The sequence below is a fragment of the Kitasatospora sp. NPDC001547 genome (genome assembly GCF_042894165.1).
GTDB lineage: Bacteria > Actinomycetota > Actinomycetes > Streptomycetales > Streptomycetaceae > Kitasatospora.
The window spans coordinates 1-56588 of the sequence record NZ_JBIAVL010000002.1 but is presented as its reverse complement, the minus strand read 5'-3'; the positions used below and the strand labels follow the sequence as shown (position 1 = coordinate 56588).

At 73.4% G+C, this 56588-nt stretch carries 51 protein-coding genes and 2 rRNA genes (1 of these 53 running past the window's edge); 12 read left to right on the top strand and 41 right to left on the bottom strand.

Annotation, left to right across the window (positions count from 1 at the left end; all coding sequences use genetic code 11):
- Together ACFY0X_RS03025 and ACFY0X_RS03020 are read right to left on the bottom strand one after the other, a co-directional pair.
- A protein-coding gene (locus tag ACFY0X_RS03025) for a ribose-5-phosphate isomerase (RefSeq protein ID WP_387748176.1) crosses the window boundary here: on the bottom strand, positions 1–467 show its 5' portion. 19 nt of this gene lie to the left of the window's left edge; the window shows 467 of its 486 coding nt (coding positions 1–467); its start codon is at positions 465–467; the stop codon falls past the left edge of the window.
- Between the two features lie 101 nt (positions 468–568).
- Positions 569–1168, bottom strand: coding sequence for a biotin transporter BioY (locus tag ACFY0X_RS03020; RefSeq protein ID WP_387748174.1), 600 nt, complete (start codon positions 1166–1168; stop codon positions 569–571).
- A gap of 266 nt (positions 1169–1434) precedes the next feature.
- Between ACFY0X_RS03020 and ACFY0X_RS03015 the strand changes: the two genes are divergently transcribed.
- On the top strand, positions 1435–2862 hold the full coding sequence (locus ACFY0X_RS03015) for an amino acid permease (protein ID WP_387748172.1): 1428 nt from the start codon (positions 1435–1437) through the stop codon (positions 2860–2862).
- A gap of 68 nt (positions 2863–2930) precedes the next feature.
- Here the strand turns inward: ACFY0X_RS03015 and ACFY0X_RS03010 are convergent, their stop codons facing one another.
- Complete coding sequence (locus ACFY0X_RS03010) at positions 2931–3563, bottom strand: disulfide bond formation protein DsbA (protein ID WP_387748170.1); 633 nt, start codon at positions 3561–3563, stop codon at positions 2931–2933.
- A gap of 225 nt (positions 3564–3788) precedes the next feature.
- Between ACFY0X_RS03010 and pepN the strand changes: the two genes are divergently transcribed.
- Positions 3789–6353 (top strand): aminopeptidase N, encoded by a 2565-nt coding sequence (gene pepN, locus ACFY0X_RS03005; protein ID WP_387748168.1) that lies wholly within the window; start codon positions 3789–3791, stop codon positions 6351–6353.
- Between the two features lie 136 nt (positions 6354–6489).
- Here pepN and ACFY0X_RS03000 read toward each other — a convergent pair whose 3' ends face one another.
- The 14 genes from ACFY0X_RS03000 to ACFY0X_RS02935 all read right to left on the bottom strand — a co-directional run bounded on the left by ACFY0X_RS03000 (position 6490) and on the right by ACFY0X_RS02935 (position 19709).
- Positions 6490–6789 (bottom strand): putative quinol monooxygenase, encoded by a 300-nt coding sequence (locus tag ACFY0X_RS03000; RefSeq protein ID WP_387748166.1) that lies wholly within the window; start codon positions 6787–6789, stop codon positions 6490–6492.
- On the bottom strand, positions 6789–7754 hold the full coding sequence (locus ACFY0X_RS02995) for an NAD-dependent epimerase/dehydratase family protein (protein WP_387748164.1): 966 nt from the start codon (positions 7752–7754) through the stop codon (positions 6789–6791). The genes ACFY0X_RS03000 and ACFY0X_RS02995 overlap by 1 nt, the downstream gene beginning before the upstream one ends.
- Before the next feature lie 67 nt (positions 7755–7821).
- Positions 7822–9075 carry an MFS transporter gene (locus tag ACFY0X_RS02990; protein WP_387748162.1) on the bottom strand — a complete coding sequence of 418 codons (1254 nt, stop codon included), beginning with the start codon at positions 9073–9075 and terminating at the stop codon, positions 7822–7824.
- Entirely contained in the window at positions 9072–10415 is a 1344-nt protein-coding gene (locus ACFY0X_RS02985) for a hydrolase (RefSeq protein ID WP_387748160.1), read from the bottom strand. Before ACFY0X_RS02985 ends, ACFY0X_RS02990 begins: the two co-directional genes overlap by 4 nt.
- On the bottom strand, positions 10412–11665 hold the full coding sequence (locus ACFY0X_RS02980) for an ATP-grasp domain-containing protein (protein ID WP_387748158.1): 1254 nt from the start codon (positions 11663–11665) through the stop codon (positions 10412–10414). The genes ACFY0X_RS02985 and ACFY0X_RS02980 overlap by 4 nt, the downstream gene beginning before the upstream one ends.
- A gap of 89 nt (positions 11666–11754) precedes the next feature.
- Positions 11755–12705, bottom strand: a complete 951-nt coding sequence (locus ACFY0X_RS02975) for a transketolase family protein (protein WP_387748156.1) — start codon at positions 12703–12705, stop codon at positions 11755–11757.
- Positions 12702–13520, bottom strand: a complete 819-nt coding sequence (locus ACFY0X_RS02970; RefSeq protein ID WP_387748154.1) for a transketolase — start codon at positions 13518–13520, stop codon at positions 12702–12704. The genes ACFY0X_RS02975 and ACFY0X_RS02970 overlap by 4 nt, the downstream gene beginning before the upstream one ends.
- Entirely contained in the window at positions 13517–15370 is a 1854-nt protein-coding gene (locus ACFY0X_RS02965; RefSeq protein ID WP_387748152.1) for a M20/M25/M40 family metallo-hydrolase, read from the bottom strand. Before ACFY0X_RS02965 ends, ACFY0X_RS02970 begins: the two co-directional genes overlap by 4 nt.
- Positions 15367–16419, bottom strand: coding sequence for an N-acetyl-gamma-glutamyl-phosphate reductase (argC, locus tag ACFY0X_RS02960; RefSeq protein WP_387748150.1), 1053 nt, complete (start codon positions 16417–16419; stop codon positions 15367–15369). Before argC ends, ACFY0X_RS02965 begins: the two co-directional genes overlap by 4 nt.
- The gene (locus tag ACFY0X_RS02955; RefSeq protein ID WP_387748148.1) at positions 16412–17731 is read right to left on the bottom strand and encodes a DegT/DnrJ/EryC1/StrS family aminotransferase; all 1320 of its coding nucleotides are present in this window, start codon (positions 17729–17731) and stop codon (positions 16412–16414) included. Before ACFY0X_RS02955 ends, argC begins: the two co-directional genes overlap by 8 nt.
- The gene (locus ACFY0X_RS02950) at positions 17731–18360 is read right to left on the bottom strand and encodes a degT/DnrJ/EryC1/StrS aminotransferase (RefSeq protein WP_387748146.1); all 630 of its coding nucleotides are present in this window, start codon (positions 18358–18360) and stop codon (positions 17731–17733) included. Before ACFY0X_RS02950 ends, ACFY0X_RS02955 begins: the two co-directional genes overlap by 1 nt.
- A 14-nt stretch (positions 18361–18374) precedes the next feature.
- Positions 18375–19244 carry a RimK family alpha-L-glutamate ligase gene (locus tag ACFY0X_RS02945; RefSeq protein ID WP_387748144.1) on the bottom strand — a complete coding sequence of 290 codons (870 nt, stop codon included), beginning with the start codon at positions 19242–19244 and terminating at the stop codon, positions 18375–18377.
- Positions 19241–19429 (bottom strand): lysine biosynthesis protein LysW, encoded by a 189-nt coding sequence (locus ACFY0X_RS02940; RefSeq protein WP_049648974.1) that lies wholly within the window; start codon positions 19427–19429, stop codon positions 19241–19243. Before ACFY0X_RS02940 ends, ACFY0X_RS02945 begins: the two co-directional genes overlap by 4 nt.
- Before the next feature lie 115 nt (positions 19430–19544).
- Positions 19545–19709 carry a hypothetical protein gene (locus ACFY0X_RS02935; protein WP_387748142.1) on the bottom strand — a complete coding sequence of 55 codons (165 nt, stop codon included), beginning with the start codon at positions 19707–19709 and terminating at the stop codon, positions 19545–19547.
- 136 nt (positions 19710–19845) lie between these two features.
- Here ACFY0X_RS02935 and ACFY0X_RS02930 point away from each other — a divergent pair, with 136 nt between their 5' ends.
- Entirely contained in the window at positions 19846–20883 is a 1038-nt protein-coding gene (locus ACFY0X_RS02930; RefSeq protein WP_387748140.1) for a LuxR C-terminal-related transcriptional regulator, read from the top strand.
- Between the two features lie 57 nt (positions 20884–20940).
- On the opposite strand, the gene ACFY0X_RS02925 is transcribed toward ACFY0X_RS02930, so the two are convergent.
- The 4 genes from ACFY0X_RS02925 to ACFY0X_RS02910 all read right to left on the bottom strand — a co-directional run bounded on the left by ACFY0X_RS02925 (position 20941) and on the right by ACFY0X_RS02910 (position 26461).
- Positions 20941–22248, bottom strand: a complete 1308-nt coding sequence (locus ACFY0X_RS02925) for a glycoside hydrolase family 18 protein (protein ID WP_387748138.1) — start codon at positions 22246–22248, stop codon at positions 20941–20943.
- Between the two features lie 164 nt (positions 22249–22412).
- Positions 22413–25058, bottom strand: coding sequence for an aconitate hydratase AcnA (acnA, locus tag ACFY0X_RS02920; RefSeq protein WP_387748136.1), 2646 nt, complete (start codon positions 25056–25058; stop codon positions 22413–22415).
- 183 nt (positions 25059–25241) lie between these two features.
- Positions 25242–25397 carry a hypothetical protein gene (locus ACFY0X_RS02915; protein ID WP_387748134.1) on the bottom strand — a complete coding sequence of 52 codons (156 nt, stop codon included), beginning with the start codon at positions 25395–25397 and terminating at the stop codon, positions 25242–25244.
- The gene (locus ACFY0X_RS02910) at positions 25394–26461 is read right to left on the bottom strand and encodes a hypothetical protein (RefSeq protein WP_387748132.1); all 1068 of its coding nucleotides are present in this window, start codon (positions 26459–26461) and stop codon (positions 25394–25396) included. The genes ACFY0X_RS02915 and ACFY0X_RS02910 overlap by 4 nt, the downstream gene beginning before the upstream one ends.
- A 30-nt stretch (positions 26462–26491) precedes the next feature.
- Between ACFY0X_RS02910 and ACFY0X_RS02905 the strand changes: the two genes are divergently transcribed.
- From ACFY0X_RS02905 to ACFY0X_RS02895, 3 genes are all read left to right on the top strand, one after another.
- Positions 26492–26851: a hypothetical protein gene (locus ACFY0X_RS02905; RefSeq protein ID WP_387748130.1), complete on the top strand. Its 360-nt coding sequence runs from the start codon at positions 26492–26494 to the stop codon at positions 26849–26851.
- 162 nt (positions 26852–27013) lie between these two features.
- Positions 27014–27424 (top strand): type II toxin-antitoxin system VapC family toxin, encoded by a 411-nt coding sequence (locus tag ACFY0X_RS02900; protein WP_387748128.1) that lies wholly within the window; start codon positions 27014–27016, stop codon positions 27422–27424.
- An 83-nt stretch (positions 27425–27507) separates the two neighbouring features.
- Positions 27508–28041 (top strand): superoxide dismutase family protein, encoded by a 534-nt coding sequence (locus ACFY0X_RS02895; RefSeq protein WP_387748126.1) that lies wholly within the window; start codon positions 27508–27510, stop codon positions 28039–28041.
- Positions 28042–28114: 73 nt separating this feature from the next.
- Here the strand turns inward: ACFY0X_RS02895 and argF are convergent, their stop codons facing one another.
- From argF to ACFY0X_RS02880, 3 genes are all read right to left on the bottom strand, one after another.
- Positions 28115–29116 (bottom strand): ornithine carbamoyltransferase, encoded by a 1002-nt coding sequence (argF, locus tag ACFY0X_RS02890; RefSeq protein ID WP_387748124.1) that lies wholly within the window; start codon positions 29114–29116, stop codon positions 28115–28117.
- A gap of 180 nt (positions 29117–29296) precedes the next feature.
- Positions 29297–31987 (bottom strand): polynucleotide kinase-phosphatase, encoded by a 2691-nt coding sequence (locus ACFY0X_RS02885; protein ID WP_387748122.1) that lies wholly within the window; start codon positions 31985–31987, stop codon positions 29297–29299.
- Positions 31984–33594 carry a 3' terminal RNA ribose 2'-O-methyltransferase Hen1 gene (locus tag ACFY0X_RS02880; RefSeq protein WP_387748120.1) on the bottom strand — a complete coding sequence of 537 codons (1611 nt, stop codon included), beginning with the start codon at positions 33592–33594 and terminating at the stop codon, positions 31984–31986. The genes ACFY0X_RS02885 and ACFY0X_RS02880 overlap by 4 nt, the downstream gene beginning before the upstream one ends.
- A 141-nt stretch (positions 33595–33735) precedes the next feature.
- Here ACFY0X_RS02880 and dapD point away from each other — a divergent pair, with 141 nt between their 5' ends.
- Entirely contained in the window at positions 33736–34740 is a 1005-nt protein-coding gene (gene dapD / locus ACFY0X_RS02875) for a 2,3,4,5-tetrahydropyridine-2,6-dicarboxylate N-succinyltransferase (RefSeq protein ID WP_387748118.1), read from the top strand.
- 150 nt (positions 34741–34890) lie between these two features.
- Here the strand turns inward: dapD and helR are convergent, their stop codons facing one another.
- Positions 34891–37047 (bottom strand): RNA polymerase recycling motor ATPase HelR, encoded by a 2157-nt coding sequence (gene helR / locus ACFY0X_RS02870; protein ID WP_387748116.1) that lies wholly within the window; start codon positions 37045–37047, stop codon positions 34891–34893.
- A gap of 594 nt (positions 37048–37641) precedes the next feature.
- On the opposite strand from helR, the gene ACFY0X_RS02865 reads away from it, so the two are divergent.
- Complete coding sequence (locus tag ACFY0X_RS02865; protein WP_387748114.1) at positions 37642–37878, top strand: hypothetical protein; 237 nt, start codon at positions 37642–37644, stop codon at positions 37876–37878.
- Here ACFY0X_RS02865 and ACFY0X_RS02860 read toward each other — a convergent pair.
- The 6 genes from ACFY0X_RS02860 to ACFY0X_RS02835 form a co-directional block, all read right to left on the bottom strand.
- Entirely contained in the window at positions 37824–38576 is a 753-nt protein-coding gene (locus tag ACFY0X_RS02860) for a DUF6099 family protein (protein WP_387748112.1), read from the bottom strand. The two genes, ACFY0X_RS02865 and ACFY0X_RS02860, sit on opposite strands and share 55 nt — an antisense overlap.
- A gap of 166 nt (positions 38577–38742) precedes the next feature.
- Positions 38743–39183 carry a nucleotide pyrophosphohydrolase gene (locus ACFY0X_RS02855; RefSeq protein WP_387749243.1) on the bottom strand — a complete coding sequence of 147 codons (441 nt, stop codon included), beginning with the start codon at positions 39181–39183 and terminating at the stop codon, positions 38743–38745.
- Positions 39184–39191: 8 nt separating this feature from the next.
- Positions 39192–40637 carry an AAA family ATPase gene (locus ACFY0X_RS02850; protein WP_387748110.1) on the bottom strand — a complete coding sequence of 482 codons (1446 nt, stop codon included), beginning with the start codon at positions 40635–40637 and terminating at the stop codon, positions 39192–39194.
- A gap of 145 nt (positions 40638–40782) precedes the next feature.
- Positions 40783–41658 carry a putative RNA methyltransferase gene (locus ACFY0X_RS02845; RefSeq protein WP_387748108.1) on the bottom strand — a complete coding sequence of 292 codons (876 nt, stop codon included), beginning with the start codon at positions 41656–41658 and terminating at the stop codon, positions 40783–40785.
- Between the two features lie 91 nt (positions 41659–41749).
- Complete coding sequence (locus ACFY0X_RS02840; RefSeq protein ID WP_387748106.1) at positions 41750–42637, bottom strand: RimK family alpha-L-glutamate ligase; 888 nt, start codon at positions 42635–42637, stop codon at positions 41750–41752.
- Positions 42634–43542: a RimK family alpha-L-glutamate ligase gene (locus tag ACFY0X_RS02835; RefSeq protein WP_387748104.1), complete on the bottom strand. Its 909-nt coding sequence runs from the start codon at positions 43540–43542 to the stop codon at positions 42634–42636. The genes ACFY0X_RS02840 and ACFY0X_RS02835 overlap by 4 nt, the downstream gene beginning before the upstream one ends.
- A 300-nt stretch (positions 43543–43842) precedes the next feature.
- Between ACFY0X_RS02835 and ACFY0X_RS02830 the strand changes: the two genes are divergently transcribed.
- Entirely contained in the window at positions 43843–44700 is an 858-nt protein-coding gene (locus ACFY0X_RS02830; RefSeq protein WP_387748103.1) for a GNAT family N-acetyltransferase, read from the top strand.
- Between the two features lie 45 nt (positions 44701–44745).
- Here ACFY0X_RS02830 and ACFY0X_RS02825 read toward each other — a convergent pair whose 3' ends face one another.
- Positions 44746–45174: a fic family toxin-antitoxin system, toxin component gene (locus ACFY0X_RS02825; RefSeq protein WP_387748101.1), complete on the bottom strand. Its 429-nt coding sequence runs from the start codon at positions 45172–45174 to the stop codon at positions 44746–44748.
- The gene (locus tag ACFY0X_RS02820) at positions 45171–45407 is read right to left on the bottom strand and encodes a toxin-antitoxin system HicB family antitoxin (RefSeq protein WP_049659744.1); all 237 of its coding nucleotides are present in this window, start codon (positions 45405–45407) and stop codon (positions 45171–45173) included. The genes ACFY0X_RS02825 and ACFY0X_RS02820 overlap by 4 nt, the downstream gene beginning before the upstream one ends.
- A gap of 237 nt (positions 45408–45644) precedes the next feature.
- On the opposite strand from ACFY0X_RS02820, the gene ACFY0X_RS02815 reads away from it, so the two are divergent.
- A complete protein-coding gene (locus ACFY0X_RS02815; RefSeq protein WP_387748099.1) occupies positions 45645–45839 on the top strand; it encodes a hypothetical protein in 195 nt (64 codons plus the stop codon).
- 140 nt (positions 45840–45979) lie between these two features.
- Here ACFY0X_RS02815 and ACFY0X_RS02810 read toward each other — a convergent pair whose 3' ends face one another.
- Together ACFY0X_RS02810 and ACFY0X_RS02805 are read right to left on the bottom strand one after the other, a co-directional pair.
- Entirely contained in the window at positions 45980–47275 is a 1296-nt protein-coding gene (locus ACFY0X_RS02810) for a class I SAM-dependent RNA methyltransferase (protein WP_387749240.1), read from the bottom strand.
- A 428-nt stretch (positions 47276–47703) separates the two neighbouring features.
- Positions 47704–49782, bottom strand: a complete 2079-nt coding sequence (locus ACFY0X_RS02805; RefSeq protein ID WP_387748097.1) for an APC family permease — start codon at positions 49780–49782, stop codon at positions 47704–47706.
- Between the two features lie 248 nt (positions 49783–50030).
- Here ACFY0X_RS02805 and ACFY0X_RS02800 point away from each other — a divergent pair, with 248 nt between their 5' ends.
- Both ACFY0X_RS02800 and ACFY0X_RS02795 read left to right on the top strand, forming a co-directional pair.
- A complete protein-coding gene (locus ACFY0X_RS02800; protein ID WP_387748095.1) occupies positions 50031–50699 on the top strand; it encodes a potassium channel family protein in 669 nt (222 codons plus the stop codon).
- Complete coding sequence (locus ACFY0X_RS02795) at positions 50699–51370, top strand: potassium channel family protein (RefSeq protein ID WP_387748093.1); 672 nt, start codon at positions 50699–50701, stop codon at positions 51368–51370. The genes ACFY0X_RS02800 and ACFY0X_RS02795 overlap by 1 nt, the downstream gene beginning before the upstream one ends.
- An 80-nt stretch (positions 51371–51450) precedes the next feature.
- Here the strand turns inward: ACFY0X_RS02795 and ACFY0X_RS02790 are convergent, their stop codons facing one another.
- From ACFY0X_RS02790 to ACFY0X_RS02765, 6 genes are all read right to left on the bottom strand, one after another.
- Complete coding sequence (locus ACFY0X_RS02790) at positions 51451–52179, bottom strand: DUF3159 domain-containing protein (RefSeq protein WP_387748091.1); 729 nt, start codon at positions 52177–52179, stop codon at positions 51451–51453.
- Positions 52176–52583 carry an OB-fold nucleic acid binding domain-containing protein gene (locus ACFY0X_RS02785; protein ID WP_387748089.1) on the bottom strand — a complete coding sequence of 136 codons (408 nt, stop codon included), beginning with the start codon at positions 52581–52583 and terminating at the stop codon, positions 52176–52178. Before ACFY0X_RS02785 ends, ACFY0X_RS02790 begins: the two co-directional genes overlap by 4 nt.
- A 65-nt stretch (positions 52584–52648) precedes the next feature.
- Complete coding sequence (locus ACFY0X_RS02780) at positions 52649–53329, bottom strand: response regulator (protein ID WP_049657530.1); 681 nt, start codon at positions 53327–53329, stop codon at positions 52649–52651.
- A 111-nt stretch (positions 53330–53440) separates the two neighbouring features.
- Positions 53441–56032, bottom strand: coding sequence for an ATP-binding protein (locus ACFY0X_RS02775; protein WP_387748087.1), 2592 nt, complete (start codon positions 56030–56032; stop codon positions 53441–53443).
- Between the two features lie 266 nt (positions 56033–56298).
- Positions 56299–56415, bottom strand: a 5S ribosomal RNA gene (gene rrf, locus ACFY0X_RS02770).
- Between the two features lie 80 nt (positions 56416–56495).
- Positions 56496–56588, bottom strand: a 23S ribosomal RNA gene (locus ACFY0X_RS02765); the annotation flags it as partial.

Genomic DNA, 56588 nt, shown 5'->3' with positions numbered 1-56588 from the left:
GCCGGGATCGGCGGGAGCTCGCCGGTGGTCTCGTACTCGCTCAGCATCTCGATCCGGCGGGTGTGCCGGGGCTCGCCGCTGTACGGGGTGGCGAGGAAGACCTCGACGAACCGGGTGGCCTCCTCCAGCGAGTGCATGCGGCCGCCGATGGAGATCACGTTGGCGTTGTTGTGCTGACGGCCGAGCTCGGCGGTCTGCGCGCTCCAGGCCAGCGCGGCCCGGACGCCCTTGACCTTGTTGGCGGCGATCGCCTCGCCGTTGCCCGAGCCGCCGATCACGATGCCCAGGGCGTCCTCGTCGGCGGCGGTGCGCTCGGCGGCGCGCAGGCAGAACGGCGGGTAGTCGTCCTCGGCGTCGTAGATGTGCGGCCCGCAGTCGACCGGCTCGTGGCCGGCCTCCTTGAGCCACTCCACGAGGTGGTTCTTCAGTTCGTATCCGGCATGGTCGGAGCCCAGGTACACGCGCATGCCATGAGTGTGGCATGCGCGTGCGCCCGGGCCCGACAACGGGGGCGCCGCCGGGGCGGGCCGGCCGGGAAGGGCCGGCCGGCGGGTCGGCGTCGGGCGGGTCAGCGCCGGCCGAGCAGCTTCCAGACCAGCGGCAGGGCGCCGGCGGCGAAGGCGGCCTTGAGGGCGTCGCCGACCAGGTACGGGTAGAGGCCTAGCTCGGCGGCGCGGGCGAGCGACACGTGCAGCGACACGGCCAGGTACGGGACGCCGACCGCGTAGACGGCGAGGCTGCCGAGGACCATGGCGACGGCGGTGTCGACCGGCCTGCGGTCGGCGCCGCGGCGGGCCAGCGCGCCGGTCACGGCGGCGGCGAGGACGAAGCCCAGCACGTAGCCGAAGGAGGGCGCCGCCCAGCCCGAGGTGCCCTCGGCGAACCAGGGCGTGCCCGCCATGCCGGCCAGCAGGTACAGCGCGAGCGAGGCGGCGCCGCGGCGGGCGCCGAGCGCGGTGCCGACCAGCAGGGCGGCGAAGGTCTGGCCGGTGACCGGCACCGGCGAGCCGGGGACGTTCACCGACAGCTGCGCGGCCACGCCGGTCAGCGCGGCGCCGCCGGCCACCAGGGCCAGGTCGCGGACCTGGGTGCCGAGGCGGGTGGAGGCGGCGGGCAGCAGGTCGGCGAGGACGGCGCGGCGCGGTATCGAGGTGGTGGCAGTGGCCATCGGGGCTCCTCCGTGAGAGTCCAGGTGAGTGAACACCTGTGAACCTACGCGGTGATCCACTGGCCGAACGGCACGGTTTCGGACAAACCCCTACCCTCGGGCATTGTCGGAACCGAACCGGAACGACTCCTGGTCACAGCATGATCACGGTAGGTTTCGGCGTGGTCCGCATCGTGGGCCCGATTCGAACATTCTTGGCATGGACAGCGGTGCCGCCGGATATTGGACAGCTCATGTCGCATACCGCACAGTCTGGAACCACCCCTATGGCCCCCACTTCCGCCCCACCGGCGACCGGGACTCCCGACGGCACCCAGCCGGCCGCGGGCCCGGCGCCGGGTGGCCAGCAGCTCTCCCACGGGCTGAAGCAGCGCCACCTGTCCATGATCGCCCTCGGCGGCGTGATCGGCGCCGGCCTCTTCGTCGGCTCCGGCGCCGGAATCGCGGCCGCCGGCCCGGCGATCATCCTGGCGTTCGCGCTCTCCGGCCTCCTGGTCATGCTGATCATGCGGATGCTCGGTGAGATGTCCGCCGCCCGTCCCGCCTCCGGATCGTTCTCGGTGCACGCCGAGAAGGAGATCGGCCCCTGGGCCGGGATCACGGCCGGCTGGATGTACTGGGTGATGCTCTGCTGCGGCGTCGCCGCCGAGGCCACCGCCGCCGGGAAGATCGTCAACGGCTGGATACCCGGCGTCTCCGCCTGGGTCTGGGTCGGCCTGTTCATGGTCTTCTTCTGCGCCAGCAACCTCACCGCGGTGAAGAACTTCGGCGAGTTCGAGTTCTGGTTCGCCGCGATCAAGGTCGCCGCGATCATCACCTTCCTGGTCCTCGGCGGGCTCGGCATCGCCGGCGTGCTCGGCCCCGGCGCCCCCGGCACCGCGAACCTCACCGGCCAGGGCGGCTTCCTGCCCAACGGCGTCGACGGGCTGATCATCGGCCTGCTCGCCTCGGTCTTCGCGTACGGCGGTCTGGAGACCGTGACCATCGCCGCCGCCGAGTCCGACGACCCCCAGAAGAACGTCGCCAACGCCGTGCGCACCGCGGTGTGGCGGATCGCGATCTTCTACATCGGCTCGATGGCCCTGGTGGTCACCCTGGTCTCCTGGAAGGACCCGGCGGTCGTCTCCGACGGCCCGTACGTCACCGTGCTGAGCCACCTCGGGGTGCCCGCCGCCGGAACGATCATGCAGGTGGTGGTGCTGGTCGCGCTGCTGTCCGCGATGAACGCCAACATCTACGGCGCCTCCCGGATGGCGTACTCGCTGGTCGGCCGCGGCCAGGGCCCCAAGGCGCTGGCCAAGGTCAGCGGCGGGGTGCCGCGCAGAGCCGTGCTGATGTCCTGTCTGTTCGGCTTCGGCGCCGTGCTGGCCGCCAAGTTCTGGCCGGAGACCGTCTTCACCTGGCTGATGAACACCACCGGCGTGGCGATCCTGGTGGTCTGGCTGTTCATCTGCGTCGTCCAGCTGCGGATGCGCCGCCGGCTGGAGCGCGAGGCGCCCGAGCTGCTCACCGTGAAGATGTGGGGCTTCCCGTACCTGACCTGGATCGCGATGGCCGCGGTGGCCGGCATCCTCGCCCTGATGACCACCACCGAGGGCAACCGCGAGCAGCTGTACGCGGCCGGCGTGCTGGTCGCGGTGCTCACCGTCGCCGGGCTGCTCAAGCAGCGCCGGGACGCCGCCGCGCTGCGCTGACCTTCCGGTCGCAGGCACGGCGAGGGCCCGGTACCGGTGCGGTACCGGGCCCTGCCGCGTCTGCGGGGCTACTCGAAGGAGGGGCCGGCCGTGCGGGTGCGCTTGATCTCGTAGAAGCCCGGGGTGGAGGCGACCAGCAGGGTGCCGTCCCACAGCCGGGCCGCGGCCTCGCCCTTCGGGGCCGGGGTGACCACCGGGCCGAAGAAGGCCACCCGCTCGCCGTCCGCGCCCTCGACCGCGATCACCGGGGTGCCGACGTCCTCGCCGACCAGGGTGATGCCCTCCTTGTGCGAGGCGCGCAGGGCCTCGTCGTACGCGTCCGTGCCGGCCGCGTCGGCCAGCTCGGCGGGCAGGCCCGCGGCCAGCAGGGCGGCCGTGACGGTCTCCCGGTTCTGCGGCAGGCCCTGGTTGTGGAAGCGCACGCCCAGCTCGGTGTAGAGCCGGCCCAGCACCTCCGGCCCGAACTGCTCGGCGGCGGCGACGCAGACCCGCACCGCGCCCCAGGCCTTCTCCAGGAAGTCCCGGTAGTCCTGCGGGAGGTCCCGGTGCTCGTTGAGCACCGACAGGCTCATCACGTGCCAGCGCACGTCGACCGGGCGCAGCTGCTGGACCTCGATCAGCCAGCGGGACGTCATCCACGCCCACGGGCAGGCGGGGTCGAACCAGAAGTCGGCGGTCTTGCGCTCAGCGGCTGTCGTCACTGCGGGTGTCCTTCGCGAGGCGGTCCGTGGCGGGGAGGGGTTCCGTCCCCGGGACGCCAACACCCGCCCGGCGCCGCTGATTCCGGAGCGGACGCGGCGGTCTGTGCAATGGTACCGACCGTACGGGCCGTGAAAGGATGACCCCGCGCGCGGAGCACACCCCCGCGCCGAGACCGCACCACCCACAGGCGCACCACCGTGCGAGCCGGACAAAGGAGTACCGCCGTGCCTGGCAAGAACCTCAGCCGCGACGAGGCGCAGCAGCGGGCCAGCATCCTGGCCGTGGACGGCTACCAGGTCCGGCTGGACGTGACCTCGGCCCCGGACCAGGCGGCCGGCACCTTCCGCTCCACCACCACCGTCACGTTCCGCTGCTCCCGGCCCGGTGCGGACACCTTCCTGGACCTGCTCGCCCCCGCCGTCCGCTCGGTCACCCTCAACGGCCGCGCCCTCGACCCGGCCACCGCCTACGACGGCGCCCGGGTGCACGTCGACGGCCTGGCCGCCGAGAACGTGCTGACCGTCGAGGCGGACTGCGCCTACAGCCGCACCGGCGAGGGCCTGCACCGCTTCGTCGACCCGGTGGACGGCGAGACCTACCTCTACACCCACTACGAGCCGGCCGACGCCCGCCGGGTGTTCGCGAACTTCGAGCAGCCCGACCTGAAGGCCCCGTTCACCTTCACCGTGACCGCCCCGGCCGCCTGGGACGTGTGGTCCAACGCCCCGCACGAGACCGTCGCCGCCGACGGCGGGGCCCGCACCTGGGAGTTCGCGCCGACCAGGCCGATCTCCACCTACCTCACCGCCGTCGTCGCCGGCCCGTACCACGTCGCCCGCGACCACTACCGCCGCGAGCTGGCCGACGGCACCGCGCTGGAGATCCCGCTCTCCGCGATGTGCCGCAGGTCGCTGGCCCCGTACTTCGACGCGGACGAGATCCTCGGCGTCACCAAGCTCGGACTCGACTTCTTCCACGAGGAGTTCGACTACCCGTACCCCTTCGGCAAGTACGACCAGGCCTTCGTCCCCGAGTACAACATCGGCGCGATGGAGAACCCCGGCTGCGTCACCTTCCGCGAGGAGTACGTCTTCCGCTCGAAGGTCACCGACGCCGCCTACGAGGCCCGGGCCAACGTCATCCTGCACGAGATGGCGCACATGTGGTTCGGCGACCTGGTCACCATGCGCTGGTGGGACGACCTGTGGCTGAAGGAGTCCTTCGCCGACTTCATGGGCTCCTACGGCCTGATCGGCGCCCGCACCCGCTACTCCTCGGCCTGGGTCACCTTCGCCAACCAGCGCAAGGCCTGGGCCTACCGGCAGGACCAGTTCCCCACCACCCACCCGATCACCGCGGACATCCGGGACCTCGAGGACGCCAAGCTCAACTTCGACGGCATCACCTACGCCAAGGGCGCCTCCGTCCTCAAGCAGCTGGTGGCGTACGTCGGTTCGGAGGCCTTCTTCGAGGGCGCCCGCCGCTACTTCAAGCGCCACGCCTTCGGCAACACCGAGCTGGGCGACCTGCTGGAGGTGCTGGAGGAGACCAGCGGCCGCGACCTCAAGTCCTGGGCCGCCGCCTGGCTCCAGACCTCCGGGGTCAACGCGCTCACCCCGCAGGTCACCACCGACGCCGAGGGCCGGATCACCGAGCTGGCCGTGCTCCAGGACGGCGACGTGCTGCGCCCGCACCGGATCGCGGTCGGCCTGTACGACCGGGACGCCGACGGCGCCCTGGTGCGCACCGGGCGGATCGAACTGGACGTCACCGGCGCCCGGACGGTCGTCGCCGAGGCGGCCGGCCTGCCCCGCCCGGCGCTGGTGCTGTTCAACGACGACGACCTGACCTACTGCAAGATCCGCTTCGACGAGGAGTCGCTGGAGAACCTGCGCGCCGGCCTCGGCGACATCCGCGACGAGCTGGCCCGGGCGCTGACCTGGTCCGCGGTCTGGAACCTCACCCGGGACGGCCTGATGCCGGCCCGCGACTACGTCGCCCTGGTGCTGCGGTTCGCCGGCCAGGAGGGCAACATCGGCGTGCTCCAGTCGCTGCACGCCCAGGCCAAGACCGCCGTCGACCTGTATGCCGACCCGGCCTGGCGCGCCGAGGGCGGCCGGCTGCTCGCCGACGGCGCCCTGCGCGAACTGCGCGGCGCCGTCCCCGGCAGCGACCACCAGCTGGCCTGGGCCCGCTTCCTCGCCCAGACCGCGGGCGGCGCCGAGCACCTCGGCCTGGTCCGCGGCCTGCTGGCCGGCAGCGCCCGGATCGACGGCCTGGAGGTCGACCAGGACCTGCGCTGGTCGCTGTGGCTGGCGCTGGCCGCGGCCGGCCAGGCCACCGACGAGGAGCTGGCCGCCGAGCTGGCCGCGGACAACACCGCGAGCGGCAAGCGGCACCACACCCAGTGCCTGGCCGCCCGGCCCACCGCGGAGGCCAAGGCCGCCGCCTGGTCGGCCGTGATCGACTCGGACGAGCTGCCGAGCGCCCTGGTCGAGGCCAACACCGCCGGCTTCTCGATCCCGGCCCAGCGCGATCTGGCCGCCCTCTACGCGGCGCCGTACTTCAAGCTGCTGGAGCGGGTCTGGGCCGAGCGGAGCATCGAGATCGCGATGCGGATCGTCGGCGGCTTCTTCCCGATCGCCCAGACCGACGGGCAGACCCTGGCCGAGGCCGACGCCTGGCTCGCGGGGCACCCGCAGGCCGCGCCGGCGCTGCGCCGCCTGGTGCTGGAGCGCCGGGACGACCTGGCCCGCGCGCTGCGGGCGCAGGCCTGCGACCGGTCCTGACGAGCCGCAGGAGGCCGTTGCGCCGCGCCGCAACGGCCTCGTGCCGTACGGGCGTTGCGCCGACAGGCCGCGGGCCCCGACCGCTCCCGGAACCCGGGGAGAGGTCGGGGCCCGCGCCGTCCGCGGCGCGGGGCGCTCAGCCGGCGAACGCGGACACCGGGACGCTGGGGTGCACCTCGCGCTCGACCCGCGGCAGGATGTCCGGGATGTAGACCTTCTGGATCGCGTCGCCACCGTCGTGCGCCTCCCAGGCCTCCCGGGTCGCCCAGCGCTCGACCAGGACGAAGCGGCCCGGGTCGTCCTGCGAGTGGTACGCCTCCCAGCTGACGCAGCCGTCCTCGGCGAGGCACAGCGGCCGCATCCGGGCCAGGGCGTCGGCGACCGCCGGGACGCCGTCCGGCTCGGTGACCCTGACGATGACGATGAGGTCGAACATCACTGCTCCTTGGCGGTGGTGGGATCGGTCTCGGCGGCCGCGGCCCGGCCGAGCTCGGGCAGCCACTCGGCGATGGGGGTGAACCGGTAGCCGAGCGAGGCGGCCCGGTCGGCCGACATCGCGAAGTCGGCCGGGCAGGAGAACGGGGACAGGTCGGGATCGCCCGCCGGGTCCTCCTTCTCGATCACCTGGGCCTTCAGCCCGGTCGCCCCCTCCACCGAGGCAACGACATCGTAGACGTCGGCGGTGTCCGGGGAGGCCACGTTGACCGCGCCGGTCACCTCGTTCACGGCCGCCCAGGCGAGGAAGCCGGCCGCGTCCTCGGCCCGCACCAGCGAGGTGCGGCCCGGCCGGGCGTGGGCCACCACGGGCCGCCCGTCCCGGACCCGGTCGACGTGGAAGCGGTAGCGGCCGGTGAAGTCGCCCTCCTCGGCCAGCACGTGGGCCACCCGGGCCAGCACCACCGGCACCCGGGCCCGGTCGGTCACCGCGGCCTCGGCCTGGCGCTTGCCCTCGCCGTAGTTGGCCTCCAGGTAGTCGTCGTCCTGCCAGGGCAGGGTCAGGTCGTACGGGTACCCGGCCGGGTCGAGCTCCTCCTCGCGGGCGAGCGGCCCGAACTCCGGTGCCGCGACCGGCCCGCGGAAGGTGTCCTTGTTGTAGACCTCTATGGTGCTGGTCAGCACCAGCTTGCCGGCCCGGTCCCCGAAGGCCTCGCAGGCCTCCACCGCGGCGTTGGGGGTGTAGCACATCTGGTGCACCACGGCGTCGAACCGCTCCCCGGCCACCGCCTCGGCCAGCTCGCCGGGGCGGTTGACGTCCGCGCGCAGCCGTCGGACCGAGTCCCCGAACGGGTCCGGGGTCCGGCCGCGGGTGATCAGGGTGACCCGGTGGCCCGCCGCCAGCAGCCGGCGCACCAGCAGCTTGCCGAAGTAGCGGGTCCCCCCGATGACGCAAATGTCAGCCATCTGCTCTTTCCTGTCTCTTTCTCTCTCGTTCCGTCCGCGGCCGCGACGCGCGACCGCTCGGGTTCTGTCAGGCGGACGCGGCGCCCACGGCGTCGGACGAGTCGTCCTGCGCCTTCCGGGACGCCCCGGCCGCGCCGCCCTCCTTCCGGCCCACCAGGCAGGCCACCGCGCAGCCGACGGCGACCACCGCGTCCACGTACCAGTTGGCGCCCGGCACCCCGGCGGAGCGCGACAGGTCGAACAGCACACCCGCGAGCACCGAGCCTGCCATGTTCCCGGCGCTGCGGAAGAAGTGCATCGCCCCCATCGCCTTGGCGAGTTGACGCTCGGGGACCTTGCGAGCGATCCACATGTCGAAGGACGGCACGAAGAGGATCTCGCCCAGGACCACCGTCAGCGCCCCGACCACCACCCAGGCGGCGCCGCGCCCGGCCCCGAGGGCGGTGAACGCCACCGTCATGCCGGTGAGGCCGATCGCCATCACCACGGCCGGGTCGAGCCGGCCGATCAGGAACTTGAACACCGGGTACTGGAGCACCAGGATGCTCAGCCCGGTGATCCAGAACGGCGCGGAGGGCGCCCACTGCGGCACGTACCGCTCCATGTGCAGCGGGATGCCGACGATGAAGCCGATCGACAGGAACCAGAACACCGACGACAGCAGGAAGTAGCGGGTGGCGCCGCGGATGTCGATGCCCTTGAACACCGCCGTGGAGAACAGCGGCCCGCGGGCGGCCCCGGCGGCGGGCTCCGCCGGCGCCGGCGCCTGGAAGCCGTCCCGGGGGATGAAGGACGACGCCGCCAGGCAGAACGCGAGGAAGATCGCGAACACCACCGAGAACAGGGTGCTCAGCTCGACGTCGGCCAGCACCGCGCCCAGCATGGCCCCGCCGAACACGCCCACCTGGCCGGCCATCTGGAAGGTCGAGAAGGCCTTGGGGCGCTCGTCGTCCGGATAGGAGGCCAGGACGTTCTTCAGGCCGGGGAAGGAGGTGCCCGAGCCGAAGCCGATGAAGAAGGCGAGCACGGCGTAGACGAACACCCCGCTGCCGAAGCCCATCAGGCCCAGCGCCACCGCCTCCAGGGCGGTGCCGAGGAAGACCGCACCGCGGATGCCGATGCGCAGCGCGACGCCCTCGTAGAAGAAGGTGGCGAGCAGCCGCCCGACGTACGTCATGGCCATCACGACGCCGGCCCAGAAGCCGCTGTCCACCCCGCCGAGCGAGGCCACCAGCACGGGGAACCAGATGTAGCTGCCGGTGTTCGCGAGGAGGATGCCGGCGTTGACGCCGATCAGCGCCCGCCTGCGGTCGACGGTCACAGTGCGGCCCTCTCCTTCGTCTCGTCCGTCGTCGTCCCGGCCGCGGCGCGGAGCGCGGCGACGGTCCGGGCGACCGCCGGGCGGTCGACCGGCGTGCCCCGCACGACGGTGGCGGTGGGCAGCGCCGAGAGCGGCCGGCCGGGGGCGTGCAGGTTGTAGGTGGCCGGCGCCCCGACACTGATCGGGTGGGCGGCGCCGGACTCGCCGCGCAGCTCGTCGAAGTAGCGCCGGCCGCCGACGGTGGCCTGGTGGCGCAGCGCCGTGGCGAGCGAGGGGTCGTCCCCGCGCAGCAGGTCGAGCTCGCCGAGCAGCGAGTAGCCGTGGTACGCACCGGTGTTGCCCGAGTCGGTGCCGACCAGCAGGTTGCCCTCGCGCAGCGCGGCCAGGGCGTTGCGGCGCATGTCGCCCAGGGCGCCGGTGCGGGTCTCCTGGAGGCCGTAGGTGATCCCGTACGGCTGCTCCAGGCCGCGGACGGCGTCCAGGTTGCGGATGTCCTGGGTCTCGGCGAAGCCCTCGCGGCCGTACTCGGCGAGGAAGTCGTCGGCGGTCATGACCATCGGGCGCAGGCCGGACAGGGTGGAGACGAACCGGGCGCCCGCGAGGTCCTTCCACTCGGCGTCGCCGAGGGTGCGGTCCCGGACCGTGTGGGCGAAGAGCCGGAAGCCGCAGTCGTAGGCCCAGCGGGTCTCCTCCAGGGTGTTGCAGTCGATCACCGCGGTGATGCCGCGCTCGGCGGCGATCCGCGCGGTGAACCGCAGCACCCGCTCGGAGAGGCGGGAGAAGCGCACCCGGGAGCCGGGCTGCTCGGTGCCGTCGGTGAACATGACCTTGAGGAAGGTCGCGCCGCGCTCGGCGTTGTTGCGCAGCGCCTGGTCGAGGTCGGCCTCGACCGCGAGCATGTACACCGGGGTCGGGAACTCCACGCCGTGGCCGGAGAGGCCGGCCGCGTTGGTCATCGCCGTCACCGCGTAGCCGCAGTGGACCAGTTCGGGGTACGGCAGGGCCGATTCGGCCCGGCCGGCCTCCCAGGCGTCGGCCACCATCGGGAAGCCGAACATGTCCACCACGTGGGTGACGCCGTGGTAGAGGTACTGGAGGGCGATGATCCGCGGGTCCTCGGCGGTGTCGTCGAAGTTGGCGGGCAGCGCGATGTGGGCGTGGGTCTCGGTGTAGCCGGGCCACAGCTCCGGCTCGTCGCCGCGGCGGGTGCCCGAGGGCTCGATCCGGGTGAAGACCCCGTCCTCCACCGTCACGTCGAACAGCGCCTCGGCGTCCAGGGCGGGGACGGCCACGCCCGACAGCACGGCGGGCCGCCGCTGCTCGGGGGTGGCCGCGCTCACCGGGCCACCTCGACCGACAGGCGCAGGTCGATGCGGTCCAGGCCGTCCTGGCAGCGCTTGGCGGCCTCGTCCCGGTCCCCGCCGGTGAAGATGACGTGGCCGATCCAGTCGAAGTTGCTGCGGGAGAGCCGGTTGATGGCCGTGCCGGGCTTCTTGTACCCGAGGGCGCTGTGGAAGCCGGGCAGGTCGGTGAGGGCGTCGAACCCGATGGACTCGACCGTCCCGGCGACCGGGGAGCCGAACCAGTGGCCGCTGGCGGTGGTCTCGCGCGGGAAGGCCAGCTCAGGACGCTCGCCCAGGGCCAGGCGGATCACCTCCAGGTACGGGTCCACGCCGGAGCTGATCTCCATCAGGGTCGGCACGATCCCGCCGGCCAGGCGGCCGTTGACCTCGCACAGCACCGGGCCGTCCGGGCCGAGCAGCCACTCGGTGTGGATGAAGCCGAAGTCCACGCCGAGGCCGTTCAGCACGGCGGTGGTGGCGGCGAACAGCTCGTCCTGGAGCGGGTGGCCGCTGAAGTAGGTGAGGCCCATCTCGATGAAGTACGGGAACCCGCTGAGCGACCGGTCGGTCAGGCCGAGGTTGACCACCTCTCCCCCGGCGAGCACGCAGGACTCGACGGAGATCAGCTCGCCGGGGACGAACTCCTCGATGACGATCTCCGGGATGCGCACGACGCCGCGGCCGTAGTCGGCGACCTGGGCGAGCTCGGCGAGGTAGTCGCGCAGGTCCGACTCGTCCTTGAGGTGCAGCACGTGGAGGCTGGCGGTGCCGTCGGAGGGCTTGGCCACGCAGGGGAAGCCGACCTCGCGGACGGCGGCCTCCACCTCGGCCGGGTCGGTGGCCACCGCGAAGCGCGGCTGGCGGACGCCGGTGCCGTCCAGGACGGTGCGGGTGAGGTGCTTGTGGCGGGCGTTGCGGGCACCGTCGACGCTCATGCCCGGCAGGCCGAGCGCCTCGGCGACGGCGGCGGTGTGCACCGTGTGGTACTCGCTGTAGGTGGTGACGCCGTGGATCGGCTTGTCGGCGTGCAGCTGCTGGGCGAGGTCGATCAGCTCGTCGATGGAGAAGGCCTGCTCGCTCTTGACGACCTGGCAGTTCGGGTGGGCGTAGGCCGCCTCGGTCAGCGGCGAGACGCTGAGGTAGAAGTCGGGGTCGACCGAGACCAGGGTGACGTCGTGCCCCAGCTCCAGGGCGTTGGCGATACCGGCGATCCCGTTCGGGTTGCACTCGATCATGAGGATGTGCATGGCTGTGCTCCTTGTCAGGCTGTGGCTAAGGGGGGTGACGGGTCGTCCGGGGTGTTCGGACGGACGGCGCAGGGGTTCCGGGCGCCCGCTCAGCGGACGCAGGCTCCGACGGAGGCCGGCAGCCGGCCGGCGCCGCCGGCCCGGGCCACCGCCGAGAGCACGGCGGGCAGCGAGAGTCCGACCGCGGCCATGACCTCCTCGTGGTCGCCGCCGGTGGAGGGCCAGGTCAGGTCCGCGCTCGCCGCGGTGACCTCGCAGCCGGGCATCAGCAGCGCGAGGGCCTCGGCCGCCCCGCCCTGGGCGCGGTGCTCCTCGACCACGACGAACCGCCGGTGGTGGCGCGACAGTTCGGCCGCGGCGCGGGCCAGGTTCGGGTGGTCCAGGTAGACCAGGTGGGCGTGGGCCGGGCCGGGCCGGGCCTCCCGCGCGGCCAGCGCCAGGCGGGTGCCCTCCTCCCCCACCGACACCAGGCAGACCTCGCCCGGATCGGCCCGGAACTCCCAGTTGACCAGCGGCGGCTGCGCGCCCTCCCAGTCCAGCGAGCGGTACTGGGCGTTGCGCCCGGTGCGGATGTAGTGCGGCCGGCCGGAGCGCACGGCCTCGCGGACCACCGCCCGCATCTCCGCCTCCCCGTAGGGGGCGGCGATGACCACGCCCGGGATGCTGCGCAGGACGGCGAGGTCCTCCAGGCAGTGGTGGGTGGTGCCGAACCAGGCGCCGGAGACGCCCGCGTAGGGCGCCACCACGGTGACCCCGGCGTTCAGGTAGCCCAGCGTCAGCTTGAGGCTCTCCGCCGCGCGCAGCGCCGCGAAGGGCGCGAAGGTGCTGACGAAGGGCTTGTACCCGCCCGCGGCGAGGCCGGCCGCCATGTCGACCATGGCGCCCTCGGCGATGCCGAGGTTGAAGAAGCGGTCGGGGTGGGCGGCCTGGAACGGGTGGCCCTTGCCGCCGAGGTCCGCCTCCAGGCAGACGATGGTGTCGTCCTCGGCGGCGAGCCCGGTCAGCTCGTCGCGGTAGGCGTCACGGCCCGAGAGGGTCATCGGATCGCTCGCTTCCACTTGGCGGCGCGCGTGGCGTCGATGGTCACGTAGTGGGAGCCGGCCTTGCCCTCCACGGCGGGCACGCCCTTCCCCTTGACGGTGGCCGCGATGACGGCCAGCGGCCTGCGGGCCCCGGCGCGGTCGCCGGCCAGCAGTGCGGTGAGCGCCGCCAGGTCGTGCCCGTCGGTCTCCACGACCTCGAACCCGAAGGCGGCGAACCGCTCGGCGAGCCGGGGCAGCGGAGAGATGTCGGCCACCAGGCCGTCGTTCTGGCCGCCGTTGCGGTCGACCACCAGCACGAAGTTGCCCAGCTCCTGGGCCACGGCGACCTGGCAGGTCTCCCAGACCAGGCCCTCCTGGAGCTCGCCGTCGCCCGCGACGGCGATGCCGAGACCGCTCCGGCCGCCGAGCTTGCGCGCCAGCGCCCAGCCGGCGGCGTACGGGACGCCGTGGCCGAGGCTCCCGGTGGGGAAGCGCACGCCCGGGACCTTGGGGCCCGGGTGGCCGGTGAACGGCTCGCCCGCCAGGCCGTAGCGTGGGGTCGGGTCGTCCGGGAGGACGCCGCTGACGTGCAGGGCCGCGTAGAGGCCTGCGGCGGCGTGCCCCTTGCTGAGCACGACCTCGGTGCCGTCCCCGGCCGAGGCCCGGTGCAGCGCGGCGATCAGGATGTCCAGGACGGACAGGCTGCCGCCGAGGTGGCAGCCGCGCGGCCCGGCGGCCATGTCGACCACGAGCCGGCGGGCCCGTACGGCCCGGTCGGTGAGGACGGCCAGCAGGCTGTCCTCGGCCCGCGGCGGGGCGAGCACCGCGCTCATCGACGGCTCCCCTCGGGCAGGGCGAACCACCGGTTGACGGCGTCCGCGAGCAGCGAGCGGGCGGTGCGGTACTCCATGGCGCCGATCCGCTCCTCGTCGGTGTGGTCCAGCGAGGAGTCGCCGGGGCCGTACGCCACCATGGGCACGTCGTGCCAGGTGGTGGCCAGCGTGTTCATGTCCGACGTGCCCTTCTTCACGACGAAGCGGGGCCGGATGTCGGCGTCCGCGAAGGCCCGGGTGAAGACCTTGACCAGCGGGCTGGAGCGGCCGCCCACGTAGCCGGGGGTGGCCCGCAGCACCTCGACGGCCACGCCGGGGCGGACCTGGTCGAGCGCGGCCGCGCGCAACGCGGCGAGGTCGGCGGTGGGCGGCACCCGGAAGTTGAGGATCCCGGTGGCGTGGTTGTGCTCGCGTCCGGTCCCGCTGCTGATCTCGATGACCGCGCTCAGCGCGTCGGTCGCCTCGGCCAGCACCGCCGTCCGGATGCCGCCGAGCGCCTCGATCAGGAGGTCGGGGGCGGAGACCGCGTCCTGTCCGGCCGAGTGGCCGCTGGGCACCGACGCCGTCACCTTGAGCTTGAAGAGCCCGAAGTAGCCGAGCGTCAGCTTCTGCGCGCCGCTGGGCTCGCCGATCACGACCGCTTCGGCCGGGTAGTGGTCCCGGACGTGGAAGGCGCCCTTGGAGGAGGAGATCTCCTCCTCGACCGCGCCGACCACGCACAGCTGGCCGTCCTCCGGGATGTCCGCGTGGGCGAGCACCTCCAGGAAGCTGGCCAGGCTGCCCTTGGCGTCGACGCTGCCGCGGCCCCACAGTTCGCCCTCGCGCCACTCGGCCGGCCAGCGGTGCGGCACGGTGTCGAGGTGGCCGAGGAGCAGCAGCCGGCGGGGGCCGATGCCGCGGCTGGCGACGAGGTTGCCCACCTCGTCGACGGCGGCGTCCATGCCGCGCTCCCGGCACCACTCGGCCAGCAGGGTGGCGAGTTCGGCCTCGTCGCCGGAGACCGAGGGCACCGAGACGACCCGGGTCAGCAGGCTCAGGTCGGCGGAGGGCTCGCGCACCCGCCAGAACCTGGTCCAGTTCGCCGGCTCGGCCATGGTGTGCGGCCCGGTGATGGCCACGTCGGCGCTGCCCTCCAGGGCGATCTCGGCCGCGCGGACCTTCTGCCGCATGCGTCCCGCGGCGTACCGCGCTCCGTCGCCCGGGTAGGCGTCGGCCAGCGTGGAGCGCGGGTCGTCCTTGTCCGTCAGCAGTCCGGCGGTGCCGGTGACCAGCCGCAGGTGGTCGGCGTCGAGCGCGTTGGCGAGGACCGCCGCGAGCACGTCGGCGTCGACGTTGAGCGGGGCGCCGCCGTCCGGGTCGGCGACCGGCGCGGACAGACAGACCAGGTCGTAGCTGTCGAGCAGGGCGTTCAGCCGCTCGGTGTCCACCCGGGCGGGCACGCCGGCCCGGTGGTCGCGGACCACGATCGGCCGGCCCTCGGCGGACAGCGCCTTCAGCGGGCGGTTGGCCCGCCCGGTCACCAGTGCGCCGCGCGCCGCGACGGCGGTGAAGACGCCGAGCCCGAGGGCCCGGGCGTCCCGCTCGACGGCGGGCAGGGTGACCCGCTCGTAGGCGTCGACCAGGTGGGCCATCTCCTCGGGCGGGCAGTAGCGCACCTCGTCGCCGTTGGCGAGCCGCAGCTGCGGCATCGGGCGGCCGATCGCGCGGTAGTGGGTCTCGATGCCGGTGGCACCGCCGGCGACCAGCAGCACCCGGGCGCCCCGGGCCACCAGGTCGGCCAGCTCCTTGTGGATCGTCCCGTGGTCGAGGGTCGCGCTGCCGACCTTGACCACGTACAGCGGGCGGCTCATGGCGACACCGCCGTGGTGGGCAGTCCGGCCGTCTCGTCCAGGCCGAAGATCAGGTTCATCGCCTGGATCGCCTGCCCGGCCGCGCCCTTGACCAGGTTGTCCAGGGCCGCCACCGCGACGCACTGGTTGCCGCGGACCGCGACCGCCACCTCGGCGACGTTCGAGCCGACGACCGCCTTGAGCATCGGGAAGTCCTGCGCCGCCTTGGGGGCCGGCCGGACCCGGACGAAGGGCTTGCCGAGGTACGCCTTGGCGTAGGCCCGCTTGACGTCCAACGCCGTGACGCCGTCCCGCAGTTCGGTGTACGCGGTGACCATGATGCCGCGCGACACGTCGAGGCTGTGGGTGGAGAACCGCAGGTCCACGGCGGCGCCGGTGAGGTCGGCGATCGCCTGCTGGACCTCCGGGGCGTGCCGGTGCCCGTGCAGCTTGTGCACCCGGATGTTGCCGCTGCGCTCGGCGTGCGGCTCGCCGCCGCCGCGACCGCTCCCGGTGGAGCCGGTCTTGGCGTCGACCACGACCCGGTCGGTCGCGAGCGAGGCGGCGAACATCGGGTAGAGCGCGTAGATGGTGGTGACGGCCATGCAGCCGGGCAGGCTGATGAACCGCTCCTGCGGGATCCCGGGGCTCAGCTCGGGGACGTAGTAGGCGAACTCCTCGCTCGGCGGGTTCGCGGCGGTCTTCGGGTAGTGGGTGCGGACGTCGTCGCCGTCGCGCAGCCGGAAGTCGCCGCCCAGGTTGAGCACCCGCTTGGCGTTGTCGGCGATCAGCGGCAGCTGCTCCGGCAGGGTGCCGGTCGGCAGGCAGCCGAAGGCGACGTCGACGGGGCCGGCCTCGGCGAGCTGCGCCAGCGGCCGGAGGGTGAGCGAGCCGGCCCTCGGGTGGTTGCGCAGCCAGGGGTGGACGCTGCCGACCGTGGCGCCGGCGTTGCGCTCCGCGGAGAGGAACGCGAGTTCCACGCCGGGGTGTTCGAGCAGCAGCCGGATCACCTCGCCGCCGGTGTAGCCGCTCGCGCCGATGACGGCGACGCGGATCTTCTCGTCAGCCAAGGCGGGCCGCCTTCTCCCACGGGCGGCGGTAGTCGCCGCTCTCGACGAGCTTGCGGATGGCGTCCGGGCGCCGGGCGACCTTCCGGAAGGCGTCCGCGTAGCGCAGGATCCGCTCGTACTCGACCGGGGAGCGCAGCTCGCGGCAGAGCACCAGGGTGCTGTCGAGCATGCCCAGGGTGACCGGGAAGTCCTCGGGCCGGTGGTCGCGCACGGCGTCCGGGTTGAGCGAGAACGGGTAGCCGTTGCCGAAGCCGTCGCGGTGCTGGAACGGCAGGTGGCACGGGATCGGGGTGTTCTGCCACTCGCGGGCCGGCACGCCCTCGGCGACCAGCAGCTCGTGCACCGCCTCCTTGACGGCGTGCACCGGCAGGTCCTCCAGGCCGACGGCCTCCGGGTGCAGGGTGGTCCGGTACATGTTGTACGCGTGCACGTGCCCCTCCGGGACGTGCGGCGGCGTGAACAGACCGGTCCCCGCCAGGGCCTCGCCGAGCAGGGCGGCGTTGCGGGCCCGGATCTCGTCGTAGTACGGCAGTCGGGCCAGCTGGCTGGTGCCGAAGGCGGCGGCCACCCAGGACATGCCGTAGTCGATGGCGTGGCGCTCCAGGTAGTCGACCGCCCGACGGTACGCCTCCTCGGTGGCGTAGAAGGCGATGCCGCCCTCGCCGCCGAGCGGGAAGTTCTTGTCGGCCATCAGGCTCTGGCCGGCGGCGTCGCCGAAGGAGCCGGCCACCCGGTCGCCGATCTTGGCGGAGTGGGCGTGCGAGGCGTCCTCGACGAGCGCGATGCCGTGCTGGTCGGCCAGGGCGCGCAGGGCGGACACGTCGGCGGGCAGGCCGTGGACGTGCACCGGCATGAGCGCCCTGGTCCGCGGGGTGATCGCGGCGGCCGCGGCCTGCGGGTCCATGCAGTACGTGCGGGGGTCGATGTCAACGAACACCGGGATCGCGTGCGCGGCGACCACGGCCTGCGCGGTGGCGATGAAGGTGAACGCCGGGACGATCACCTCGTCGCCGGGCTGCACGCCGGCGCCGACCAGGGCCATGTGCAGGCTGGAGGTGCCGCTGGCGGTGGGCAGGGCGTACTCGGCGCCGACGTAGGCGCGGTACGCCTCGGCGAAGTCGGCCACGACCTTGTCGGGCGACTGCCGCTGGGCGAGCATCAGGTTGAAGACGTCTTCCTTGGTGATGATCGGGAAGAGCGTGCGGCGCTGAGCCTTGGGGATCATCGCGCCGCCGCCGAGGGCGGCGAGCTCGTCGGCGAGGTCGGCGGCGGTGGGCAGGGGCAGTGGGGAATTCGGGAAGTCGGTGATCATCAGCGTGCTCCGGAGGTTGCGGCGGCGGGGCGCGCCGCGTGGGTGAGGGCCATCCGTACGCAACCGGCCACCAGGGGGCTCAGCCGGTAGTTGAACTGGACCCCTGGCACCAGCTCGGCGTCGGCCTCCTGCTGGGTCCACATCGTGCGCAGGTCGTAGGCGCCGAAGATCTTCAGCCGCTCGGCCCGGGCCCAGAGCCGCTCGTCGTCGGTGAGCACGGCGGCGGCCGGGCCGAAGCCGAGCCCGCTCAGGTCCACCACCAGCGCGGGGGCGGTGGCCCCGGCGGTCAGCTCGTCCAGCCGGCCGGCGTTCTCGGGGGTCAGGGAGACGAAGTCGAAGGCGGCCGGGGCCTGCCCCTCGACGGTGACGCCGAGCCAGCCCAGGAAGGCCACGGTGGCCTCGTCCGGCTCGGACAGGGACACGGTGTCGCCGTGGCCGATGCCCTGACCGGCCAGGGCCGCGTGCAGGGCACCGGTCCGGCTGTTCAGCAGGACGGCCTTGGCACGGCCGGTCCGCTTGGTCAGCAGCCGCTCCAGCGCGGGCAGTTCACGGTCGCTCTTCTCGATGCTCATGACCACGCCCGAGGTGAGCACGCGGGCGAGCACCGTCGCGGTGTCGAACAGTTCCATGGATCCTCTCCGGGTCACACGGCCGCGGCCGCCAGCTGCCCCGCGACATAGGTGGCGAGGTGGCCGGCGACGTTCACTCCGTGCAGGGCGGAGGAGCGGGCGAATTCGGGGTTGGCGTTCACTTCCAGGACGAGCAGTTCACCGGTGGTGCGGTCCTCCACCAGGTCGACCCCGTAGAAGCCGGGGCCGAGGACGTCGACGACCTGGCCGCAGAGCTTCTCCATCTCCGGGGTGACGTCGACGCGCCGGACCTCGGCGCCCAGGTGGGTGTTGGTGCGCCAGTCGTCCGAGACCCGCTGGATCGCCACGACCGGGGTGCCCCCGACGACGACCACGCGCAGGTCGTGGCCGGGCTTGTCGATGTACTTCTGCACGATGACGGGGAAGAGCTTCCCCGCGGCGTCCACGGACTCGCGCCCGGCGGCCCAGGCCTCCAGGCACGCGTCGTCCGCGAGCTTGGTGACGCCGCGCCCCCAGGAGCCGCTGACCGGCTTGACCACCGCGGGCATGCCCAGTTCGGCCACGATCGCACGGACCTGGTCGTAGCTGAAGGCGTGCCGGGTGAGCGGGTGGGGGATTCCGTGCCGGGCGAAGAGCAGCGCCTGCAGGCCCTTGTCGTTGCAGGTCTCGATGGTCGACGCGCGGTTGAGCGTGGTGATCCCGGCGTGTTCCAGGCGGCACGAGACGCTGATCGCGTCCCGGTGGGACAGGTTGCGGATCAGGGCCAGGCCCGGCGGGTCGGTGTGACCCGCCACGACCTCGGACAGATCCTCCATCAGGAGTGGAGTCGCCGTCAGACCCTCCCCACGCAACGCCCCGAGGAGGAGCTTCTCCTCGGGGCGGAGCATGGTGGCCGACAGCAGGACTCGGCCGGGGGAGGTCACTCGCCCCAGTCCTCTTCCACCTCGGGGGCCAGGTCGAGGCGGACGCCGGCCTCGGACTTCTCGACGACCTCGTGCTCCTGGCCGCAGGCCGCGCACTCGGTCACCTCACCCCGCTCCCAGGCCTCGTCGACCTCGAAGTCGGTGTCGCACACCAGGCATTTCGGTACGGCAATCGCAGCGGTCATTTCTCTCTCCTTCTGAATGTCGGCACGCCGAAATAGGCGAAACGTGATTCGCAGCACTCCCGCGGGTCCGCGGATCGGCGATACTGTCCAGGGGCGGCGGATTCCCGCCGGTCGATCAGGCCCAGCCGGGGTCGCCCGGCAGGAGCGCGGCGTCGCTGACGGCAGCGGTGGGGGCGCTGCCGGAGACGCTCGGCGCGGCGGAAACGACGATCACCGCGAGGGCGGCCATAACGACGGACGCGAGGATTCGACCCGGGAACCGCATGATCTTCATTTCCATCCACCCCTAGATAGATCTCTCCGTTAGCGCCGGGGGTTTCCCCGGCACACAGAGAGAATGCCTGGGAATGGGTCCTTGCCAGAAGAGATCCGATGGCTCAGGATCGTGCACTGCAAGATTCCGAAGGGGGTGGCACATGTGCGACATATCAGACGCCGGCGGCCCGGAGGCTAACCCCGGGCCATGTGACGAGGGGATCACGTTCTACCGCAAGGCGGTGCTGTTGGGGAGGGCTCCGACCGCGGCACCGCCGGCGTGCCTGACCGAGCTGGGGCTGCTGACGGCGGCGCTGGGCGATCCGTCGGTCCTGGTACCGGTCCCGCCCGAGGTCGCCACCACGGCCCTGCTGCACCCGATGGAGCAGCAGATCCTCGAACAGCAGCAGCAGGTGGCCGCGATCCGGACCGCCATGTCCCAGGTCGAGAGCGTCTACCGGACGCTGCGCAGGGAGGGCGGGGACACCGTCCAGCGGCTCGGCGGCGCGGCGGTGATCGCCGCCGCGGTGGCGGAGACGACCCAGGCGACCGAGCGGGAGCTGCTCACCGCGCACCCGGGCGGCAGCCGGCCGACCGACGTCCTCGCCAGATCGCTGGTCCTGGCGCTGGACGCGCAGAAACGGGGGGTCCGCCAGCGCACGCTCTACCAGCACTCCGTCCGGGCGCACTACCCGACGCTGGACTACATCAAGGCCGTCACCGACGCCGGCATCGAGGTGCGGACCGTCGATGAGGTGTTCGACCGGCTCATCATCTGCGACCGCTCGGTGGCCTTCATCCCGGACAAGGAGCTGGAGCACCACAACCACGCGCTCAAGATCACCGATTCCGGCGTGGTGCACTTCCTGGCGTCGGTCTTCGAGCACGCCTGGGAGCGGGCCGCACCGGTCGTCTACGAGAGCGACCACCAGCGCCCACCGCTGCTCACCGACGAGACCCGGCTGCGGGTGCTCCAGCTCATGGTGGACGGCTACACGGACGCGGCGATCGCCAGCCGGCTCGGCATCAGCTCGCGGACCGTGGCGAGCCACCTCAAGAAGGTGTCGGAGATCCTCGGCAGCAACAGCCGGGCCCAGCTCGCCTATCTGACCGCGCAGAGCGGCATCCTGGACGGCTCCCCGCCGCCCGCCCGGCAGCCCCGGGGCCCGCGCGCGGAGCCGGCCGCGCCGACCGCGTGACAGGGCCCGCCGCGGGTGCGTCCGCGGCGGGCCCTGGGTACGGGGGGTGGGGAACGGTCAGTCGCGGCGCAGGCCGCGGTCCAGCGCGGCGATCGCGCTGCCCTGGGCGTCGTCCCCGTCCAGCGACCAGACCATCACCCCGGCCAGGTCGTTCCAGCGCGTGTACCGCGCCTTCCGGGTGAGCACCTCGGCGGTGTCGTAGCTGTAGAAGGTGGTGCCGTCGTACTTCCAGGACGCGCCGTGGTCGCGGTCCAGGTAGACCTTGCCCGGCAGCGCGTTGATCTCCTGGTACGAGTGGTCGGGCGCGGCCGCGGTGGCGCTCTGGAACAGGCCGCCGCGCGTGCCGGGGGCGACGCCGGTCCAGCCGTGGCCGTACAGCGGGGCGCCCAGGACGAGCTGCTCGGAGGGCAGGCCGCGCTCCTGGTAGTGCACGACGGCCTTGTCGGCGCTGCGCCCGCGCGGGTCCGGGTCGGCCGGGTCGGAGTACAGCGGGGCCTGGTGGCTGGCCGGCCCCTTGCCCTCCCACGGGCCGTGCAGGTCGTAGGTCATCACGTTCAGCCAGTCCACCGACTCGCTGAGCAGCGGCAGTTCGAGCCGGTCGGCGACGGTCTCGTTGGCGGCCACGGCGGCGGTCAGCAGGTAGTGCCTGCCCTTCCGGCCGCCCAGCGCGTCCAGCTGGTCGCGGAACTCCCGCATCAGCAGGGTGAAGTTGCGGCCGTCCTCGGGGCGGACCACGTTGCCGGCGTCCCCGCCGCCGCCCGGGTACTCCCAGTCGATGTCGATGCCGTCGAAGACGCCCGCGGCCGAGCCCGGGCCGCCCTCCGGGGAGTCGGCCAGGACCGGCACGTCGCCCTTGAGGTAGAGGTCGATGCAGGAGGAGACGAACTTCTTGCGGGCCTCGTCGGTGGCCGCCGCGTCGGAGAAGTACTTGGACCAGCTCCAGCCGCCGAGCGAGATGACGGTGCGCAGCTGGGGGTTCTTCGCCTTGAGCTTGCGCAGCTGGTTGAAGTGGCCCTTCAACCGCTGGCCCGGGGCGTCGGCCACGCCGTCCACCGACTCGGCGGCGGAGAAGGGGCGCTGGTAGTCGTTGCGGGCGTCGCTCTGGCCGGGCTCGTTGCTCTCGAAGCAGGTGCCCTCGGCGGAGACGTTGCCGAAGGCGTAGTTGATGACGGTGAGCTTGGCCGCCTGGCCGGACTCCTGGACCCGCTTGGCGGAGCTGTCGGCGCCCCACTGGGTGAAGTAGCCGACCCGCTGGCCCTTCAGCTTCGGGCCGTGCCGTCCGTCGGCGGCGTCGGCGGTGGCGGGGGCGGCGAGCAGCGCGGCGACGGTGGCGGCGGCGAGCAGGGCTGAGGCGCGAGTGGGCATACCGGACCTGTTCTCTGAGGCGGCGTCAAATGGTCTGGACCAGATGAGAGAGAGGTTTAGTCCATCCGCCGTTCACCGCACAAGGGGGCGGGCCCGGTCGGTGCAGCATGCAAAAGGGGCCGGACCGCGTGGTGCGGTCCGGCCCCCTGGGGCTTTGCCGGGACTCAGCCGATCAGCGAGCGCAGCACGTACTGCAGGATGCCGCCGTTGCGGTAGTAGTCCGCCTCACCGGGGGTGTCGATGCGGACGACCGCGTCGAACTCCTTGTCACCCGCCTTGACCTTGACGGTCTTCGGGGTGCGGCCCTCGTTGAGCTCGGTCACGCCGGTGATGGAGAAGGTCTCCTCGCCGGTCAGGCCGAGGGACTCGGCGTTCTCGCCCTCCGGGAACTGCAGCGGCAGGACGCCCATGCCGATCAGGTTCGAGCGGTGGATGCGCTCGTACGACTCGGCGATGACGGCCTTGACGCCCAGCAGCGCGGTGCCCTTGGCGGCCCAGTCGCGGGACGAGCCGGAGCCGTACTCCTTGCCGGCCAGGACGACCAGCGGGATGCCGGCGGCCTGGTAGTTCTGCGAGGCGTCGTAGATGAACGACACCGGCGCGTCGGCCTGGGTGAAGTCGCGGGTGTAGCCGCCCTCGGTGCCCGGCGCGATCTGGTTGCGCAGGCGGATGTTGGCGAAGGTGCCGCGGATCATCACCTCGTGGTTGCCACGACGGGAACCGTAGGAGTTGAAGTCGCGCTTCTCGACACCGTTGGCGGTCAGGTACTGCGCCGCCGGGGTGCCCGGCTTGATGTTGCCGGCCGGGGAGATGTGGTCGGTGGTGACCGAGTCGCCCAGCTTGGCCAGGACGCGGGCGCCGGCGATGTCGGTCACCGGGCTCGGGGTCTTGGCCATGCCCTCGAAGTACGGGGGCTTGCGGACGTAGGTGGACTCGGCGTCCCACTCGAAGGTGTTGCCGGTCGGGACCGGGAGCGACTGCCAGCGGTGGTCGCCGGCGAAGACGTCCTGGTAGCCCTTGTCGAACATCGCCTCGTCGATGGAGCCGGCGACGGTGTCGGCGACCTCCTGCTCGGACGGCCAGATGTCGGCGAGGAAGACGTCGTTGCCGTCGGTGTCCTGGCCCAGGGCGTCCTTGGTGATGTCGATGTTCATGTTGCCCGCGAGGGCGTAGGCGACCACCAGCGGCGGGGAGGCCAGGTAGTTCATCTTGACGTCGGGGTTGATCCGGCCCTCGAAGTTGCGGTTGCCGGAGAGCACCGAGACGACCGCGAGGTCGGACTCGTTGACGGCGGCCGAGACCTCCTCGGGCAGCGGGCCCGAGTTGCCGATGCAGGTGACGCAGCCGTAGCCGACCAGGTTGAAGCCCAGCTTCTCCATGTACGGGAGCAGGCCGGCCTTCTCGTAGTAGTCCATGACGACCTTGGAGCCGGGCGCCAGGGTGGTCTTGACCCAGGGCTTGACGTGCAGGCCCTTCTCCACGGCCTTCTTCGCCAGCAGGGCGGCGCCCAGCATGACGGAGGGGTTGGAGGTGTTGGTGCAGGAGGTGATCGAGGCGATCACGACCGCGCCGTTGTCGATCTCGTAGGTCGAGCCGTCGGGGGCGGTGACGGCGGTCGGCTTCGAGGCCTCGGCGGAGTAGGTCGGCAGCGCCTCGGCGAACTTCTCGGCGGCCTCGGCCAGGATCACGCGGTCCTGCGGGCGCTTCGGGCCGGAGATCGACGGGACGACGGTCGAGACGTCCAGCTCCAGGTACTCGGAGTAGACCGGCTCGTGCGACGGGTCGTGCCAGAGACCCTGCTCCTTGGCGTACGCCTCGACCAGGGCGAGCTGCTGCTCGTCGCGGCCGGTGAGCTTCAGGTAGTTGATGGTCTCGGCGTCGATCGGGAAGATCGCGCAGGTCGAGCCGAACTCCGGCGACATGTTGCCGATGGTGGCGCGGTTGGCCAGCGGGATGGAGCCGATGCCGTCGCCGTAGAACTCGACGAACTTGCCGACCACACCGTGCTTGCGCAGCATCTCGGTGATGGTGAGCACCAGGTCGGTGGCGGTGGTGCCGGCCGGCAGCTCGCCGGTCAGCTTGAAGCCGACGACGCGCGGGATCAGCATGGAGACCGGCTGGCCGAGCATGGCGGCCTCGGCCTCGATGCCGCCGACGCCCCAGCCCAGCACGCCCAGGCCGTTGACCATGGTGGTGTGCGAGTCGGTGCCGACGCAGGTGTCCGGGTAGGCCTGGCCGTTGCGGACCATGACGGTGCGGGCCAGGTGCTCGATGTTCACCTGGTGGACGATGCCGGTGCCCGGCGGGACGACCTTGAACTCGTCGAAGGCGGTCTGGCCCCAGCGCAGGAACTGGTAGCGCTCCTTGTTGCGGCCGTACTCGATCTCGACGTTCTGGGTGAACGCGTCCTTGGTGCCGAACTTGTCGGCGATGACCGAGTGGTCGATGACCAGCTCGGCCGGCGCCAGCGGGTTGATCTTGGCCGGGTCGCCGCCCAGCTCCTTGACGGCCTCGCGCATGGTGGCGAGGTCGACCACGCACGGCACACCGGTGAAGTCCTGCATGATCACGCGGGCCGGGGTGAACTGGATCTCCTGGCTCGGCTGGGCGTTCTCGTCCCAGTTGCCGAGGGCGCGGATGTGGTCGGCGGTGATGTTCGCGCCGTCCTCCGTGCGGAGCAGGTTCTCCAGCAACACCTTGAGGCTGTACGGCAGCCGCTCGGAACCCTCGACGGCGGAGAGCTTGAAGATCTCGTACGACTCGTCGCCCACCTGCAGCGAGCTGCGGGCGTCGAAGCTGTTCGCGGACACGACTGACTCCTTCTGGGTGCTTCGTGCGAATTCCGGCCGTCACGCGGTGGTAAGGTCAGCCTTACTTAGGCTGACCTTGCCCGCATCGCCGGCGAGCGCCTCTCGGCAAGTATCTTGATGTCGAGATATATCGTAGGACGCAGTTATCTCGATGTCGAGATAAACCATAGTGCATGCCGTGGCTCACCGGTCGTCCGGGCCGCGCCGCTTGCGCTCCAGCCTGATCAGCCAGACCGCGCCCGCCACGACGGCGGCCGCCATCAGCAGCACCACCACAAGCTCACCACCGGAACCGCCGGTCGGCGAGGGGGCGATGTCGGCCAGCGGGATCGTCCTCACTCTTCCTCCTCCGTTCGCGCCCGGTTCGCGCCCAGGCCGAGAACCAGTACCAGCAGCACCGGGAACTCCAGATAGGCGTGGTACGACGCCAGCGCCGCGCACAGCGAACGGCCCCGGGCGTGGTCCACGGCGAACAACACGGCCAGCAGCACCCCCGCGCCCGCCCCCAGCAGCCACGCCCGGCACCCGCGCAGCCCCGGCACCCGGGCGTCGAAGCGCTCCGCGGCCTCCGGCGCGTACCGGGGCAGGAACCAGACCCAGACCACGTAGTGCATCGTCTGGAGGAACGCGAACACCGCCAGGAAGCGCAGGCCCGCCTGCGGCGCCAACAGGGCCGGCGGGGTGTAGGCGGCCGCCAGCCGGTCCGTCCAGCCGCCCGGTCGCTGGGACAGCGGGCCGTCCAGCAGGCCGCTCAGCAGCAGCGCCGGCACCAGCAGCACCCAGGCCGACTGCAGCGCCAGGAACGCCGCACGGCCCCGCGCCAGCCGGCGCGACCACTCGGCCAGGAACAGCAGCGGCACCACGTTGTGCAGGTGGGCCAGCACCACGAAGTGGTACGCGGGGAAGGCCAGCGACGCCGCCCCGGCCCCCGCCAGCAGCACCGCGGCCGCCGGCAGCCACCGGGGGCGACCGCGCAGCCCGTACCGGCACGCCGCCGCCAGCAGGCCGTAGGCGAGCAGGATCTCCGCCGACTGGGCGGCCCGGGAGGGCGGCAGCAGCCGGCACAGCACGATGCCGGTCACCAGCACCAGCAGCAGTCGCAGCAGCGGGCCGGCCAGGACGGCGGCGAAGCGCCCGGCCACGTAGCGCAGCTCCAGCACGTTGTGCAGCAGGCCGAAGGCGGCCAGGCCCAGCACCGCCAGGCCGGTCGGGGCGCGCAGGGCCAGGGCCAGGGCGAGGACGGCCGACAGGGCGAAGCCCGCGAACGGCGCGGCGCCCGGCCGGGCCGCCGGGCCCGGGGCGGGCCAGAGGGTGGCGGTGGCCGGCGTGCTCGTGGTCGGCGTGCTCGTGGCCGGCGTGCTCGTGGCCGGCGTGCTCGTGGCCGGCGTGCTCGTGGTCGCCATGCTCCCCCTCCCCGTGGCACGATCCCCGCCGTGCGCTACCCGGTGGCCCTCGCCCTCACCCTGCTGACCGAGGTACCCGTCTACACCGCCGCCCTCCAACGCGTGGGCCGGGTCCGTCCCGGGCGGGCGGCCGCGGCCGCCGTCCTGGTCAACCTGGTGACGCACCCCCTGCTCTGGTGGGCCCTCCGGCACTGGACCGACGGGCCGGCGGCAGCGTACTGGACGGGCTTCGCGCTCGGCGAGGCGGCGGTCTGCGCCGTCGAGGCACTGCTGCTCCGCCCGCTCACCGGGCTGCGCCCGCGCGACCCGCTGCCCTGGGTCGCCGCCGGCACCGCCAACGCCGCCTCCCTGCTGGCCGGACTGCTCGCCGGACCGACGGCCGGGGGCTGAACCCGCCGAGAGCCGGGCCCGGGGCCGTGCCAGGGGTCTCCGGGGCCGTGTTCCCTGCCGCCGGGGCCGGGCGACCGGCCTCCGGGCCCGGCGCCACCGGACGAGGACCGCCCCGGTACCGTGGCCGGGGAGTGGACGTGCGGAACGGGCAGGGGCCGACTGATGATCGTGGTGGACGCATCCGCGCTGGTGCTGGCGCTCGCCGACCAGGGCCCGCGCGGGGTGCGGGCCCGCGAGGAACTCGCCGCCGGCGGCGAGTGGTTGGCGCCCGAGCACATCGTGGTCGAGGTGATGCAGTCGCTGCGCGGCCTCTACCTGGCGAAGGAGCTGACCGCCGAGCGGGTCGCCGAACTCGCCGGCGAACTGGCCGAGGTGGCGGTGCGCCAGGTCCGCAAGGTCGAGGTGGCGCCGCTGCTCGGCCGGATCTGGGAGCTCAAGGACAACCTCACTCCGGACGACGCCGCGTACGTCGCGGTCGCCGAACGGTACGGGGTGCCGCTGGTCACCGCCGACCTGCGGCTGATGCGGGCCAGCGGGCCGCGCTGCGAGATCCGGGGGATCCGGCGGGACTGAGCGGCCCACGGCCCGGGTGTCCTCGGAGCTCCGGCCGCGTTAGCAGGGCGACCGTCGCCCCGCCCGTGGAAGGCCCCGTCCCGATGACCGCTCCGCTCGCCGCCGCCCTGCTGCCGCTGGCCCTGCTCACCCCCGCCGCCTCACCGGTCTCGGTCGTCGAGGTCGCCTTCGACCCGGCCACCGCCTTCGTCCCGCCGGCCGCGATCAGCTACGCGAACGACCTGGTGCCGTACGGCTCGCACGCCCGGATCGTCACCGACCGCTCGGTGCCCGGGCGGACGGTGCTCACCCTGACGGCCTCCGACCTGGCCCCCGACCACGAGTTCCCGGTGCACCTGCACACCGGCCGCTGCGGGGCCGACCCGGCCTCCTCCGGGCCGCACTACCAGGACGAGGCCGACCCTGTGCAGCCGTCCACCGACCCGGTGTACGCCAACGAGCGCAACGAGCTGCGGCTGGTGCTGCGCACCGACGGGCGGGGGCGGGGCAGCGCCACCACCGCGGTGGACTGGCAGCCGCGGCCGGGCGAGGCGCGCTCGCTGGTGCTGCACGCGGGCACTCCGGCCGGGCCGCACGCGGCGGGCGACCGGGTGGCCTGCGTCAAGCTGGACGACTGAGGCCCGCGCCCCGGGCCCTCCGCGGCCCGGAGCCGTCCGCGGGCCGGGCCGTTCGGCTCCTGCCCGGGCCCGGTCAGGAGCCGAGGGTGGCGACCAGCACCGCCTTGATGGTGTGCAGCCGGTTCTCGGCCTGGTCGAACACGATGGAGTGCGCCGACTCGAACAGCTCGTCGGTGCACTCCAGCTCGGTCATGCCGGTCGCCTCGTACATCTGCCGCCCGACCACCGTGCCGAGGTCGTGGAAGGCGGGCAGGCAGTGCAGGAACTTCACGTCCGGGTTGCCGGTGGCCCGGACGGTGTCCATGGACACCTGGTACGGCCTGAGCAGCTCGATCCGCTCGGCCCAGACCTCCTTGGGCTCGCCCATCGAGACCCAGACGTCGGTGTAGAGGAAGTCGGCTCCGGCCACGCCCTCGGCCACGTCCTCGGTCAGGGTGATCCGGGCGCCGGTCGTCTCCGCCAGGGTCCGCGCCGACTTCTGCACCTCCTCGGTCGGCCAGAGCGCGCGCGGGGCGACGATCCGGATGTCCATGCCGAGCATGGCACCGGTGACCAGCAGCGAGTTGCCCATGTTGGAGCGGGCGTCGCCGAGGTAGGCGAGGGCGACCTCGGGGAGCGGCTTGACGGTGTGCTCGGTGACGGTGAGCACGTCGGCCAGCATCTGGGTGGGGTGCCACTCGTCGGTCAGGCCGTTCCACACCGGGACGCCGGCGTACTCGGCCAGCTCCTCGACGATCTCCTGGCCGTGGCCGCGGTACTCGATGCCGTCGAACATCCGGCCGAGCACCCGGGCGGTGTCCTTGACGGACTCCTTGTGGCCGATCTGCGAGCCCACCGGGTCCAGGTAGGTGGTGGTGGCGCCCTGGTCGTGGGCGGCGACCTCGAAGGCGCAACGGGTGCGGGTGGAGGTCTTCTCGAAGATCAGCGCGATGTTCCTCCCGCGCAGCCGGGGCTGCTCGGTGCCCGCGTACTTCGCCGCCTTCAGACCGGCGGCGAGGTCCACCAGGAAGCGGAACTCCTGGGGCGTGAAGTCGAGCTCCTTGAGGAAGTGCCTGTTCCGGAGGTTGAAGGCCATGCCGGGCTCCTGGGGTGACGGGACTGCGGGAAGGCGGCAAGTGTATACGATGTTCGGAATTTCTATACAGAAGCCGGCGGTGCCGGAGCCGGGGCGCCCCCGGGGGTCCCGTCCTCCGGACCGCCGTCACCGCCGTCACAGCCCTCACGTCCGTCACAGCCCTCACGGCCCGCACGGCCGTCACAGCCGGGGGTCGACCGGCTCCGACTCCAGCGCGAGCACCGCGAAGACCGGCTCGTGCACCCGCCACAGCGGCTCCCCCGCCGCCAGCCGGTCCAGCGCCTCCAGGCCCAGCGCGTACTCGCGCAGCGCCAGCGAGCGCTTGTGACCCAGCGCGCGCAGGCGCAGCCGGTCGAGGTGCTCGGTGTAGTCCGGACCGTAGACGATCCGCAGGTACTCCCGGCCGCGCACCTTCACCCCGGGCTGCACCAGGCCGCCCGGGCGGCCCTCGCCTCGGACGGTGCGCGCCGGCGAGGCCAGCGGCTTGACCACCATGCCCTCGCCGCCCGCCTCGGTCAGCTCCTCCCACCAGGCGGTGGCGGCGGCCGTCGAGGCCTCGTCCTCGGTGTCCACCAGGATCCGGCGGGTGCGGTGCAGCACCGGCTCCTTCCGCCCGGCGCCGCCGGTGCCGGCGCCGGAAGCGCCGTCGGTGCCGTCGGCGGCCGGGCCGACGGCCGTGTCGGCGTCCACCAGGCGGTCGATCCAGGCCAGGTGCTCGTCGTGCGGGCGCACCGCGAGGTTCGCCCCCTCGGCCGCGAGCACCTGGAACGGCGCCAGCCGGATGCCCGACAGCCCCTCGGTCGGCCAGCAGTAGCGCCGGTACGCCTCGGTGAACGCCCGCGCGTCGGCCGCGCGCTGCCGCTGGCGGGCGGTCAGGTGGGCGAGGTCCAGGCCGCGCCCGGCCGCCCGCTCCAACGCGGACAGCACCTCCGGAAGGGCCGCGCCCGCCGCCGCGCCGACCGCCGCGTACTGACGGCGCAGCAGCTCCACCGCCTTCAGCGACCAGGGCATCAGCTCGGCGTCCAGCAGCAGCCAGTCGGTGGCCAGCTCCTCGAACAGCCCGGCGCGCTCGGCGGCCGACCGGACCCGGTCGAGCACGGCGCCGGTCAGCTCCTCGTCGGCGAGGAAGGCACGGCCGGTCCGGGTCCAGATCGCGCCCGGGCCGGCCACGCCGAAGCGGCGCTCCAGCGCGGCCCCGTCCCGGGCGACCAGCAGCACCGCGCGCGAGCCCATGTGCTTCTCCTCGCAGACCAGGTGCCGCACGCCGTCCGCCCGGTAGCCGAGGAAGGCCTCCTCCGGGTGCTCCAGGTAGCCGTCCCGGCGGGAGGTGGCGCTCGGCGCCATGGTCGGCGGCAGGTAGGCGAGCAGTCGCGGGTCCAGCGCGAAGCGGCTCATCACCTCCAGTGCGGCGGCCGCGTTCTCCTCCCGGACGGCCACCCGCCCGTGCAGCCCGGTCTCGACGATCCGGCGCCCGGCCACGTCGGCGAGGTCCAGCGGACGGCCCTCGCGGGCGCCCGGCGCGTCGGTGATCAGCGGGCGCACCGGGGCGTACCACTCGCGCTCGGCCTCGACGCTCACCAGCTCGCGCTCCGGGTAGCGCAGCGCGGTCAGGCTGCCGCCGAAGACGCAGCCGGTGTCCAGGCAGACGGTGTTGTTGACGAAGCTCGCGGTCGGCACCGGGGTGTGGCCGTAGACCACCAGCGCCCGGCCCCGGTACTCCTCCGCCCACGGGTAGCGCACCGGCAGGCCGTACTCGTCGGTCTCGCCGGTGGTGTCCCCGTACAGCGCGTGCGAGCGGACCCGGCCGGAGTTGCGGCCGTGGTACCTCTCCGGCAGGCCGGCGTGGCAGACCACCAGGGCGCCGCCGTCCAGCAGGTAGTGGCTGACCAGGCCGCGCATGAACGCGCGGACCTCGGCGCGGAACTCCTCGCTCTCCCCCGCCAGCTGGTCCAGCGACTCCCGCAGGCCGTAGGCGACGGTGACCTTCCTGCCGTCCATCGCCCGGCCGAGCTTGTTCTCGTGGTTGCCCGGCACGCAGAGCGCGTGGCCGGCCGCCACCATGCCCATCACCAGGCGCAGCACGCCCGGGGTGTCGGGGCCGCGGTCGACCAGGTCGCCGACGAACACGGCGGTGCGGCCCGCCGGGTGCGCCGCGTCCACCGGGCGGCCCTCGGCGTCCCTGGTCAGGGTGTAGCCGAGCCGGGTCAGCAGGGTCTCCAGCTCGGAGCGGCAGCCGTGGATGTCGCCGACGATGTCGAACGGGCCGGTGAGGTGGCGCAGGTCGTTGTAGCGCTTCTCCAGCTCGATCGCGGCCGCCGCCACCTCCGCCTCACCGCGCAGGACGTGCACCTTGCGGAAGCCCTCGCGCTCCAGGCCCCGGAGGGAACGGCGCAGCTCCCGGTGCTGGCGGGGGATCACATGGGCGGGCAGCTGACGGTCCGGGCGGGAGCGGTTGCGCTCGGCGCACACCCCCGGCGGGACGTCCAGGACGATCGCGATCGGCAGCACGTCGTGCTCGCGGGCGATCGCGACCAGCTGACGGCGGGCCTCGGGCTGGACGTTGGTGGCGTCCACGACGGTCAGCCGGCCGGCCGCCAGGCGCTTGCCGACGATGTAGTGCAGGACGTCGAAGGCCTCGGCGGAGGCGGACTGGTCGTTCTCGTCGTCGGCGACCAGGCCGCGGCAGAAGTCGGAGGAGACCACCTGGGTGGGCAGGAAGTGGCGGCGGGCGAAGGTGGACTTGCCCGCGCCGCTGGTGCCGATCAGGACGACGAGGGAGACGTCGGTGACGGGGAGGCGGCGGGGGGCGGCGCTCTCCGTGCCGTCCTGGCGCTGGCTCTCGCCGGGCGTGTCGGTCGGATCGTCGGTCATCGGGGCTCGCCTCCTTCGGGCGTCGTGGTCGTGGCGGGCGTCCGGGCCGTGGGTGTCGTGGTGCCGGGCGTCGTGGTCATGGGCGTCGAGGTCGCGGGCGTCGAGGGCGTGGTGAACAGGGCCAGCTGGGTCGGCGCGCCGACCTCCCCGTCCTCCGGGCCGACCGGGCGCAGCTCCACGGTGTAGCCGTACGCGGCGGCGACCTTCCCGGCCCAGGCGCGGAACTCGGCCCGGGACCACTCGAAGCGGTGGTCGGCGTGCCGGACGGTGCCCGCCGGCAGGTTCTCCCAGCGGACGTTGTACTCGGCGTTCGGCGTGGTGACCACGACCGCCCTCGGCCGGGCGGCGCCGAACACCGCGTACTCCAGCGCGGGCAGCCGCGGCAGGTCCAGGTGCTCGATCACCTCGCACAGCACCGCCGCGTCGAAGCCCTTGAGCCGGGCGTCGGTGTAGGTGAGCGCTCCCTGCACCAGCGCCACCCGGGCCGCCTGACGCTCCGACAGCCGCTCCAGGCCCAGCTTACGACTCGCCGCCCGCAGCGCCCTGGCCGAGACGTCCACGCCGAGGATTCCGGTGAACCGGGCGTCCTTGAGCAGGTCGCCGATCAACTCGCCCTGGCCGCAACCGAGATCGGCGACGCGGGCGGCTCCGGTCTCGCGCAGCGCGGCGAGGATCGCCGTGCGGCGCTGCTCGGCGAGCGAGGGCTGCCTGGGCTCCGGCTGCTCCCGGTGGTCCGGCTGCTCCGGCTGGTCCCGGCCGTCCTCCTCGGCCCGGTCGTCGACCGCGTTGTCGATCTCCTCGACCTCGCGGTCGTCGGCCTCCGCCAGACGGGCCAGTTCCAGGCGCTCCAGGGCCGACCGGGTCAGCGCCCAGCGCCGGGCCAGGTAGCGGCGGGTGATCAGGGCGCGCTCCGGGTGGGCCGCCAGCCAGCCCTGCCCGGCGGCGAGCAGCTTGTCCACCTCGTCCGGGGCGACCCAGTAGTGCTTGGCGCCGTCCAGCACCGGCAGCAGCACGTACAGCTGCTGGAGCGCGTCGGCGAGCCGGACCGTCCCGGAGGAGAGCGCGATCCGCACGTAGCGGGACTCGCCCCACTCGGGGAACGACTCGTCCAGCGGGATCGCCGTCGCCTCGACCTGCCAGCCCAGCGGCTCGAACAGCCGGACCACCAGGGCCGGGCCGCCGCCCTCGCCCGCGCCGTTCGCGGGCACGGCGGGCAGCTCGATCCGCAGCGGGCGGGCCCGCCCGGGCAGTTCGGGCCGGGCCGGGCAGGCGCCCTTCATCGCGGACCGGAACACCGTCCGCAGCGCCACCGCGAGCAGCGAGGACGCGGCGTACGGGCGGTCGTTGACGTACTGGGCGAGCGCGAAGTCGGGCGAGCCGCCGCGCCCCCGGCCGTCGCCCCGGCCCTTGCGGACCAGCGCGATCGGGTCGATGTCGAGCAGCAGCGCCGCCGTGCAGGCCTCGTCCCGCGCCTCCGGGTAGAAGACGTGGGCCTCGCCGTGCGACGTGGTGAACCGCTGGACCTTGCCGGGGTGCTTGTGCAGCAGGAACCCGAGGCCCGTGGCCGGGTCCTCGGCGCTACCGGTGGTGGAGATCGACATGAACACCCGCTGAAGTATTGCCCAGCGCCGCGGCGCCCAGCACCGGGTTTTCCCGCCCCGCGAGCCGCCGGGCAGCACCTCCGACGGACGTGTCCGTCCGGTGGGCGTGTTCGGCACCGGGGCCCCGCATTGGTTAACGTGCACGGTGTGACTGCTGAATCCACCTCGCTCGAATCCACCTCCGCGGCGAACGGCGCCGTCGCCGCCGGTCTGGCCACCATCGCCGCCGACGGCACCGTCCTCGACACCTGGTTCCCCGCCCCCGCGCTGGCCGCCGAGCCCGGCCCGGCCGGCACCGTCCGCCTGACCGCCGAGCAGGCCGAGGCCGAGATCGGCGCCGGCGCGGCCGAGGCGCTGCGCGCCGACGCGCGCCGCGGCGTCGAGGTGGTCGCCGTGCGCACCACCATCGCCTCGCTGGACGAGAAGCCGCTCGACACGCACGACGTGTACCTGCGCCTGCACCTGCTCAGCCACCGCCTGGTCAAGCCGCACGGCCAGAACCTGGACGGCATCTTCGGCCTGCTGGCCAACGTCGCGTGGACCAGCATCGGCCCCGTCCCGGTGGACAAGGTCGAGCAGGCCCGGCTGGCCGTGCGCGCCCAGGGCGGTCAGCTGGCCGTCTACGGGATCGACAAGTTCCCGCGGATGACCGACTACGTCGCCCCGACCGGTGTGCGCATCGCCCACGCCGACCGCGTCCGGCTCGGCGCGCACCTGGCCGCCGGCACCACCGTGATGCACGAGGGCTTCGTCAACTTCAACGCCGGCACCCTGGGCACCTCCATGGTCGAGGGCCGGATCAGCGCGGGCGTCGTGGTCGGCGACCACAGCGACATCGGCGGCGGCGCCTCGATCATGGGCACCCTGTCCGGCGGCGGCAAGCAGGTCGTCTCGGTCGGCGAGCGCTGCCTGCTCGGCGCCAACGCGGGCATCGGCATCTCGCTCGGCAGCGACTGCGTGGTCGAGGCCGGCCTGTACGTGACCGCCGGCACCCGGGTCACCACCCCGGACGGCACGGTGGCCAAGGCCGTCGAGCTGTCCGGCCAGGACAACCTGCTGTTCCGCCGCAACTCGCAGAGCGGCGCGGTCGAGGTCATCGCCCGCTCCGGCTCCTGGGGCGGCCTGAACGCCGACCTGCACGCCCACAACTGACCTGCGGGCTCAGGCCGTTGGGGTCCGGCGCCGGGTGGCGCCGGGCCCCGCTCGCTTCTCCGGGCCCGCTCGCTTGTCCGGGCCCGTCGCCTTCCCGACGGCCGGTCGCGGCGTGCCCGCGCCATCTTCCGCTCCCTTCGTCGTCCCTCCTCACCGGCTCCTGAGGACCACCAGCCGCTGGGTCGCCCTGGTCATCGCGACGTAGCGGTCGACCGCGCCCTCGACGCCCCCGCCGAACGCCTCCGGGTCGACCAGCACGACCAGGTCGAACTCGAGGCCCTTGGACAGCTCCGGGGTCAGCGACCGGACCCGCGGCCGCGCCTCGAAGCCGGGAGCGCCGATCACACAGGCGGTCCCCTCGGCGTGCTCGGCGAGCCAGCCGTCCAGGACCGCGTCCAGCTCCGCCACCGACCCATGCACGACGGGGATGCCGCTGCTGCGGACGGAGGTCGGCACGTTGGCGTCCGGCAGCGCGGCCCGGATCGCGGGCTCGGCCTCGGCCATGACCTCCTCCGGCGTCCGGTAGTTGATGCTCAGCGAGGCCACCGTGTTCCGGTCGAGCCCGATCCGCTCCAACCGCTCCTGCCAGGACTCGGTGAACCCGTGCCTGGCCTGCGCCCGGTCCCCGACGATGGTGAAGCTCCGGGACGGGCAGCGCAGCAGCAGCATCTGCCACTCCGCGTCGGTCAGCTCCTGGGCCTCGTCCACCACGATGTGGGCGAACGGCCCGGCGAGCGGCTCCGGGTCGGCGACGGGCAGGGCCGTCTCGTCGACCAGGGTGTCCTGGAGGTCGCGCCCGCGCAGCATCGTCACCGCGCCCTCGCCGTCGTCGTCGGCCTGCAGCAGGTCCCCGATGACGTCGGCCATCCGCGCGCGCTCGGCGGCGGCCGCGGCCTCCCGCCGGAGCCGTCGCCGGTCCGCCTCCGGATCGCCGAGCCGCTGCCGGGCCGCATCCAGGAGCGGCAGGTCGGACACCGTCCAGGCCTGCGGCGCGTCCTTGCGCTGGAGCCTGCGGACCTCCTCGGGTGCCAGCCAGGGCGCGCACATCCGCAGGTAGGCGGGCACCGACCAGAGGTCTCCGACCAGGTCGGCCGGGTCGAGCAGCGGCCAGGCCCGGTTGAGCGTCTCGACCAGCTCGCGGTCCTGCCGCAGCGACCGGCGGAACAGCTCCGGCGAGACCCCCTCGTCCTCGTCCAGCTTGTCCATCAGGATCGTGGCCAGCTCCTCCCAGATCTGCTCGCGGGCCTCGTTGTGCGGGGTGCCGGGGTCCGGGGCGTCGAACGCGTCGGACCAGTCCTCGGCGCTCAGCCAGAGATCGGCCCAGTGGGTGGAGACCTCCATCCCCTCGGTGGGCGGCTCCTCATAGAACCGGACGGCCTTCTCGATCGCCCTCACCATGTCGACCGAGGACTTCAGCCGGGCCACCTCCTGGTCGCTCTCGGGCCCGGCCTTGGCCCCCTCGGCGACGAGGTCCCGCACGGTGCAGGTGCGCACTCCCTCCTCGCCGAGGCTGGGCAGGACGTCGGCGACGTAGGCCAGGTAGGGCTGGTGCGGGCCGACGAACAGCACCCCGCCGCGCCGGTGGCCGAGCCGCGGGTCGGAGTAGAGCAGGTAGGCGGAGCGGTGCAGCGCGACGACCGTCTTCCCGGTGCCCGGGCCGCCGTCGACCACCAGGGCGCCCCGGGACCCCGCCCGGATGATGGCGTCCTGGTCGGCCTGGATGGTCGCCAGCACGTCCCGCATCCGGGCCGACCGGTTGCCGCCCAGGCCGGCGATGAACGCGGACTGGTCGTCCAGCGCGGCGTGCCCCTCCAGGGCCTCGGCGGTGAACACCTCGTCCCAGTAGTCGCCGATCCGGCCGCCGTTCCAGCGGTACCGGCGCCGGCTCACCAGGCCCATCGGGTCGGCGTGGGTGGCCGCGAAGAACGGCTCGGCCGCGGGCGAGCGCCAGTCGACCAGCAGTCGGCGCCCCTCGCTGTCGGTGAGCCCGAGCCGCCCGATGTACACCGGCTCCGCGTCGCCCGCGAGGACGACCCGCCCGAGGCAGAGGTCCAGGCCGAAGCGGCGCAGGGCGCGCAGCCGACCGGTCAGCTTGTGCACCTCGATGTCCCGGTCCATCGCCTCCCGGCCGAGGCCGCCCGGCGCGCGGCGCAGCGCGTCGAGGCGGTCGGACAGCTCGGCGATCGACTGCTCCAGGCTCTCCGCGACGGCCGCGAAGTGCCGTTCGTCCGCGCCGATCAGCGCCGGGTCGGCCTTGGCGGCGAGGCGGGCGGGGAGGTCGAACGCACTGGTGGTCCGGCTGTTCATGGCATCAGCTCCGATCTGAGGCCTGCGATTGTGCGCCACCACGGGGGCCTTGCCGCAAGACCCCCCATGCGCTATACGTTGAGAGTGGCAAGGGGTGGGTTCTCCCCCTTCCGCGTCTCCTCCTCTCCGGGCGCGCTCGACCGCGCCCTGTCTCCACCACGCCGGTCACACCCCGCTCCGCGTGGGCCCCAGGAGGCAGCGCCCCAGGGCGTGTCTGACAATTCCCGCCGGGTTCGCGGCGCCGGGGCACGCACCTCGCCGCGTTGTCGTCGGTCGCCAATGCTCCGCAGTGGCTCCCTCCTCCGCCTTGCGATGCACGCACCCCAACGCCGCGCCCTGATCCGACGCGAAGTGTCAGACACGCCCTAGACGAGGCGGCGCCGCGAGGGCAACCCCGGCTCACCCGGGAGGCTGACCGCGCAGCGGAGTTGGACCGCATCGAGTGGTGTCCGGGTGACGGCGTCCGGGGCAGTTCGTTGGGTGCTACGGCGGGGGCGGGTGCCCCGGTGGGCGGGCAACCGCCGCCTCCCGCCGTGCGGTCCGAGCCACCGTCGGCCGCTCCACACCGCGCCACCGATCCGAAGAGGTCCCGTCATGTCCGAACCATCTGCCACGCCGCAGTTCCCGAGCAGCCCGACGGGCTCGGCCGACGGCACCTCGGCCGGGCCCGCCACTCCCAAGAGCCTGTTGGAGCAGATGCAGGAACTGCTCGCCTCCGTCACCGCGGACCTCGCCGAACTCCAGGGCTCCGGCCCCGGGAGCACCGGCTCCACCGCCTATCCGACCGGAACGGACACCTCCGAGGCCTCGGACGCGCCGGGCACCCGGTAGCCCGCCGCCTGGCCCTCCTCGGCCGGCCCGCCCCCACCGGGCGGGCCGCCGCCGTCCGACGGGCGAACCCCAGCGGGCGGCGGACCGCTGCCGGAGGGCGAGCCGCTGCCGCTCGCCGCACCGCCACCGTCACCGCCCGGCGGACCGGTTTCACCCGGCGGCCCGAGCCGGACCACCAGTAACGGCGCCCCGGCCTCCGCCGGCTCCCGTTCGCGCTGCGCCCCGCCGAGCGCCGCGGGTTGCGCCTCCTCCGCCCGGACCGCCGCCCGGCGCAGCCGTACGGTCAGGTCCTTGCACTCCGCCACCGCGTCCACTCCGTCGATGCACGTCCAGTAGATGCTCTCGGTGTCCGCCCCGCAGGCCAGCACCACCAGCGTCTCGCCGACGTCCTGGAGCAGCCCGTCCAGCGCACCCAGGGCCGGCGTCAGGTCCCCCAGGTCGGTGAGCCGCGCGGCCCGGCCGCCGCTCACCAGGGCGGCCCGGACGACGGAGCGGTCCAGGCAGACCGCCGCGTGCGCCCCGGCCTCGGACAGCTGCTGCCCCAGCCCGGTGAGCTCCTCGTCCTCCGACTCCGCCAGCCTGGCACCCACCGCCTCGGTGAGCAGCGCGGCCTGCCGCGCCTCGGCCAGCACGTCCGGTACGTGCCTGGCCTCGGCCAGGGCGTGCCGGGCCGTCTTGATCAGTCGCAGCGCCTCCATGGCCACCGCTCCTCCCGCTCGTCGTCGCCGTCGCCCCCGGCCGCCGGGGAGGGCGGCCGAGCAGTGACGGCTGGTCACGGCGAAAGCGTGCGAGGAAGAGCGCGAGCGCGCATCCGGGTTGTCAGAACCTGTGGACAAGTCGGGGGTTGTGGATAACTTCCTTCCCTCACAAGGGTTGGTCGCCCACGTCCGAGTTGACGGAGGCCGCCTCCTCGGCGGCACCGGGCTCCTTCTCCGCGGCCCCGACCGCCTGCCCGGAAGCACCGGCCGCGTCCACCGGCACCGGGAAGCGGAGCTCGTTCCGCTCGATCTTGGCCGCCAGGGCCGCCAACGGATCCACCCCGACCGCCGTGCAGAACTGCAGCAGGTACGCCAGCACGTCGGCGACCTCGTCGCGCACCCGGTGCGCGCGCTCCGGATCGGACATCACCGCGTCCGCCTGCTCGGGCGTGAGCCACTGGAAGATCTCCAGCAGCTCCCCCGCCTCCACGCTCAGCGCCGCCGCCAGGTTCTTCGGGGTGTGGAAGGGTTCCCACCGCCGGGCCGCCGCGAAGTCCACCAGCCGCTGCCGCAAGGCCTCCACGGTGGGCTCCGCCGGCCCCGTCACTCGTTCGCTCACCCCTCCAGGTCTACCGCATCCCGACCCGCCGCCCCACCATCCGCCGGGGACTCCCCACCGCCCTCCGCGGACCCGGACGAGCCCCCCTGCCCCGCCGACCGCCCCGCGACCCGCTCCGCCGCCAGGCCCTCGTCCGCCGCCGCACCCCCGTCCGCACCGCCGTCGGTCCTACCGCCGTCGGGCCCGAGGCCCGCCGCACCGGCCGCCTCCCCGCGCCCGCCCTGGGCCGGCACCCGCGCCGTCTCCGTCCGCAGCACCGTGAACCCCGAGTCCGGATCCCGCCGGCACTCGACCAGCACCACCCCGCCCCCGGGCGCCCCGCCCAGCACCTCCCGCGCCGCCGCCGGCTCCTGCAGGGCCGCGACCACCCGCAGCTGGCTGCGCTCCGCCATGTCCCGCGCCAGCCGCAGCAGCGTGGCGGTCTGCTCGGCGGAGAGCCCCGCGCCCAGGTCCTCGGCGAGCACGGTGAGCTGCCGGTGCGCCCAGGGCACCTCGGCGGCCACGTCGAGGTCGAGCACCCCGGCCCCGGTCAGCAGCACCGCGGCGAAGGCGAGGTGGCGCAGCATCCCGTCGGAGGCCTGGTCGGCCCCGGTGCGCCCGAGGACGCCCTCGTCGAAGACGGCGAGGACCCGCCGTACGCCCGCGCTCTCGCGCTCGGCCAGGGTGAGGCCGAGCAGCGGATGGGGCGCGGCGGACTGCACCGCGCGCAGCAGTTGCCCGTACCGGCGCGGGCACTCGTTGCTCAGCCGGGCGACGACGGCGGAGATGTTGGCGGCGTTGCTGCGCAGCCGGGCCTGCGGGTCGGCCCGGGCCCAGCCGCGCATCAGCGCGGGGACGGGGTGCAGCGGGAAGACCTCGCGCAGCGCGGTGAGCAGGTCCTCGGTGGCGGCGAGGACGAGGCACTCCCCGGCCGAGGAGCCGGCGACCCGCAGCGGCAGCTGCGCGGTGATCAGCGTGCCGCTGGGGAACGGCGCCCGGATGTCGCCCTGGCGGGTGTCGTTGTGCCAGCAGACGTTGACCCGCCGGTTGCGGACGTCCTGCTCGCCGGTGTCCATCAGGGTCCGGCCGTCGAGGGTGAGCGACTCCCGGGCGATCCGGACCGGGCCGTCGGTGCGGACCACCACGTCGAGCCGGATGGAGCCGTGCGGCGAGCGGACGGTGCAGCCGAGGATGATCGCGTCCCGCCCGTGCGGGACGCACCCGTCCAGGCCGCCGCGGACGGGCCCGGCGAGCGGGCCGGTGCGCTCGGGCAGCCCGTCCAGCGAGTCGGCGATCTCCTCGCCGAGGGCGAGCCGGGACAGCACGGCCAGCGCGTCGAGGGCGTTGGACTTGCCGACCCCGGCGGGCCCGTGCAGCACGGTGAGGGGCGCGAGCGGCAGCACCGCACGCCGGTAGGACTTGAACGAGGTGAGCCGGAGCTCCTCGACGGTGGGGCGCGGCACGGGTGGCCGGTCGGGCCCCGGGGCGTCCGGCCGGAGGTGGGACGGCCCTGCGGGCCTGGTGGCGTCGCGGTTCACCCGTCGGACGTTAGCCGCAGGCCGACCGGCAGAAACGTGCCTGCGCGGCAGATTCATCCCAACGTGGTGCTCAGCGCCGGTACGCGGCCACCGTCACCGAGGCCGTCACCTCGGCCGGCTCCGGCAGCCCCGCGAGGGCGGCGCCGAGCCGCTCCGGGTCGGTGTGCCAGGCGCTCGGCCCCATGCCGACCACGGTGCGCACGTCCTGCGGGCCGAGCCGCAGGGTGAACTCGACCTCCCGCCGCCCCACGGGCTCCAGGTACGGCCCGAGCTTCTCGTCGATCCGCCGCTGCTTCTCCTCGTCCACCGACAGCAACCCCAGCGCGTCGACGAGTTCGCGCAGGTGGCGGGCGGTCGGCGAGACCAGCAGCAGGGTGCCGCCGGGGCGCAGCACCCGGCGGATCTCCGGCCCGTTGCGCGGGGCGAAGACGTTGAGCATCAGTCCGGCCGAGGCGTCCCGCAGCGGCAGCGGGCGCCAGGCGTCGCACACCACGGCGCCGATCCGGGGGTGCGCCTTGGCGGCGCGGCGCAGCGCGAACTTGGAGATGTCGAGCGCCGCGCCGACGGTGCCGGGCAGTGCGTCCAGCACGTGCGCCAGGTAGTGGCCGGTGCCTGCGCCGAGGTCGGCGACCAGGCCACCGGGCTCACCGGGGTCGGCGTCGGCGGAAGCGAGAGCGTCGGCGGAAGCGAGAGCACCGGCGGCGGCCTCCGCCAGTGCCTCGGCGATCGGCCGGTAGTGCCCGGCGGCGAGGAAGTCCGCGCGGGCCCCGACCATCTCGGCGGTATCCCCGGTGCCGGTGTGGGCGTCGCCGGCGAGGAGGCTGACGTAGCCCTGCTTGGCGAGGTCGAAGCTGTGCCCGGCCGGGCAGCGCAGGCTGCGGTCGTGCCGGGTGAGGGCCTGCGCGCAGTGCGGGCAGGCCAGGTAGCGCTCGATGTCCTGGAGCAAGGTTCCGTCTTCTCTCGCCGTACGCCCCGGCCGGTCGGGGCGCCAGCCAGCCTAACGACCTCGGCGCACCGGCCGCCCCCGGCCGAGCGGCCTACCGCGCGCCCTTCCCCGGCCCGATCCCCGCCAGCGCCCGTCCAGCGGCCTGCGGCCCCACGGCCCGACCCGCGGACCCCTGCCCCATCAGTGGCCGCCCCTCCTCCGCCCCGACCCGCTCGGCGCCGACCCGCAGCGCCAGCGCCACGAGCGCCTCCGGCGCGCCGGGCCGGCCACGGACCCCCGGAAAGGCGTTGACGTCCACGATGACCGGCTCGGCGGGCCCGTCGAGCAGGTCGACCCCGTACACGTCGAGCCCGAACACCTCGCCGACCCGCAGCGCGAGCGCGGCCCTCCCGGCGGACGGCTCCCAGTCCTCCGCCCGCCCCGACTTCCCGGTCCCGGTGGCCAGTTCGGACTGCCGCCGGGCCGCGAACACCTGCCCGTCGACCACCCACAGCTTCTGGTCCCAGCCGGTCCCCGGCACGAACGGCTGTGTGACGACCGGCTCCTCGGGCCAGCGCTCGGCGAGTTCGCGCAGCCGGGCCGGGCCGTCCACCCGGGCGACCAGGTCGTGTCGCCTGCTGTGCCGGCTCTTGACCACGAACGGGTAGGCCGGGACGGTGAGTTCACCCAGCAGCCCGGCCGCGTGGGTGGCCGCGAAGGGCAGTCCGGCCGCGCGGGCGAGGTCGGCCATCCGCACCCGGTCCTGGCACAGCTCGGTGGCCGCCGCCGAGTTGACCACCGGCGCGCCCCGCCGCTCCAACTCCCGTGCCAGCGCCAGCGCCTGCGGGGTACGGGCCTTGAGCAGGTAGACGTCCGCGAGCCCGGCCACCGGCCCGGCGGGCGGGACGGCCGCCACCTCGTGCCCCTGGCGCACCAGCAGTTCGGCGGCCGCCGCCAGCACCGGGTGCCCGGGGTCTCCGGCGATCAGCCCGACCTTCACAGCAACTCCCCCTCGCCGAAGCCCGGTCGGTCGTACGGGCCGCCACCCGCGGACACCAGCGCGGCGGCCGGCCCGCCGGGCGCCGACACGGCCGTCCCGCTGCGCGCGAGCCGCAGCACCGCCTGCGCGACCTTGGCCACCGCGTCCGGCACCTGCCGGAAGCTCGGGAAGTCGTTGACGTCCACCACCACCGGCCCGTCCGGCCCCAGCAGCACGTCCACCCCGTACAGGTCCAGCCCGAACACCTCGCCGACCTGCGCCACGATCCGGGCGACGCTGCCCGGCAGCGGCACCTGCCGCTCCCGCACGCCCTGCCCGGGGTGCAGCGGGGAGGAACGTTCCGTCGCGAACAGCTCGCCGTCGACGCAGTACACCTTGAGGTCGGTCCCGGAGTTGGGCACGTACGGCTGCGCGATCAGCAGCCCCTCCCCCGCCAGCTCCGGCCCGACCTCCAGCAGCTGCTCGGGGCTGCGCACCAGCCGGACGGCGCGCCCGGAGCTGCCGTCGGCGGGCTTGACCACCAGCGGGTACTCGGCGGCCGGGATCTCGGCCAGCCGCTCCCAGCGCGCGGCCGCGTACGTCACCGGGACGGGCAGGCCCCGGGTGCGGCCGATGACCGCCGCGAGCGCCTTGTCCCGGACCCCGCGGATCGAGCGCACGTCGTTCACCGTGGTGAGGCCGACGGCGGCGGCCGACTCCAGCAGGGTCAGCCCGGGGCCGCCGGACACGGTCTTGAGCACCCAGGCGTCATGGCTGCCGGCCCGGACCTCCTCGGAGATCGCCAGCAGCGAGTCCCCGGGGCGCAGCACGTCCACCCGGTGCCCCCACGCCGTGAGTCGGCGCGCGACGTCGAGCGGCATGCCGTCGCGCCGGTAGTGTTCCTCCACCAGAAAGCAGAGCCTCATGGGCCTGTCTTCCCCCTTGCCTCGCCGAGTGCAGACGTCCGCCGTCCCCCTCGGCAGAGCTGTAAAGGCTTCAGCATGCACGCCGTGGCCGCACAAGATCGCTGCGAGCGGGTAAGCGTTCGGCAACAATCGGCCCCCGCCCGGCGGCGACGGGCCCCGAGCCGGCGGCCGGGAAGCCGGGGCCGCCCCGCCCCCACCGACGAACCGGTGGCACCCCGGCCCCACCGACGAACCGGTGGCACCCCGGCCCCACCGACAAACCGGTGGCGCCCCGCCCCCGCCCCTGCTTGGATGCACGCCGTGACCCTTGCTGATCATGCTTCCGACCGCCCCCTGCTCGACGAGATCGAGCGCTACTACGACGCCGTACCGCGCAGCGCCACCCGCACCGAGGACTTCGGCCCGCTGACCCTCTTCGTCCGCGAGGGCGACACCGGCTGGCACTACTACGCCCGCCCCGCGCTCGGCCACGACGGCCCCGCCGCCACCGCCGAGGACGTCCGCCGGGTGCTGGCGCGCCAGCGCGAGCTGGGCGTGCCGGAGGCCTTCGAGTGGGTAGCCGAACAGAACCCGGAGCTGCGCGCGGCGGTCGAGGCGGCAGGCCTGACGGTGCACGAGCACCCGCTGCTGGTGCTCGACGCGCAGGAGGAGCCGGCCCCGGCGCCGGTGCTGCCGGAGCGGGTGGAGGTGCGGGTGCTGGGCCCGGACGCGCCCGAGCTGGCGCAGGCGGTGGCCGTCCCGCACGTGGCCTTCGGCAGCCCGGGCACCGCCACCGGCGCGGCCGGCGCGGCCGAACTGGCGCAGAGCGCGGCCGCGTTGACGGCCGAGGGCGGGGTGGCGCGGATCGCACGGCGGATCAGCGACGGCACCACCGTGCTGGCCGCTGCCCTGGAGGACGGCGCGCCCGTGTGCGCGGGCCAGCACAACCCGGTGGGCCCGGTCACCGAGGTGGTCGGGGTGGGCACGCTGCCCTCCGCCCGCCGACGCGGCCTGGGTCTCGCGGTCACCGCGGCCCTGGTCGCAGACGCCCGGGCCGCCGGCGTACGGACGGTGTTCCTGTCCGCCGGCGACGAGGACGTCGCCCGGATCTACCGCAGGGCCGGCTTCCGCCGGTTCGCGACCGCCCTGATCGCGGAGCCCGCCTCGCCCCAGGGCTGAGGCGGCGCACCCGGTGCGCCACGACGGGGACGGGGACGGCGCCGGTCAGTCGTCGTCCTCGTCCTCCTCCTCCGCCCCGGTGACGCCCTCGCCCTCCGCCTCGTCCACCACCCAGGCCGCCAGCCGCTCGGCGACGCCCGACACCCCGAGCCGCCCCTCGCGGATGGCCCGGGAGAGGCTGCGCACCTCGCGGGCGGTGGTGGCGACGGTGCACCCGCTGGCGACCAGGTAGGCGTAGGCGACGGCGGTCGCGAAGAGTTCGTTGGTCTTCTCCAGCGCGGGCACCCGGATCAGCTGGTGCATCAGCGCGGCGGCACGGTCCTGCGGTTCGGGGTAGACCGATATGTCGAAGATCTCGGCCTGGTGTCGGGTGACGGCCGCGAGCAGCGAGCCGTAGTCGGTGACCTGCGGGTCACCGGGTGTGTACTGCTCGGCGGTCATCAGCAGCCATGAGAGGTCGACCTCCAGCTTCAACGGCGCACGTCCTGGAGGTCGCCCGGCTCCCCGAACTCGGCGAGGAAGGCCGACTCGTACTCCTTCATGAACTGCGCGGCCGCGTCCACGAAGGCCCGTCCGGACTCGCCCATGTCCTGTTGGACCAGGCGCTCGATGTACTGGTTCATGGAGATCCCCTGCTGCTCCGCCCGTTCCCGGGCCATCTCGGCGGTCGTGGCGTCGACCCGCACGTTCAGCTGCTTCTTACCCATGCCGTTCAAGCTAGCGCTCAAGTGCTAGCACAACAAGGGCGCGTGCATACCGCCCGCACACCTGCCGCACGCCCCCGCGCAACCTCGTCGTCACCTCCGGCCGGAACCGGGCCCCGCCCCCCGGCCGCCGGGTCCCCCCACCAGGACGAGCGGGACTTGAAGAGTGCCGCACCGTCCGGGACTCTGAGAACTCCCCTGCGTTCCCGAGCGGGCGCCGACCGGTGCGGAGGCCGACCGATGACAGCCATGTTCGACCAGGAGCTGCGCGAGCAGCTCGCCCAGGCCCGCCGGGACCTCGCGGCGGCGCGGGCCGAAGGGGACGCCGACGGCGTCCAGGCCTACGAGGGCCGGATCGCCTCGCTCCTGCGGCTCGCCGCCCAGCACGGCATCGACCTCCCGCACAGCGCCGACGAGGAGGAGCGCAACGAGTAGCCGGGCCCGGCGCGAACGAGCGCCCGGCCAGGACGCGAACGAGCAGCCGGCCCGGATGCGGCGGAGGCGGCCACCCAGAACGGGTGACCGCCTCCCTCGCTTGCTTCCCGACGCCGGAGGATGACCCCCGGCACCCGGGATCACTCCCCGGTCGGCTCCAGGATCGCCACGCACTCGAAGTGGTGGGTCATCGGGAACAGGTCGAAGGCCCGCAGCGACACCGGCCGGTAGCCGCCCTCGCGGAAGAACTTCAGGTCCCGGGCGAGCGCCGCCGGGTCGCAGGCCACGTACGCGATCCGGCGCGCCTCCAGGCCGACCAGGTGGGCGACGGTCTCGCGCCCGGCGCCCGAGCGCGGCGGGTCCAGCACGATCAGGTCGGTGGCGGTGATGCCGGTGCGCGGCAGCAGCGTCTCGACCCGGTCGCACTCGATCCGCACGTTGTCCAGCGCGGCCAGGTTGTGCCGGGCGTCGACCACGGCCTGCTTGGCGGACTCGATGCCGAGCACCGCGCCGTCCTCGCCGACCCGGTCGGCCAGCGCGCCCGCGAACAGGCCGACACCGCAGTACAGGTCGAGCGCGTTCTCGCCCCACTGCGGGTCCAGCCCGTCCAGCACGGCGTCGACCAGGGTGTCCGGCGCCTCCGGGTGGATCTGCCAGAAGCCGCCGTTGCTGACCCGCCAGGTGCGCCCGGCGGCCCGTTCGCGGACGAAGCCGCGCCCGTGCACCTTGTGCACGTCGCCCTGGTCGTCCACCCGGGCGATCGACACCGGCTTGTCCAGCTCGACCAGCGGCAGCTGGGCACCGTCGCGCGGGGTGAGCACCACCTGGCGGTCCGAGGAGCCGGTCGCGGCGATCGCCTCGACGCTCGCCACCCCCGACCAGTCCCGGGCCTCGATGCCCAGCTCGGTGACGCCCTCGGCGGCGATCAGGCAGCGGTCCACCGGCTGCACGTCGTGCGAGCGGTGCTTGCGCAGCCCGACCTTCCCGGTCGCGGCGTCCACCGCGTACTGCACCCGGGTGCGCCAGGCCGGCACCTGCCCGGCCGGCAGCTTGCCGCCGACCGGCTCGACGCTGCCGTCCCAGCCGGCCTCGGCCGGGGTGAGCCCGGCCAGCTTGGCCAGCTGCTCGGTCAGCACCGCCGCCTTGAGCTTGCGCTGCCCGCCCGGGGTGACGTGCTGCCAGTCGCAGCCGCCGCACTTGCCCGGCCCGGCGAACGGGCAGGGCGCCTCGATCCGGTCCTTGGCGGGCTCCAGCACGTCCACCGCGTCGGCCCGCAGGAACCGCGAGGTGGTGGTCCCGTCGGTGACCAGCGCGACGACCTTCTCACCGGGCAGCGCGTGCCGCACGAACAGCACCCGCCCCTCGTGCCGGGCCACACAGTGCCCGCCGCCGTGCGCGACCGGGCCGACCTCGACCTCGTAGCGCTGCCCGGCCAGCGGCTCCCCGGAGGGCGCCTCGGGCCGCGACGGCCGCGCGGCGGCGGTGCGCAGCGCCTTGGGCGGCCGCACCGCCTGCTTGCGCGGCGCCTTCCGGCCGGCCTCGGCGGCGCCCTGACCGGCGTCCTTGCCCGAGCCGCCCTTACCGGAGCCGCCCCTGCCCGCGGCGGCCTTGCCCGCAGCGGCCTTCCCCGCGGCGCCCTTGCCCGCGGCGCCCTTGCCCTTCGCGGCCTCCTGGCCAGCGGGCTCCCGGTCCTCCCGCTCGCCCGGGACGATCGGCGCGGTGCGCGCGGTGAGGCCGTCGCGGTCGGTGGCCTCCGGACGAGCCGGACGGCCCCAGCGCGGCCGGGAGACCTGCCCGGGCTGGGAGCCGCCCCGGCGGGCGCCCTTGCCGGAGGAGCCCGAGGAGCGGGGCGGAGTGTTGCGGGTCACTGGGAGGAGTCCTTGCTGCGGTCGGAGGTGTCACCGGCGTCGTTCGTACCGGTGGAGACGGAATCCTTCGACTTTACGGCCTTCGGCGCCCGCGGCTCGCCACGCCGGACGGCGCCCGGCGCCGACCAGGCCTTCTGCGGCCTGCGCCGCTCCGAGGACTCCAGCTGCCACGGTACCGAGGTCACCATCACCCCGGGCTTGAACAGCAGCCGCCCCTTGAGCCGCAGCGCGCTCTGGTTGTGCAGCAGGTGCTCGTACCAGTGGCCCACCACGTACTCCGGGATGTAGACCGAGACCACGTCCCGCGGGCTGCTGCGCCGCAGGTTCTTCACGTAGTCCAGGACCGGCCCGGTGATCTCGCGGTACGGCGAGTCCAGCACCTTGAGCGGCACCTCGATGCCGCGCTCGTCCCACTCCCGCCGCAGCGCCGCGGTGTCCGCCGGGTCGACGTTGACCGTGACGGCCTCCAGCGTGTGGGCCCGGGCCAGCCTGGCGTACGCCAGGGCGCGCAGCGCCGGCTTGTGCAGCTTGGAGACCAGCACGATCGCGTGCACCCGGGTGGGCAGCACCACGTCGTCCGGTTCCTCGGCGGCGGTGAGCTCGTGGGAGACCCGGTCGTAGTGGCGCCGGATGCCCTTCATCATCACGAACAGCACGGCCATCGCGGCGATCGCGATCCAGGCGTGGCCGATCTTGGTGACCAGCACGACGATCAGCACGGCCATGGTCATCACCAGGCCGAAGGCGTTGATCGCCCGGCTGCGCTGCATGTGGCGGCGCTTGGCCGGGTCGGTCTCGGTGCGCAGCAGCCGGGTCCAGTGCCGGATCATGCCGGACTGGCTCATGTTGAACGCGACGAAGACGCCGACGATGTAGAGCTGGATCAGCCGGTTCGGGTCGGCGTCGAAGGCGAGGATCAGCAGGATCGCGGCGATCGCCAGCAGGATGATGCCGTTGGAGAAGGCCAGCCGGTCGCCGCGGGTGTGCAGCTGGCGCGGCAGGTAGCGGTCCTGGGCGAGGATCGCGCCGAGCACCGGGAAGCCGTTGAAGGCGGTGTTGGCGGCGAGCACCAGGATCAGACCGGTGACGGCCGCGACGAAGTAGAAGCCGGGCGTGAAGTTGTTGAACACCGCCTCGCTGATCTGCGCCAGCGCGGTCTTCTGGTGGTAGTCCGGCGCGGCGCCGCCGAGCTGCTCGGCCGGGTTCTCGGCCATCTGGACACCGGTCAGCCGGGCCAGCCAGATGATGCCCATGAACATCACGACGGCGATGCTCGCCATCATCAGCAGCGTGGTGGCGGCGTTCTTGCTCTTGGGCTTGCGGAAGGCCGGCACGCCGTTGGAGATCGCCTCCACACCGGTGAGCGCGGCACAGCCCGAGGAGAAGGACTTCAGCAGCAGGAACACCATCGCGAAACCGGCCAGCGAGTCGTTGCCGGGGGTGGCCGCGAGGTGGAAGCCGGAGCTCTCGGCGGGCATGTCCTGGTCGAGCGCGAAATGCCGGAAGACGCCGTAGCCGACCATTCCGATCACGCCGACCATGAAGGCGTAGGTGGGAACGGCGAAGGCGCTACCGGACTCCCGCACGCCGCGCAGGTTCATGCCCATCAGCAGCACGACCACGACCACGGAGACGATCGCCTCGTGGCCGCGCAGCGCGGGCACGGCGGAGACGACGTTGGCGACGCCCGAGGTGGTCGACACGGCCACGGTGAGCACGTAGTCGACCATCAGCGCGCTCGCGACCACCAGACCGGCGGCCGGACCGTGGTTGACGGTCGCGACCTCGTAGTCACCGCCACCGCTGGGGTAGGCGTGCACGTTCTGCCGGTACGAGGCGACCACGGCGAGCATCACGATCGCCACGACGACGCCGATCTGCCAGGAGAAGTGGATCGCCGAAGCGCCCGCGACGGAGAGGGTGAGCAGGATTTCCTCGGGGGCGTACGCGACCGAGGAGAGCGCGTCCGAGGCGAACACGGGCAGCGCGAGACGCTTGGGCAGAAGCGTCTCGCCCAGCTTGTCGCTGCGTAGGGCGCGCCCGATCAGGATGCGTTTCGGAAGGTCAGTCGGCATAGGCACGTTAAGGAATCGTAGGGGCTCCCCGGTCAAGGCTGCGCCGTTTGTCCCCCCCTTCGTCGCGACTGTGTTCGGTGGACCGGCTAGCGTGTCGGATACGAGTCGGCGGGCAACACTCTGGTTGTCGAGCGTTGCCGGGTCGGCGCCCCCACGAGGAACCTCGTCCCGGACGACCGGGCGGGAAACGGAGCTGAACGGTGTTTGCGCAGGTCAAGGCCCTTTCGGGACGGGTGAGGTAAGCGCCGGTGCACATCGTGATCATGGGCTGCGGCCGCGTGGGCTCCGCCCTCGCCAGAGCACTCGAGAAACAGGGCCACTCGGTGGCCGTGGTCGACCAGGACCCGACCGCGTTCCGTCGACTGGGCGCCGGGTTCAACGGGCGCAGGGTGACCGGCGTCGGCTTCGACCAGGACACCCTGCGCGAGGCGGGCATCGAGGAGGCCGGCGCCTTCGCCGCGGTCTCCAGCGGTGACAACTCCAACATCATCGCCGCGCGCGTCGCGCGGGAGAACTTCGGCGTCGAGAACGTCGCCGCCCGGATCTACGACCCCCGCCGCGCCGAGGTCTACCAGCGCCTGGGCATCCCCACCGTGGCGACGGTCCGCTGGACCGCCGACCAGATGCTGCGCCGGCTGCTGCCGAGCGGCGCCGAGCCGCTGTGGCAGGACCCGAGCGGCGGCGTGCAGCTCGCCGAGGTCGCGTACCACCCGGGCTGGATCGGCCACCGGATCAGCCAGCTGGAGGAGGCCTCCGGCACCCGGGTGGCGTTCGTCACCCGGCTCGGCGAGGGCGTGCTCCCCTCGCCGCAGATGGTGGTGCAGGAGGGCGACCTGGTCCACGTGATGCTGCGCCGGGCCGACCTTACGGCCGTCGAGGCCGCGTTCGCGCAGGGGCCGAAGGAGGAGGGTCACTGATGCGGGTCGCCATTGCCGGGGCCGGTGCCGTGGGCCGCTCGATCGCGGGCGAGCTGCTGGAGAACGGCCACGAGGTCCTGCTGATAGACAAGAACCCCAACTCCATCTCGGTGGAGCGGGTCCCGATGGCGGAGTGGCTGCTGGCCGACGCCTGCGAGATCACCTCGCTGGACGAGGCCGCGCTCCAGCGCTGCCACGTGGTGATCGCCGCGACCGGTGACGACAAGGTCAACCTGGTCGTCTCGCTGCTCGCCAAGACCGAGTACGCGGTGCCGCGGGTGGTCGCCCGGGTGAACAACCCCAAGAACGAGTGGCTCTTCAACGAGTCCTGGGGCGTGGACGTGGCCGTCTCCACCCCGCGCCTGATGTCCGCGCTGGTCGAGGAGGCGGTCAGCGTCGGCGACCTGGTCCGCCTGATGCGCTTCAGCCAGGGCAACGCCAACCTGGTCGAGCTGACCCTGGCGTCCGACGCCGAGCTGGTCGGCACCCGGGTCGGCGACGTGACCTGGCCGCAGGACACCGCGCTGGTGACCATCATCCGCGAGGGCCGGGTGCTGGTGCCCGGCAAGGACGACACCCTGGAGGGCGGCGACGAGCTGCTCTTCGTCGCCGCGCAGGAGCGCGAGGAGGAGCTGGAGCAGCTGCTCTCGGGCACCTCGGGCGCCCAGTAGCCCCGGCGGTACGGCGGAAGGGCCCGCACCCCTCGTCGGGGTGCGGGCCCTTCGCCCGTTGCTCGGCGGCCGGGAGGCGGCTACTTCGCCGGCTCCTCCTCGTCCAGCTGCGCCTTGATCGGCGGCGGCGCCTTCAGCAGGATCTGCCAGGTCACGTACATCGCCAGCAGCAGCGGCGGGATGCCGAGGGCGACCTTCAGCCAGCCCAGCAGGTTGACGTTGTGGGTGAAGTACAGCGGGAAGAGGATCAGCGGCTTGGCGCCCATGATCACCACCCAGGCCCAGGTCGCCTTGGTGTAGGCGGCCAGGCGGCCCGGGTTCTCCTTGCGCCAGGTGAACATCTCGCCGGTGATCGGGCCGAGCATCACCCCGATCATCGGCCAGCGCACCAGGGCGGAGGTCGCCAGGGCGACGCAGTAGCCGACGTTCCAGAGCAGGCCGGGCAGGTAGAAGTCCTCGGCCTTGCCGCTCTTCATCGAGATCCAGGCGCCGAGGGCGACGCCGAACACGCCGCTGAAGGCGTGCTGGATGGTCTCCCGGCGCGCCAGCCGGGCCACCACGAACAGGGCGCTCAGGCCCAGCGCGGCCCAGGCCGCGGTGCTGACCTGGTGGGTCAGGTTGTACGTGACGATGAAGACCAGGCCGGGCAGCGTCATGTCGATCATGCCGCGGATGCCGCCGAAGGCCTGCAGCACGGTGTCGGCGGCCTCCTTGGAGGCGGCCCTGCGGGCGGCCTCCGCGGCCGCGTGGTCGACGGACGGGTCGAGCTGGGCGGCGGTCTCGCCGCCGGGCTGGTTGCTCACGCTCATTCGCTCCCGTGTCCGACCGGACGCAGCTCGTAGCGGGGGTTGAACAGCACGCGGCGCCCGCGTGCGTGACCGATCCGGCCGCTGGCGACCAGCCGGCGGCCGGGCTCTATCCCGACGATCGAGCGGCGGCCGAGCCAGACCACGTCCAGTGCCTCGGTGCCGTCGAAGAGTTCGGCCTCCAGGGCGGGCACACCCGCCCTCGGCCGCAGCGTCACCGTGCGCAGCGTGCCCGCGACGGTGACCAGCTCGCGGTCCCCGCAGCCGGCGATCGGGGTGCAGCCGGACTCCGCGGCGGTCTCCTGGCGCAGCTCCTCGGCGTCCAGTTCCTCGGCCGAGGAGGTCAGCCGACTGAGCATGCGGCGGAACCGCCCCTGCGGCTGGCCGCTGCTGTTGTCACCACTCATGTCGGAAGGGTACCGGGTTCCGGCCCCCCGACGGCAGGTCGTCCGGCCGCCGGGGGCGGTCGCGGTCAGCTCTCGAACCGGTATCCCATGCCCGGTTCGGTGATGAAGTGGCGCGGGTGCGAGGGGTCGCGCTCCAGCTTGCGGCGCAGCTGGGCGAGGTAGACCCGCAGGTAGTTGGTCTCGGTGCGGTAGGCCGGGCCCCACACCTCCTGGAGCAGCTGGGTCTGGCTGACCAGCCGCCCGGCGTTGCGGACCAGGACCTCCAGCAGGTGCCACTCCGTCGGGGTGAGGCGGACGTCCGCGCCGTCCCGGTTGACCTTCTTGGCCGCGAGGTCGACGGTGAAGGACTCGGTGACGACCAGCGAGTCGGCCTCCCCGGCCACCGGCTCGGCCCGCCGCACGGCGGCCCGCATCCGGGCGAGCAGCTCGTCCATGCCGAACGGCTTGGTCACGTAGTCGTCGGCGCCGGCGTCCAGCGCCTCGACCTTCTCGTCCGAGGCGTGCCGGGCCGACAGCACGATGATCGGCACCCGGGTCCAGCCGCGCAGGCCGCGGATCACCTCGACCCCGTCCATGTCGGGCAGGCCCAGGTCGAGGACGACCACGTCCGGATGGCGGGCCGCGGCCAGCTCCAGCGCGCTCGCGCCGTCATGGGCCGCGTCCACCTCGTACTTGCGGGCCTTGAGGTTGATCACCAGCGCGCGGACGATCTGCGGTTCGTCGTCCACGACGAGGACCCGGGTCATTTACGGGCTCCGCCTTTCGGGGCTGTCTGACTTACGGACTGGGGACTGCTCGATTGCTCTGGTTGACGCGGCGCCGGGAGCGCGACGGGCTGGCCGGTGCGCCGCCCGTGCTCAGGTGATCAGCTCCGCGAGCGGATCGCCGCCGTCGCCGCCCGGCTCCCCCGTCTCGGGCGGCCGTTCGACCACGGGCAGGCTGACGACCATGGTGAGGCCGCCGCCCGGGGTGTCCTCGGCGGTGACGGTACCGTCCATCGCCTCGACGAAGCCGCGCGCCACCGCGAGTCCGAGGCCCACCCCGGCGCCGCGCGGCGCGTCGCCATAGCGCTGGAACGGCGCGAAGATCTTCTCCTTGGCGTCTTCGGGCACGCCCGGGCCACGGTCCACGATCCGCAGCTCGACCCGGGCCGGGACCCCCGGCTGCCGCAGCTCGTCGGCCTTGACCAGCACCCTGACCCCGCCCGGGCTGTACTTGACGGCGTTCTCCACCAGGTTGGCCAGCGAGCGCTCCAGCAGCCCGCCGTCGGCCCGCACCATCGGCAGCGACTCCGGCACCTCCAGCCGGACGGACTCCGGCGGCACCCCGCCGAGCGCGAACGGCACCACCTCGTCCAGATCGGTCTCCTGGATCAGCGGGGTGACCGTCCCGGTCTGCAGACGGCTCATGTCGAGCAGGTTGTTGATCAGGTGGTCCAGCCGGTCGGCCCCGGCCTCGATGCCGGCCAGCAGCTCGGCCTCGTCCTCCGGGTCCCAGTCGACGTCGGCCGAACGCAGCGAGGTCACCGAGGCCTTGATGCCCGCCAGCGGGGTGCGCAGGTCGTGCGAGACGGCGGCCAGCAGGGCCGTCCGGATCCGGTTCCCCTCGGCTTCCCGACGGGCCTCGGCGGCCTCCCGGGCCAGCCGGCGGCGTTCCAGCACCACGGCGGCCTGCGCGGCGAACGCGCCGAGCAGGCGGCGGTCCGCGCCGGGCAGCACCCGGCCGCGCAGCACCAGCGCCAGGTTGTCGCCGACCGGGACGTCCACGTCGGCCTCCTCCGGCCGCACTGGCGGGCGCGGCCCGGCGGCGGCCACCGGCGCCCAGGCGGTGAGCCTGTCGGGCCGTTCCAGCAGCGCGGCGCTCTCCTGCCCGAAGGTCTCCCGGACCTGCTCCATCAGCGCGGTCAGCACCCCGTCGCCGTTGGGCGCGCCGCGCAGCACCGTGCCGGCCAGCGCGCTGAGCGTCTGCGCCTCGGTCTGGCTGCGGGCCGCCTGCTGGGTACGCCGGGCCGCGAGGTCCACCACCGACGACACCGATATGCCCACGACGGTGAATATCGCCACCGCCATGATGTTCTGCGGCTCGTTGATGGTGAAGGTGTGCAGCGGCGGGGTGAAGTAGTAGTTCAGCACCGAGGAGCCGACCAGCGCCGAGCCGACCGCCGGCAGCAGACCGCCGACCAGCGCCGCGCACACCGTCAGCGACAGGAACAGCAGCATGTCGGTGGAGAGCCCCAGGCCGCCGATCGCGGCCAGCACGATCGCCGTCAGCGGCGGGCCGACCAGCCCGATCAGCCAGCCGGCCACCGTCCGGGTACGGCCCAGGTCGGTGATCCGGCGGATCGGTATCTTGCCGCGCCGACCGTGCCCGGCGTGCTCGTGGGTGACCATGTGGACGTCGATGTCCCCGGCCTCCCGGGTCACCGTGGTGCCGACGCCCGGCCCGTACAGGTACTGCCAGGCGGGCCGCCGGCTGGTGCCCAGCACGATCTGGGTGGCGTTCACCCCCCGGGCGAAGTCCAGCAGCCCGGCGGCCGGGTCGTCCCCCAGCACCGCGTGGAAGGAGCCGCCGAGGCTCTCCACCAGCGCGCGCTGCTCGATCAGCGTCTGCGGCGAACCCGAGCCCACCAGCCCGTCCGAGCGGGAGATGTGCACGGCGAGCAGCTCGCCGCCGGAGACCCTGGCGGCGATCCGGGCCGCCCGGCGGATCAGCGTCGCCCCCTCGGGCCCGCCGGTCAGGCCCACCACGATCCGCTCCCGGGCCTGCCAGGTGCCCTCGATGCCCTGCTCGGCGCGGTACTTCTGGAGGTACTCGTCCACCCGGTCCGCGGTCCACAGCAGCGCCAGCTCGCGCAGCGCGGTCAGGTTGCCCGGGCGGAAGTAGTTGGCGAGGGCGGCGTCGATCTTCTCCGGCGCGTACACGTTGCCGTGCGCCAGCCGTCGCCGCAGCGCCTGCGGGGACATGTCCACCAGCTCGATCTGGTCCGCCCGGCGGACCACCTCGTCCGGGACGGTCTCGCGCTGGCGCACGCCCGTGATGCCCTCGACCGCGTCGCCGAGCGACTCCAGGTGCTGCACGTTGACGGTGGAGACCACGTCGATCCCGGCCGCCAGCAGCTCCTCGACGTCCTGCCAGCGCTTGGCGTTGCGGCAGCCGGGGACGTTGGTGTGGGCCAGCTCGTCCACCAGGGCCACCTGCGGCCGGCGGGCGAGGACGGCGTCCAGGTCCATCTCGGAGAACCGGGCGCCGCGGTGCACCACCTGCTGGCGCAGCACGACCTCCAGGCCGGCGACCATGTCGGAAGTCCGCCGACGACCGTGGTCCTCCACGAACGCGACCACGACGTCCGTGCCACGCTCCTGCCGCCGGTGCGCCTCGGCGAGCATGGCGTACGTCTTGCCGACCCCGGGGGCGGCCCCGAGGTAGATCCGCAGCCTGCCTCGTCCCATGAGCACCATTCTTGATCCGGACCGGCCCGGGAGACACCCCGGACACCTGTTCCCCTCGCCTTCGAGACTACGGCGTGCGACGCGATTTTCCGCTGATCAGTGCGCTGATCAGGCGGTTTTAGCGGCATATTGACGGCGAACCAGCCACTCGGCGGGGGTCGTTCGGGAGGGGTCCGGGAGCCCTCGGGGCGGCGATTGACGAGGTCGGCCCGGAAATGCGAAGAACCCCCATCCGGATCCCGGATGGGGGTTCTTCAGCAATGATTGTTCGGCGGCGTCCTACTCTCCCACAGGGTCCCCCCTGCAGTACCATCGGCGCTGTAAGGCTTAGCTTCCGGGTTCGGAATGTAACCGGGCGTTTCCCTCACGCTATGACCACCGAAACACTATGAAACTGTCAACCGCACACCCATGGACACGGGCGGGTCGTTGTTTCAGAACAACACAGTGGACGCGAGCAACTGAGGACAAGCCCTCGGCCTATTAGTACCGGTCAACTCCACCCCTCACAGGGCTTCCATATCCGGCCTATCAACCCAGTCGTCTACTGGGAGCC

Coding starts and splice junctions, on each gene's coding strand:
- ACFY0X_RS02815 (WP_387748099.1), top strand. CDS start 45,645: ATGACAGCCATGTTCGACCAGGAGCTGCGCGAGCAGCTCGCCCAGGCC.
- ACFY0X_RS02955 (WP_387748148.1), bottom strand. CDS start 17,731: ATGATCACCGACTTCCCGAATTCCCCACTGCCCCTGCCCACCGCCGCC.
- ACFY0X_RS02820 (WP_049659744.1), bottom strand. CDS start 45,407: ATGGGTAAGAAGCAGCTGAACGTGCGGGTCGACGCCACGACCGCCGAG.
- ACFY0X_RS02895 (WP_387748126.1), top strand. CDS start 27,508: ATGACCGCTCCGCTCGCCGCCGCCCTGCTGCCGCTGGCCCTGCTCACC.
- ACFY0X_RS02965 (WP_387748152.1), bottom strand. CDS start 15,370: ATGAGCCGCCCGCTGTACGTGGTCAAGGTCGGCAGCGCGACCCTCGAC.
- ACFY0X_RS03015 (WP_387748172.1), top strand. CDS start 1,435: ATGGCCCCCACTTCCGCCCCACCGGCGACCGGGACTCCCGACGGCACC.
- ACFY0X_RS02865 (WP_387748114.1), top strand. CDS start 37,642: ATGTCCGAACCATCTGCCACGCCGCAGTTCCCGAGCAGCCCGACGGGC.
- ACFY0X_RS03020 (WP_387748174.1), bottom strand. CDS start 1,168: ATGGCCACTGCCACCACCTCGATACCGCGCCGCGCCGTCCTCGCCGAC.
- ACFY0X_RS02775 (WP_387748087.1), bottom strand. CDS start 56,032: ATGGGACGAGGCAGGCTGCGGATCTACCTCGGGGCCGCCCCCGGGGTC.
- ACFY0X_RS02935 (WP_387748142.1), bottom strand. CDS start 19,709: ATGGAAATGAAGATCATGCGGTTCCCGGGTCGAATCCTCGCGTCCGTC.
- ACFY0X_RS02950 (WP_387748146.1), bottom strand. CDS start 18,360: ATGGAACTGTTCGACACCGCGACGGTGCTCGCCCGCGTGCTCACCTCG.
- ACFY0X_RS02970 (WP_387748154.1), bottom strand. CDS start 13,520: ATGAGCGCGGTGCTCGCCCCGCCGCGGGCCGAGGACAGCCTGCTGGCC.
- ACFY0X_RS02885 (WP_387748122.1), bottom strand. CDS start 31,987: ATGACCGACGATCCGACCGACACGCCCGGCGAGAGCCAGCGCCAGGAC.
- ACFY0X_RS02780 (WP_049657530.1), bottom strand. CDS start 53,329: ATGACCCGGGTCCTCGTCGTGGACGACGAACCGCAGATCGTCCGCGCG.
- ACFY0X_RS02995 (WP_387748164.1), bottom strand. CDS start 7,754: ATGGCTGACATTTGCGTCATCGGGGGGACCCGCTACTTCGGCAAGCTG.
- ACFY0X_RS02940 (WP_049648974.1), bottom strand. CDS start 19,429: ATGACCGCTGCGATTGCCGTACCGAAATGCCTGGTGTGCGACACCGAC.
- ACFY0X_RS02900 (WP_387748128.1), top strand. CDS start 27,014: ATGATCGTGGTGGACGCATCCGCGCTGGTGCTGGCGCTCGCCGACCAG.
- ACFY0X_RS02805 (WP_387748097.1), bottom strand. CDS start 49,782: ATGCCGACTGACCTTCCGAAACGCATCCTGATCGGGCGCGCCCTACGC.
- ACFY0X_RS02930 (WP_387748140.1), top strand. CDS start 19,846: ATGTGCGACATATCAGACGCCGGCGGCCCGGAGGCTAACCCCGGGCCA.
- ACFY0X_RS02910 (WP_387748132.1), bottom strand. CDS start 26,461: ATGGCGACCACGAGCACGCCGGCCACGAGCACGCCGGCCACGAGCACG.
- ACFY0X_RS02790 (WP_387748091.1), bottom strand. CDS start 52,179: ATGAGCGTGAGCAACCAGCCCGGCGGCGAGACCGCCGCCCAGCTCGAC.
- argF (WP_387748124.1), bottom strand. CDS start 29,116: ATGGCCTTCAACCTCCGGAACAGGCACTTCCTCAAGGAGCTCGACTTC.
- ACFY0X_RS03000 (WP_387748166.1), bottom strand. CDS start 6,789: ATGTTCGACCTCATCGTCATCGTCAGGGTCACCGAGCCGGACGGCGTC.
- ACFY0X_RS02860 (WP_387748112.1), bottom strand. CDS start 38,576: ATGGAGGCGCTGCGACTGATCAAGACGGCCCGGCACGCCCTGGCCGAG.
- ACFY0X_RS02980 (WP_387748158.1), bottom strand. CDS start 11,665: ATGCACATCCTCATGATCGAGTGCAACCCGAACGGGATCGCCGGTATC.
- ACFY0X_RS02925 (WP_387748138.1), bottom strand. CDS start 22,248: ATGCCCACTCGCGCCTCAGCCCTGCTCGCCGCCGCCACCGTCGCCGCG.
- ACFY0X_RS02795 (WP_387748093.1), top strand. CDS start 50,699: ATGCGGGTCGCCATTGCCGGGGCCGGTGCCGTGGGCCGCTCGATCGCG.
- helR (WP_387748116.1), bottom strand. CDS start 37,047: ATGAACAGCCGGACCACCAGTGCGTTCGACCTCCCCGCCCGCCTCGCC.
- ACFY0X_RS02785 (WP_387748089.1), bottom strand. CDS start 52,583: ATGAGTGGTGACAACAGCAGCGGCCAGCCGCAGGGGCGGTTCCGCCGC.
- ACFY0X_RS02835 (WP_387748104.1), bottom strand. CDS start 43,542: ATGAGGCTCTGCTTTCTGGTGGAGGAACACTACCGGCGCGACGGCATG.
- ACFY0X_RS02975 (WP_387748156.1), bottom strand. CDS start 12,705: ATGACCCTCTCGGGCCGTGACGCCTACCGCGACGAGCTGACCGGGCTC.